This is a genomic window from Streptomyces sp. L500 (assembly GCF_054551825.1).
Map to the genome: position 1 here is coordinate 54,054 of NZ_JBTOLC010000020.1, position 55,993 is coordinate 110,046.

Annotated in this window: 47 protein-coding genes, 1 tRNA gene and 2 pseudogenes (1 of these 50 running past the window's edge); 11 read left to right on the plus strand and 39 right to left on the minus strand. The window is 70.3% G+C overall.

Features of this window, described 5'->3' with window-relative positions; genetic code table 11:
* The 3 genes from ACX9I7_RS19635 to clpS all read right to left on the minus strand — a co-directional run.
* Positions 1 to 1,409: the 5' portion of an amino acid permease gene (locus ACX9I7_RS19635; protein ID WP_387575021.1), read on the minus strand. It extends 40 nt beyond the left edge of the window; the window shows 1,409 of its 1,449 coding nt (coding positions 1–1,409); the start codon lies at positions 1,407 to 1,409; its stop codon lies off the left edge, out of view.
* 322 nt (positions 1,410 to 1,731) lie between these two features.
* The gene (locus tag ACX9I7_RS19640; protein ID WP_459388037.1) at positions 1,732 to 2,325 is read right to left on the minus strand and encodes a DUF2017 domain-containing protein; all 594 of its coding nucleotides are present in this window, start codon (positions 2,323 to 2,325) and stop codon (positions 1,732 to 1,734) included.
* Positions 2,325 to 2,636: an ATP-dependent Clp protease adapter ClpS gene (gene clpS, locus ACX9I7_RS19645; protein WP_386725256.1), complete on the minus strand. Its 312-nt coding sequence runs from the start codon at positions 2,634 to 2,636 to the stop codon at positions 2,325 to 2,327. Before clpS ends, ACX9I7_RS19640 begins: the two co-directional genes overlap by 1 nt.
* A gap of 131 nt (positions 2,637 to 2,767) precedes the next feature.
* Between clpS and ACX9I7_RS19650 the strand changes: the two genes are divergently transcribed.
* Both ACX9I7_RS19650 and ACX9I7_RS19655 read left to right on the plus strand, forming a co-directional pair.
* Positions 2,768 to 4,096 carry a nicotinate phosphoribosyltransferase gene (locus ACX9I7_RS19650; protein ID WP_459388038.1) on the plus strand — a complete coding sequence of 443 codons (1,329 nt, stop codon included), beginning with the start codon at positions 2,768 to 2,770 and terminating at the stop codon, positions 4,094 to 4,096.
* 108 nt (positions 4,097 to 4,204) lie between these two features.
* A complete protein-coding gene (locus ACX9I7_RS19655) occupies positions 4,205 to 4,798 on the plus strand; it encodes an isochorismatase family protein (RefSeq protein WP_459388039.1) in 594 nt (197 codons plus the stop codon).
* Between the two features lie 13 nt (positions 4,799 to 4,811).
* Here ACX9I7_RS19655 and ACX9I7_RS19660 read toward each other — a convergent pair whose 3' ends face one another.
* Positions 4,812 to 5,147 (minus strand): hypothetical protein, encoded by a 336-nt coding sequence (locus ACX9I7_RS19660; protein ID WP_387575028.1) that lies wholly within the window; start codon positions 5,145 to 5,147, stop codon positions 4,812 to 4,814.
* Positions 5,148 to 5,263: 116 nt separating this feature from the next.
* Positions 5,264 to 7,684 carry an immune inhibitor A domain-containing protein gene (locus ACX9I7_RS19665; RefSeq protein ID WP_459388040.1) on the minus strand — a complete coding sequence of 807 codons (2,421 nt, stop codon included), beginning with the start codon at positions 7,682 to 7,684 and terminating at the stop codon, positions 5,264 to 5,266.
* 364 nt (positions 7,685 to 8,048) lie between these two features.
* On the opposite strand from ACX9I7_RS19665, the gene ACX9I7_RS19670 reads away from it, so the two are divergent.
* The gene (locus ACX9I7_RS19670) at positions 8,049 to 8,321 is read left to right on the plus strand and encodes a hypothetical protein (protein ID WP_387575034.1); all 273 of its coding nucleotides are present in this window, start codon (positions 8,049 to 8,051) and stop codon (positions 8,319 to 8,321) included.
* On the opposite strand, the gene ACX9I7_RS19675 is transcribed toward ACX9I7_RS19670, so the two are convergent.
* Together ACX9I7_RS19675 and ACX9I7_RS19680 are read right to left on the minus strand one after the other, a co-directional pair.
* A complete protein-coding gene (locus ACX9I7_RS19675; RefSeq protein ID WP_358627855.1) occupies positions 8,307 to 8,933 on the minus strand; it encodes an RDD family protein in 627 nt (208 codons plus the stop codon). The genes ACX9I7_RS19670 and ACX9I7_RS19675 overlap by 15 nt on opposite strands.
* A gap of 57 nt (positions 8,934 to 8,990) precedes the next feature.
* On the minus strand, positions 8,991 to 10,373 hold the full coding sequence (locus ACX9I7_RS19680) for an RDD family protein (protein ID WP_459388041.1): 1,383 nt from the start codon (positions 10,371 to 10,373) through the stop codon (positions 8,991 to 8,993).
* 264 nt (positions 10,374 to 10,637) lie between these two features.
* On the opposite strand from ACX9I7_RS19680, the gene ACX9I7_RS19685 reads away from it, so the two are divergent.
* On the plus strand, positions 10,638 to 11,054 hold the full coding sequence (locus ACX9I7_RS19685; RefSeq protein ID WP_387575040.1) for an SsgA family sporulation/cell division regulator: 417 nt from the start codon (positions 10,638 to 10,640) through the stop codon (positions 11,052 to 11,054).
* Positions 11,055 to 11,225: 171 nt separating this feature from the next.
* Here the strand turns inward: ACX9I7_RS19685 and ACX9I7_RS19690 are convergent.
* Together ACX9I7_RS19690 and hppD are read right to left on the minus strand one after the other, a co-directional pair.
* Positions 11,226 to 12,587, minus strand: a pseudogene (locus tag ACX9I7_RS19690) (FAD-binding oxidoreductase); the annotation flags it as partial.
* 130 nt (positions 12,588 to 12,717) lie between these two features.
* Complete coding sequence (gene hppD / locus ACX9I7_RS19695; RefSeq protein WP_358627846.1) at positions 12,718 to 13,860, minus strand: 4-hydroxyphenylpyruvate dioxygenase; 1,143 nt, start codon at positions 13,858 to 13,860, stop codon at positions 12,718 to 12,720.
* Between the two features lie 124 nt (positions 13,861 to 13,984).
* Between hppD and ACX9I7_RS19700 the strand changes: the two genes are divergently transcribed.
* Positions 13,985 to 14,449 (plus strand): Lrp/AsnC family transcriptional regulator, encoded by a 465-nt coding sequence (locus tag ACX9I7_RS19700; protein WP_126914339.1) that lies wholly within the window; start codon positions 13,985 to 13,987, stop codon positions 14,447 to 14,449.
* 107 nt (positions 14,450 to 14,556) lie between these two features.
* Here the strand turns inward: ACX9I7_RS19700 and ACX9I7_RS19705 are convergent, their stop codons facing one another.
* Both ACX9I7_RS19705 and ACX9I7_RS19710 read right to left on the minus strand, forming a co-directional pair.
* A complete protein-coding gene (locus ACX9I7_RS19705) occupies positions 14,557 to 15,348 on the minus strand; it encodes a S16 family serine protease (RefSeq protein ID WP_459388042.1) in 792 nt (263 codons plus the stop codon).
* A 235-nt stretch (positions 15,349 to 15,583) separates the two neighbouring features.
* On the minus strand, positions 15,584 to 16,225 hold the full coding sequence (locus ACX9I7_RS19710) for an IclR family transcriptional regulator (protein WP_387575049.1): 642 nt from the start codon (positions 16,223 to 16,225) through the stop codon (positions 15,584 to 15,586).
* Between the two features lie 295 nt (positions 16,226 to 16,520).
* Between ACX9I7_RS19710 and ACX9I7_RS19715 the strand changes: the two genes are divergently transcribed.
* On the plus strand, positions 16,521 to 17,495 hold the full coding sequence (locus ACX9I7_RS19715) for an LAETG motif-containing sortase-dependent surface protein (protein WP_387575051.1): 975 nt from the start codon (positions 16,521 to 16,523) through the stop codon (positions 17,493 to 17,495).
* A gap of 66 nt (positions 17,496 to 17,561) precedes the next feature.
* On the opposite strand, the gene ACX9I7_RS19720 is transcribed toward ACX9I7_RS19715, so the two are convergent.
* The gene (locus ACX9I7_RS19720) at positions 17,562 to 19,349 is read right to left on the minus strand and encodes a DEAD/DEAH box helicase (RefSeq protein WP_459388043.1); all 1,788 of its coding nucleotides are present in this window, start codon (positions 19,347 to 19,349) and stop codon (positions 17,562 to 17,564) included.
* Between the two features lie 211 nt (positions 19,350 to 19,560).
* Positions 19,561 to 20,981 (minus strand): annotated as a pseudogene (locus tag ACX9I7_RS19725) (MFS transporter).
* A 238-nt stretch (positions 20,982 to 21,219) separates the two neighbouring features.
* Between ACX9I7_RS19725 and ACX9I7_RS19730 the strand changes: the two are divergent.
* Positions 21,220 to 21,801 (plus strand): hypothetical protein, encoded by a 582-nt coding sequence (locus tag ACX9I7_RS19730; RefSeq protein ID WP_459388044.1) that lies wholly within the window; start codon positions 21,220 to 21,222, stop codon positions 21,799 to 21,801.
* Between the two features lie 37 nt (positions 21,802 to 21,838).
* Here ACX9I7_RS19730 and ACX9I7_RS19735 read toward each other — a convergent pair whose 3' ends face one another.
* The 3 genes from ACX9I7_RS19735 to ACX9I7_RS19745 form a co-directional block, all read right to left on the minus strand.
* Positions 21,839 to 22,894 (minus strand): YeiH family protein, encoded by a 1,056-nt coding sequence (locus tag ACX9I7_RS19735; RefSeq protein ID WP_189452717.1) that lies wholly within the window; start codon positions 22,892 to 22,894, stop codon positions 21,839 to 21,841.
* A complete protein-coding gene (locus tag ACX9I7_RS19740) occupies positions 22,894 to 23,457 on the minus strand; it encodes a cysteine dioxygenase family protein (RefSeq protein WP_189452719.1) in 564 nt (187 codons plus the stop codon). Before ACX9I7_RS19740 ends, ACX9I7_RS19735 begins: the two co-directional genes overlap by 1 nt.
* Before the next feature lie 109 nt (positions 23,458 to 23,566).
* A complete protein-coding gene (locus ACX9I7_RS19745; RefSeq protein WP_459388045.1) occupies positions 23,567 to 24,472 on the minus strand; it encodes a LysR family transcriptional regulator in 906 nt (301 codons plus the stop codon).
* Between the two features lie 88 nt (positions 24,473 to 24,560).
* On the opposite strand from ACX9I7_RS19745, the gene ACX9I7_RS19750 reads away from it, so the two are divergent.
* Together ACX9I7_RS19750 and ACX9I7_RS19755 are read left to right on the plus strand one after the other, a co-directional pair.
* On the plus strand, positions 24,561 to 25,424 hold the full coding sequence (locus ACX9I7_RS19750) for an alpha/beta fold hydrolase (RefSeq protein WP_459388046.1): 864 nt from the start codon (positions 24,561 to 24,563) through the stop codon (positions 25,422 to 25,424).
* A gap of 131 nt (positions 25,425 to 25,555) precedes the next feature.
* A tRNA-Cys gene (locus ACX9I7_RS19755) sits at positions 25,556 to 25,627 on the plus strand.
* A 39-nt stretch (positions 25,628 to 25,666) separates the two neighbouring features.
* Here ACX9I7_RS19755 and ACX9I7_RS19760 read toward each other — a convergent pair.
* The 3 genes from ACX9I7_RS19760 to ACX9I7_RS19770 all read right to left on the minus strand — a co-directional run bounded on the left by ACX9I7_RS19760 (position 25,667) and on the right by ACX9I7_RS19770 (position 28,140).
* Positions 25,667 to 26,968 carry a DUF1266 domain-containing protein gene (locus ACX9I7_RS19760; RefSeq protein ID WP_459388047.1) on the minus strand — a complete coding sequence of 434 codons (1,302 nt, stop codon included), beginning with the start codon at positions 26,966 to 26,968 and terminating at the stop codon, positions 25,667 to 25,669.
* Positions 26,969 to 27,029: 61 nt separating this feature from the next.
* Positions 27,030 to 27,362: a hypothetical protein gene (locus ACX9I7_RS19765; RefSeq protein WP_459388048.1), complete on the minus strand. Its 333-nt coding sequence runs from the start codon at positions 27,360 to 27,362 to the stop codon at positions 27,030 to 27,032.
* 100 nt (positions 27,363 to 27,462) lie between these two features.
* Entirely contained in the window at positions 27,463 to 28,140 is a 678-nt protein-coding gene (locus ACX9I7_RS19770; protein WP_459388049.1) for a hypothetical protein, read from the minus strand.
* A gap of 448 nt (positions 28,141 to 28,588) precedes the next feature.
* On the opposite strand from ACX9I7_RS19770, the gene ACX9I7_RS19775 reads away from it, so the two are divergent.
* A complete protein-coding gene (locus tag ACX9I7_RS19775; protein WP_459388050.1) occupies positions 28,589 to 28,951 on the plus strand; it encodes a cupin domain-containing protein in 363 nt (120 codons plus the stop codon).
* Here ACX9I7_RS19775 and ACX9I7_RS19780 read toward each other — a convergent pair.
* The 19 genes from ACX9I7_RS19780 to ACX9I7_RS19870 form a co-directional block, all read right to left on the minus strand.
* Complete coding sequence (locus tag ACX9I7_RS19780; RefSeq protein WP_459388051.1) at positions 28,948 to 29,478, minus strand: hypothetical protein; 531 nt, start codon at positions 29,476 to 29,478, stop codon at positions 28,948 to 28,950. The two genes, ACX9I7_RS19775 and ACX9I7_RS19780, sit on opposite strands and share 4 nt — an antisense overlap.
* A gap of 415 nt (positions 29,479 to 29,893) precedes the next feature.
* Positions 29,894 to 30,211, minus strand: coding sequence for a hypothetical protein (locus ACX9I7_RS19785; protein ID WP_459388052.1), 318 nt, complete (start codon positions 30,209 to 30,211; stop codon positions 29,894 to 29,896).
* Positions 30,212 to 30,457: 246 nt separating this feature from the next.
* Complete coding sequence (locus tag ACX9I7_RS19790; protein ID WP_459388053.1) at positions 30,458 to 35,038, minus strand: putative T7SS-secreted protein; 4,581 nt, start codon at positions 35,036 to 35,038, stop codon at positions 30,458 to 30,460.
* Positions 35,039 to 35,057: 19 nt separating this feature from the next.
* Positions 35,058 to 35,645: a hypothetical protein gene (locus ACX9I7_RS19795; protein WP_459388054.1), complete on the minus strand. Its 588-nt coding sequence runs from the start codon at positions 35,643 to 35,645 to the stop codon at positions 35,058 to 35,060.
* Complete coding sequence (locus ACX9I7_RS19800) at positions 35,642 to 36,127, minus strand: hypothetical protein (RefSeq protein ID WP_459388055.1); 486 nt, start codon at positions 36,125 to 36,127, stop codon at positions 35,642 to 35,644. Before ACX9I7_RS19800 ends, ACX9I7_RS19795 begins: the two co-directional genes overlap by 4 nt.
* A 156-nt stretch (positions 36,128 to 36,283) precedes the next feature.
* A complete protein-coding gene (locus tag ACX9I7_RS19805; protein WP_459388056.1) occupies positions 36,284 to 36,721 on the minus strand; it encodes a hypothetical protein in 438 nt (145 codons plus the stop codon).
* Positions 36,721 to 38,016 carry an amidase domain-containing protein gene (locus ACX9I7_RS19810; protein WP_459388057.1) on the minus strand — a complete coding sequence of 432 codons (1,296 nt, stop codon included), beginning with the start codon at positions 38,014 to 38,016 and terminating at the stop codon, positions 36,721 to 36,723. The genes ACX9I7_RS19805 and ACX9I7_RS19810 overlap by 1 nt, the downstream gene beginning before the upstream one ends.
* A 4-nt stretch (positions 38,017 to 38,020) precedes the next feature.
* Complete coding sequence (locus tag ACX9I7_RS19815) at positions 38,021 to 38,344, minus strand: type VII secretion target (protein WP_459388058.1); 324 nt, start codon at positions 38,342 to 38,344, stop codon at positions 38,021 to 38,023.
* 139 nt (positions 38,345 to 38,483) lie between these two features.
* The gene (gene mycP, locus ACX9I7_RS19820) at positions 38,484 to 39,698 is read right to left on the minus strand and encodes a type VII secretion-associated serine protease mycosin (RefSeq protein ID WP_459388059.1); all 1,215 of its coding nucleotides are present in this window, start codon (positions 39,696 to 39,698) and stop codon (positions 38,484 to 38,486) included.
* A gap of 1,654 nt (positions 39,699 to 41,352) precedes the next feature.
* Positions 41,353 to 41,793, minus strand: coding sequence for a hypothetical protein (locus ACX9I7_RS19825; RefSeq protein WP_126914364.1), 441 nt, complete (start codon positions 41,791 to 41,793; stop codon positions 41,353 to 41,355).
* Positions 41,794 to 41,891: 98 nt separating this feature from the next.
* Positions 41,892 to 44,255 carry a xanthine dehydrogenase family protein molybdopterin-binding subunit gene (locus ACX9I7_RS19830; protein ID WP_387575238.1) on the minus strand — a complete coding sequence of 788 codons (2,364 nt, stop codon included), beginning with the start codon at positions 44,253 to 44,255 and terminating at the stop codon, positions 41,892 to 41,894.
* A gap of 5 nt (positions 44,256 to 44,260) precedes the next feature.
* Complete coding sequence (locus ACX9I7_RS19835) at positions 44,261 to 46,093, minus strand: (2Fe-2S)-binding protein (RefSeq protein WP_459388060.1); 1,833 nt, start codon at positions 46,091 to 46,093, stop codon at positions 44,261 to 44,263.
* Positions 46,090 to 47,034 (minus strand): FAD binding domain-containing protein, encoded by a 945-nt coding sequence (locus ACX9I7_RS19840; protein ID WP_387575106.1) that lies wholly within the window; start codon positions 47,032 to 47,034, stop codon positions 46,090 to 46,092. Before ACX9I7_RS19840 ends, ACX9I7_RS19835 begins: the two co-directional genes overlap by 4 nt.
* Before the next feature lie 306 nt (positions 47,035 to 47,340).
* A complete protein-coding gene (locus tag ACX9I7_RS19845) occupies positions 47,341 to 49,020 on the minus strand; it encodes a beta-N-acetylhexosaminidase (RefSeq protein ID WP_387575109.1) in 1,680 nt (559 codons plus the stop codon).
* Positions 49,021 to 49,028: 8 nt separating this feature from the next.
* Positions 49,029 to 49,880 (minus strand): carbohydrate ABC transporter permease, encoded by an 852-nt coding sequence (locus ACX9I7_RS19850; RefSeq protein WP_459388061.1) that lies wholly within the window; start codon positions 49,878 to 49,880, stop codon positions 49,029 to 49,031.
* On the minus strand, positions 49,877 to 50,797 hold the full coding sequence (locus tag ACX9I7_RS19855; RefSeq protein WP_387575114.1) for a carbohydrate ABC transporter permease: 921 nt from the start codon (positions 50,795 to 50,797) through the stop codon (positions 49,877 to 49,879). The genes ACX9I7_RS19850 and ACX9I7_RS19855 overlap by 4 nt, the downstream gene beginning before the upstream one ends.
* Positions 50,794 to 52,131, minus strand: a complete 1,338-nt coding sequence (locus ACX9I7_RS19860) for an extracellular solute-binding protein (protein WP_459388062.1) — start codon at positions 52,129 to 52,131, stop codon at positions 50,794 to 50,796. Before ACX9I7_RS19860 ends, ACX9I7_RS19855 begins: the two co-directional genes overlap by 4 nt.
* 178 nt (positions 52,132 to 52,309) lie before the next feature.
* On the minus strand, positions 52,310 to 52,600 hold the full coding sequence (locus ACX9I7_RS19865) for a DUF3039 domain-containing protein (RefSeq protein ID WP_109281359.1): 291 nt from the start codon (positions 52,598 to 52,600) through the stop codon (positions 52,310 to 52,312).
* 30 nt (positions 52,601 to 52,630) lie between these two features.
* Positions 52,631 to 53,263: a YqgE/AlgH family protein gene (locus tag ACX9I7_RS19870; RefSeq protein ID WP_387575120.1), complete on the minus strand. Its 633-nt coding sequence runs from the start codon at positions 53,261 to 53,263 to the stop codon at positions 52,631 to 52,633.
* Positions 53,264 to 53,598: 335 nt separating this feature from the next.
* Here ACX9I7_RS19870 and murA point away from each other — a divergent pair, with 335 nt between their 5' ends.
* Positions 53,599 to 54,942, plus strand: coding sequence for a UDP-N-acetylglucosamine 1-carboxyvinyltransferase (gene murA, locus ACX9I7_RS19875; protein WP_459388063.1), 1,344 nt, complete (start codon positions 53,599 to 53,601; stop codon positions 54,940 to 54,942).
* Positions 54,943 to 55,308: 366 nt separating this feature from the next.
* Here the strand turns inward: murA and ACX9I7_RS19880 are convergent, their stop codons facing one another.
* The gene (locus ACX9I7_RS19880; RefSeq protein WP_071961969.1) at positions 55,309 to 55,590 is read right to left on the minus strand and encodes an HU family DNA-binding protein; all 282 of its coding nucleotides are present in this window, start codon (positions 55,588 to 55,590) and stop codon (positions 55,309 to 55,311) included.
* Positions 55,591 to 55,993: the final 403 nt, after the last annotated feature.

A 55,993-nucleotide genomic window follows, 5' to 3' on the forward strand; every position in this document is an offset into this window, starting at 1 on the left:
GGGTTGCGCTTCTTGAGCACGAGGTAGGACACCCACATGATCGCGGCCCAGCCGGGCGCGCAGTACAGCGAGATCCGCGCGTCCTTGTCGATGCCCATGAGCACGATCACCATGAAGATGAAGGCCAGGGCGAACAGGCTGGTCCAGGGCGCGCCCGGGGCCTTGAGCTCGGACTGGGGCAGCTCGCCGCGGTCCGCCTTGCGGCGGTAGCGGAGCTGGGCGACCAGGATCATGATCCAGGCCCACATACCGGAGATGGTCGCGAAGGAGACGACGTAGTCGAACGCCTTGCCCGGCCACTGATAGTTGATCCAGACGCCGACGAGCATCAGCGCGGCGGAGAAGGTCGTGCCGCGGAAGGGCAGGCCCTTCTTGGACAGCTGGCCGAAGAACTTCGGGCCCTGGCCGTTGAGGGACAGGTCGCGGAGCATGCGGCCGGTGGAGTACATACCGGAGTTGCAGGACGACAGCGCCGCGGTGAGCACCACGAAGTTGACGATGCCGGCGCCGGCGGGCAGGCCGATCTTGGCGAAGGCGGCCACGAACGGGCTGACGCCCGGCATGAACTCGGTCCAGGGGACGATCGACAGGATGATGATGAGCGCGCCCAGGTAGAAGACGGCGATGCGCCACGGCACGGTGTTGATGGCCTTGGGCAGGGTCTTCTTGGGGTCGGCGGCCTCGCCAGCCGTGACGCCGACGAGTTCGACGGCGAGGAAGGCGAACATCACGATCTGCAGGGTCATCAGCGTGCCGCCGATGCCCTTGGGGAAGAACCCGCCGTGGTTCCACAGGAGGTTGAAGGAAGCGGTGTCGCCGGCCTTGGAGAAGCCGAGGGTGATGACGCCGATACCGATCAGGATCATGCCGATGATGGCGGTGACCTTGACCATGGAGAACCAGAACTCGAGCTCACCGAAGAGCTTTACGGAGATCAGGTTGACGAAGTAGAGAACGACCGTGAAGACCAGTGCGGACGCCCATTGCGGAATGCCCTTGTTCCAGTACTGGACATAGGCTGCCGCGGCGGTGACCTCGGTGATGCCGGTGACGACCCAGAAGAGCCAGTACGTCCAGCCGGTCACATAACCCCAGAAGGGGCCGAGGAACTCTCGGGCGTAGTCCGAGAAGGAGCCCGAGACCGGGCGGTACATGAGCAGCTCGCCGAGCGCTCGCATGATGAAGAAGATGACCAGGCCTGCGATGGCGTAGGCCAGGATGAGGCTGGGTCCGGCCTTGGATATGGCCTTGCCCGCGCCGAGGAACAGCCCGGTACCGATGGCGCCACCAATGGCGATCATCTGAATCTGTCGGTTGCCGAGTCCCCGCTCGTAACCTTCGGAAGCTTCCTGTCCGCTTCCTTCTCCGTCCCGCACTGCGGTGCGGTCCGCGACCTGCTCAGAGGTCATGGTGGTGCGCCTTTCTCCATACCGACCCGGTTGCTCCGGATCGGGTACCGATCCCCCCGGATGGAGTCCTGCTAGGTGCCGACGGTCGGCCGGCTCAGCGCCCCCGCCGTGACAGGGGTGGCGTCACGGAGGCAGGTCGGCAAGAAGTATCACGTCTAAAGGCGAGATCAATGTGTCTCTTGTGGCGCATGACACAAATAAATCAGGACAAAAGCAAAGACGGCGGCTTAATTGCCGCCGTCACAGTGACGTGATCGTTATTCGGAATTGAGCGTTCGGTTAACGAACGCCCGAAGAGTACTCCGAATACCGGAAAGTAACTTCACGAAGTGAGCGCCTCCACCAGCGTCTCCTGCAGCCCGCCGAGCCAGAGGTAGGCCATCACCATGGGCTTGCGCGCATCGCTGTCCGGCAGCCGGTAGAGGGCGTCGCCGTCGTCGTCGGCGGTGATCTCCAGCCGGGCCGCGATGGTCAGCCGGAGGTCGTTGAGCGTGCCCAGCCACTGCCGGCAGCCCTCGGCCTCCAGGCGCAGCACGGCGCCCCCCTCGCCGCCGGGGGTGAGGGAGTCCAGCGAGCGGACGACGCCGAGGGCGTCCTGGCGCTTGCGTTCGCGAAGGTCGTTCTCGGTGTAGCGGCGGAATTCGGCCGCGTGGGCGCGCTCCTGCCGGTCCTGCTCGGCGCCGGGGGTGCCATAGGCGTCCGGGAAGAGGCGGGCCAGGGCGGGGTCGGACGGCGGCTCGCTGGGGCCCTCGGCGAAGAGCCGGGCCAGCGGGTCGGCGGCCTCGGGGCCCTCCGCCTCGCCGGGGCCGATCAGCTCCAGGAGCTGGACGGCCAGGCTGCGCAGGATGGAGATCTCGACCTCGTCCAGGGCGACGGCGGCCCCGCCGCCCGCGAGCGGCTCGAAGTGGCCCGCCATCAACGGTCCTGGGAGAGGGTCGCCCAGAGCCCGTAGCCGTGCATCGCCTGCACGTCGCGCTCCATCTCCTCACGGCTGCCGCTGGAGACCGCGGCGCGGCCCTTGTGATGGACGTCGAGCATCAGCCGGTGCGCCTTGTCCTTGGGGTAGCCGAAGTAGGCCTGGAACACATATGTCACATAACTCATGAGGTTCACGGGGTCGTTATGGACCAGGGTCACCCAGGGGACGTCGGGTTCGGCCACAGCGAAGGGCGACTCGCCCGTTTCGGGCCGTTCGATCTCGACCGGTGCAACACTCACGCTTCCCATGCTGCCACTCGTCGTGTCCCCACGCATAAACGCCCCCCTGCGGGACGCGCGAACGGCCCTCGTACGAACGGTTTCCTGAACGCCCTCCAGAAATCGTCACTCTGACGAGTACCGGGGTAGCATCTGATCCCATGAACGCTGCGGACCTGAGGCTCCCGGTCGACGTCCCTTCGACGGCCCTCTTCACCGACCGGTACGAGCTCACGATGCTGCAGGGCGCGCTGCGGTCCGGCACGGCGCACCGGCGCTCGGTCTTCGAGGTCTTCACCCGCAGGCTCCCCGAGGGGCGTCGCTACGGCGTCGTGGCGGGCACCGGGCGGGTCCTGGACGCGGTGGAGAACTTCCGTTTCGACAGCGGTGTGCTGGACTTCCTCGCCGACCGGAAGATCGTCGACGAGGCCACCCTCGGCTGGCTGGCCGGTTACCGCTTCCGCGGCGACATCTGGGGCTACCCCGAGGGCGAGGTCTACTTCCCGGGCTCCCCGGTGATGCGGGTGGAGGGCACCTTCGCCGAGGCGGTGCTGCTGGAGACCGTGATCCTGTCCATCCTCAACCACGACTCCGCGGTCGCCGCCGCGGCCTCGCGGATGTCGGTGGCGGCGGGCGAGCGGCCGCTGATCGAGATGGGCGCGCGGCGCACCCACGAGCTGGCGGCCGTGGCGGCCGCGCGCGCCGCCTTCGTGGGCGGCTTCAGCTCGACCTCGGACCTCGCGGCCGGCTTCCGCTACAACATCCCGACGGTGGGCACCAGCGCCCACGCGTTCACCCTGCTGCACGACAGCGAGCGCGACGCGTTCCGGGCGCAGGTGGACTCCCTGGGCGAGGGCACGACGCTGCTGGTGGACACCTATGACGTGGCAGAGGCCGTCGCCATGGCCGTGGAGATCGCGGGGCCGGGGCTGGGGGCCGTCCGGATCGACTCCGGCGATCTGCTGCTGCTCGCCCACCGGGTGCGCCGGCAGCTGGACGAGCTGGGCGCCGAGAACACGAAGATCATCGTGACCAGCGACCTGGACGAGTACGCCATCGCCTCGCTGGCCGCCGCGCCCGTGGACGCCTACGGGGTGGGCACCCAGCTGGTGACCGGCAGCGGTCACCCGACGTGCTCGATGGTCTACAAGCTGGTCGCCCGGGCGGACGAGGACGGCGCGGACGCGCCGCTGCGGCCGGTGGCGAAGAAGTCGATGGGCGGCAAGGCGTCCGTCGGCGGCCGCAAGTGGGCCGCGCGCCGCCTCGACGCGTACGGGGTGGCGGAGGCCGAGGTCGTGGGCACCGGCGAGGTGCCGGCGGAGCTCGTGGAGCGGCAGCTGCTCGTCCCGCTCGTCCGAGGCGGCAAGACCGTCGCCAGGGAGCCCCTGAGCGCGGCGCGCGACCGGCACGCGGCGGCGCGCGCGGCGCTGCCGATGTCGGCGACGCAGCTGTCGCGCGGCGAGCCGGTGCTGCCCACGGAACACCCCTGACCGGGCGCCCGAGTGCCCCTCCCATTACGCAACCGGACTCACTACCCTCGGTCACATAAGGCTGATCCGTACAACCGGCCGAGGGCTCCTCGACAGAAGGATCCGCACATGACCCGTGCACTGATCATCGTCGACGTGCAGAACGACTTCTGCGAGGGCGGCAGCCTCGCGGTGGCCGGCGGCGCCGATGTGGCCGCGGCCATAACGGACCTGGTGGGCGAAGCCCCCGCCGGGTACGCGCACGTGGTCGCCTCGCGCGACATGCACATCGACCCGGGCCCCCACTTCTCGGATCGCCCGGACTTCGTCGACTCCTGGCCCCGGCACTGCGTCGCGGGCACCGAGGGCAGCGGTTTCCACCCCAACCTGGCGCCGGCGATCGCCTCGGGGGCGGTCCAGGCCGTCTTCGACAAGGGCGCCTACGAGGCGGGCTACAGCGCGTTCCAGGGGGTCGACGAGAACGGCGCGGGGCTCGCGGACTGGCTGCGCGGGCGCGGGATCACCGAGGTGGACGTCGTGGGCATCGCCACCGACCACTGCGTACGGGCGACCGCGCTGGACGCCCGGCGGGAGGGGTTCGCCACGCGGGTGCTGCTGGACCTGACGGCGGGGGTCTCCCGGGAGACGACGGACCGCGCCCTGGAGGAGCTCCAGGACGCGGGCGTGGAGCTGAGCGGCAAGCCGGTGGTCCAGGGCGGCTGAGGCACCGCCGGTCTCAGGCGCCGGGGGAGCTCGATCGTGCCTTCATCAGCCGGGGGATCGGGTGCCAGGACTCCGTGTCGTCGTGGTCGACCGGCTGCCAGACCACTCCGTCGGGGTGGTGGAGCACGGCCGTGATCTCGTCGGGGGTGGGCGGCTCGGTGTTGCCGCGCAGATAGACGGCCCGCAGGCCGAGGTTGCGGAGCCGGGTGAGCGCCCGCTGGCGGTTCACCGCGTGGACCAGCACCCGGACGCGGGTGTCCGGTGGGGCCCCGCCGCCGGGCGGGGCGGTCAGGGACAGGGCGACGACCACGCTGCCGTCGGGGAGCCGGGCGTATCCACCGCCTGCCATCAGCCTCTCGTCTCCGTTGAGACCCAGACCGTCAATAAGACCATCATGAGAGGCATTCTCAAGCCGGACGGCCGCCGTCCGCCAGGGGACGACGGCCGCCGGTGGCTACCGCTGGGTCACTTGCCGGCCGGGCCGACCTGGACCGTCATCGAGGAGCCGGTGAGGGCCTCGGTGAGGATGCGGATCCGGGTGTTGGTGTCCCGGATCTTCACACCGCCGGTCGGGTTCGCCTGGTCGTAGTAGGTGTTCTTGTGGTCGTCGAACACCGGGACGCCCAGCTTGCCCTTGACGCGGGTGGCGACGCCGTTGTTGTGCACGGTGTAGCCGTCCGTCGGGTACCAGCTGAAGGTCGAGTCGTAGGCCTGGAAGCGGTTCTTCATCAGCGAACCGTCCTTCCACTTCTCGGCCGCGGGGTGGGCGTCGATCGGCAGGATGCGGCCCGCGCCCGGGTGGACGCCGACGTTGTTGTCCACCTGCGAGGTGTCCCACTGCCAGATCAGCAGGCCGTTCTGGTACGGGTAGTGCTCCACCCAGCCCGGCTTGGTGTTCCGCCAGCCGAAGTTGTACGGGCCGACCTTCAGGGTGCGGTCGTACGAGACGTACTGGCGGTTCTCGGCGATGTAGTACTGCGGGTAGTCCTTGCTGAAGGACGCGCCGATGCGCGAGAAGCCCTTCGCCGTCCAGCCATTGTCGCCGTTCTCCGCGCCGTCGGTGAAGACGTTCGCGCCGTCGGCGGTCAGGGAGATGGCGTCGGCGGTGAAGCCCTTGCCGGAGGTGCCGCCGTCGGTGGCGTAGCGGAAGCGCAGGTCGATCTTCTTGCCCGCGTAGGCGTCGAGCGGGAAGGACAGCTTCTTGTACGCGCCGGAGGTACCGGTCAGGGCCGGCTTGTCGCCGCCGTCACGGGTGATCGCCTTGCCGTCGGCCGTGCCGTCGACGGGCGTCCAGTTGGCGCCGCCGTCCGTGGACACCTCGGTGTAGAGGTAGTCGTAGTTCTCCTCGATGTCCCACCAGCCGGACAGGTCCAGCGTGGCCTTGGACTTGCCGGTGAGGTCCACCGGGCGGGAGAGGGTGTTCTTCAGGTCGTCGCCCTGGCCGCTCCACCACTGCGAAGAGCCCTCGGCGGGCTTCACCACGTCGGTGGTGACCTTCTTGTCGGGGAGGCTGACGACGAGCGCCTGCTTGTCCTTGGTGTTGTACTCGGCGACGCCCAGCTTGTGGGTCGACTTCGTCGCGGCCTTGGCCTTGTCGTAGTTGAGCCAGCCGAGCTGGAGCTTGTCCCAGGCGCTCATGTCGCCGGGCATGTCGCCGATGGTGTCCTTGCCCTCGCCGAGCCAGGAGCCCGAGGACATCAGGGACCAGTAGGCGACGGAGGACTCACCGGTGCCGGTGGTGTCGTACTCGTCGGGGAGGCCCAGGTCGTGGCCGTACTCGTGGGCGAAGACACCGAGGCCGCCGTTCTCGGGCTGCATGGTGTAGTCGCCGACCCAGATGCCGGTGTCGCCGATCTGGGTGCCGCCCGCCTTGTTGTTCGCGGGGCCGGTCTTGCCCGCGTCGGAGCCGTAGGCGTACCAGCGGTGGGCCCAGATGGCGTCCTTGCCCTGGGCGCCGCCGCCCGCGGACTCGTCCTCGCCGGCGTGGACGATCTGGAAGTGGTCGATGTAACCGTCGGGCTCGTTGAAGTTGCCGTTGTGGTTGTAGTCGTTGCGGTCCCACTGGTCGTACTGGGCGAGGGTCGCCTTGATGTCGGCGTCGCTGCGACCGGCGGCCTTCTGGTCCGAGACCCACTGGTTGACGGCGTCGCGGATCAGGTCCCAGGCGCTGGGGCAGTTGGTGGAGCCGCAGTAGTTGGAACCGTAACGGGCCTCGTTCCAGGGGACGCGGACCCAGTCGGTGACCTGCCCGTTGACCGAGTAACGGCCGGACGACTGCTTCTCGTAGTACTTCGCCAGGGACTCCTTGTCCTTGTCGTGCGAGAAGTAGAGGTCCTGGAAGTACTGGCGGTTGTAGTCCTTCTGCCAGGCCGTGCTGTTGTCCTTCGCACGGTCCGGCTTGGCTATGGTGTTGTGCGCCGGGCCGGGCGTGCCGCCGTACTTGACCACGGGGGGCTTGGGGCCGTCGGGCCCGTCCGGGTCGTACATGGTGGTGTTGTCGACCTTGTCGCCGAAGTCGACCAGGATCGTAAATATCTTGTCGGTCTTCTCGCGGCCGAGCTCGACGTACTTGCCCTTGCCCAGCTGGACGACCTTGGAGGCGCCGCGCTGCTCCGGCTTGGCGTCACCCGCGACGACCTGCTCCACCGCCGCCTTGCGCTGGGCCTCCTGCTTCTTGCTGAACGGGCCCTTGAGGTCGTGCTCCACACCGGGCTTGACCTGCGCCGGGTCCTGACGCTGGATCTTGGCCGGGGCCTGGTCCGCGCCGGACGGGTCGGTCACGCCCGCCGCCTGCGCGACCCCCGCCGCCAGGGTGCCCGTACCGAGCGCCGCGACCACGACGGCCGCCGCGGCGGATCGGACGACCCTCCGATGGCTGATCTTCACTTGTGAATGTCCTCCCCAGTAAGAACTGTGGAGGTATTTGACCTGAGTGACGCAAGAAAAGACAGATCTTGACCATGGCGAACAAAGCAAGTACGTTATCCGGCCTTTAAGTTGCGGATAACGGGCGTCAATGGGCGAGACCGGGCGCGCTCGACTCACTTGACGACATACCAAACGCCCCCGTGCGCCCCTTTCGCTCCGGGCACCGTGGGTTAGGTCACGCTTACCAGCAGTTCCGCCAGGGCAGACAGCACCGTAGAGTCGAAGAGCGGTACGTACCAACGGCACGTACCGGCAGACGTACCGCCAGACTCCGGCCCCTTATATCCCCCCGCATATCGATGCCTTGAGGACGGATACCGCCATGCCGCGTCCGACTCCTGCACAGATCGCTTACGGATCGGCCACCGTAGTCTTCTCCGCCGCCGCGCTCCTGCTGCTGACCCCCACCGGGTCGGTCCTGATGCTCGGCGCCCTGGCCCTGGCCTCGCTCCTCCTCGGCTGCGCCGTAGCCGTCACCGTCCCGGCCCGCTCCCGCCGGGAACGTCAAGCTGCGGGCGCCGCCGCCAGGTTGCCCGAGCGGCGCACGCCCGCGCACGCCGGTTCGGCCGTGGGAGAGCACTCACTCAACAGTTGAGACCACGACCGTCCTGGCCGCCTTGTCGTGGACGCACTGGTGGTACGGCTTGTCCCAGGTGCACCACAACACGTTCACCAGCCAGAAGACGAAACCGCAGCACGGCACGATCTCGGGCAGGGAGTAGACCGCGGCGCGCGTCCACCCCGGCCGCCCTTCCGGGATCGCGCCGTTGTCGAGCATCGCGACCCGGATCCTCATCAGCATCTTGCCGACCGTCTGACCGCGCGTGGTCAGCATCAGGCCCTCGTACACGAAGTAGACGACCGCCACGATGATGGACAGGCTCGTGGACCGCGCCTGGTCGTTCCAGGGGTCGTAGTTCCGCGTCGAGAGGGAGAAGATCACGCTGATCGGGATGCTCACGATCAGCCCGTCGATGATGCGGGCGACGAGCCGCTTGAACCGGTTCGCGAGCGGGGGCATACCGGCGAGCGGATCGGGACCGTAGGGGCCGCCGCCGCCCTGGGGGGCGCCGTAGGGACCGCCGTACGGGCCGCCGCCGGGGTACGGGCCACCGGGATAAGGGCCGCCGGGGGGCGGGCCGGGGTACGGCCCCGGACCCCCGGGGGGTGGTTCCGGCGGTGGGGGCGGCGGCTGATCGGTGCTCATGGCCCGAGTAGAACCCAGGGCGCTACGGGACGCATCCGCCGCTGTGCCGTTCGGGGGCTAATCCCCCGCCGACGCCACGAACGTGCGCGCCGCCTTGTCGTGCCAGCACTGCCGCCAGGGCCGGTCGAAGACGCACCACAGCACGTTCAGCAGCCCGACGGCCAGCACCCCGAGCCCCCCGTACACCAGCCAGCGCCGCACCGCCGCCCCCACCGGCGCCGTGTCGTGCGACTCGATGTCCAGCACCCGCACCCCGAACAGCTTCTTGCCCAGCGTGCGCCCCCACTTGGCGGTGGGCAGCGCCTCGTACAGCAGGCCCGCGACCAGCAGCACGCCCAGCACGATCGCCAGGTACGTGCCCGTCGTGCCGTCGAGGAGCCAGACCGTCACCGTCCGGCCGGTCTGCCGGGCCTGCTCCACCTTCTCGTCGATGTGCTCGACCGACTTCGCCCACAGCGGCACCGCGACCGCGCTCACCACACCGCCCAGCACGACGGAGTCCACCAGCCGGGCGGCGAGCCTGCGGCCGAGCGCGGCGGGACGGCCCTGTGCCTGGGCCGCGCGCAGGAACGGGTCGTCCTTGGGCGGCTTCCACGCCGTGGGCGGCGCGACCGGCTCGGCCGCCGCGCCGGCGGGCGCGGCCTGCGGCCCCTGCTGGGCGAGCTGGTGCACCTGCTGGGCCCAGCCCATCGGCTGCTGCCGCTCCACGGGGACGGGCGCGGACTCCGGGCGCCGGGCGGGCAGCGCGGCCCCCTGCGAACCACCGGCCGGGGCGACCGGGGTGGCCGGAGCGACCGGGGCCACCGGGGCCGCTTCCCCGGCCCGCTGGGCGGGCCACGCCTGACGGGCCGCCGGCGCGTCCGCCGGGATCGGCGCGGGCGGCCCGCCGGGCGCCGAGCCGTGCGGCTTGGGCCGCAGGTCCAGGGTGCCCTGGCCGGGCACGGGACGCTCGGCCCGCTCCGGGGCCACCGGCTCCGCCGCGGCCGGCTCGGGCAGCCGCGGGTCACGCGCCCTGGGCAGCGCCGCGGCACCGCCCCAGGAGACCTGCTGCTCCTGGGCACCGGCCGCCGCCTGCCAGGCCCCGCCCCCGCCCGGCCCGGGACCGGGGCCGGGCCCCGGCTCGGGCTCCGGCTCCTCGTCCAGGAACACCGGCCCCGTCTCGTCCGCCGCGCGCCGCGCGACCGGCTCGGCGGAGGCGGGCGACGCGACGGGCCCGGCGGACGCGGGCGACACGGCGGGCGGCACCGGCGCGGGCGGCCGTGCGGCGGCCACCGACGGCGGCGGCGCGGGCATCGGCTCCCCCTTGGCGGGCGCCGGCCGGCTCGTACCGGGCACCCAGGCCGCACCGCTCCAGTAACGGATGTAACCCGGAATCGACGGGTCCGGATAAAAACCCTGAGGGGGGCTGCCGTCGGCGGATCCCGAGATAGGTGCGCTCATGGTCTCCGGTGTCCCGTATCTGCTCGGCCGTACATAAGAGGTGGTCACCAGGTCTACCAGAACGCCCCTTCCTCTGTGGCCGTCCCCGGCCCGGGCCACTCACACGTGCGACTCACCCGTGCGAGCACGGCCCGGCCGCGGCCCGGCACGAAAATCTTGAAACTGTTCGCCGAAACCGCGTAATGAAACCCGTCCGGCGCACTCTCTTCACCCGTAACCGATCCCGAGCGGACGAGCAGAAGACGAGTGGAAAGGGGTGCGCCCATGCACACCGAGGTGGTACGAGACCTGGAGACCGACCTGGTGCTGTCGCCGGAACACAGCGTTCCGATCCCGGCCAGGCTGACCTACCGGACGGCGGACCCCTACGCCGTCCACCTCAGCTTCCACATCACCTCACCACGGCAGGTGACCTGGACTTTCTCCAGGGACCTGCTGATCGAGGGGGTGTTCCGGGAAGCCGGTGAGGGGGATGTTCAGATCTTCCCCGGCAAGGTCGACGGACGCTCCGTGGTCTGTCTGGCGCTGTCCTCCCCGGAGGGCCGGGCGCTGGTGACGGTGCCGGTGAAGGAGGTGTCCGGCTGGCTGGAGCGGACGCTGCGGCTCGTGGCGCCGGGCCTGGAGAGCCAGTGGCTCGCCCTCGACGAGGCCCTGGAGGAACTGCTGGCCTCCGGTGCGTGAGGCGGAAGGCGCCATTCGGGGAGGGCCGGGCGCGGGCGGGCTACCCGATGGAGTGACCGCCGCGCCGGCCCCCGGGCCCCGTGGTCACTCCCCCGCGCCCCCGGCCGCCCGGTCGACGACCTCAGCGGCGTCGACGGCCTCACCGGGGTCGAGAGCCTTGCCGGCGTCGAGGACCTTGCCGGGGTTGAGCAGCCCGAGCGGGTCGAAGACGGCCTTGATGCCGCGCTGGAGCTCCATCGCCACCGGCCCGGCCTCCCGGACCAGCCAGTCCTTCTTCAGCAGGCCCACTCCGTGCTCGCCGGTGATGGTGCCGCCCAGCTCCAGCCCCAGGGCCATGATGGCGTCGAAGGATTCCCGGGCGCGGCGCGCCTCGTCGGGGTCGGCGGGGTCGAAGCAGACGACGGGATGGGTGTTGCCGTCGCCCGCGTGGGCGACGACGCCGATCGTCAGGCCGTGTTCGCGGGCGATGGCGGCGGTCCCGTCCAGCATCTCGGCGAGCCGGGAGCGCGGTACGCACACGTCGTCGATCATCGTGGCGGGGCGCAGCCGCTCCAGCGCGGGGAGGGACATCCGGCGGGCCTGCAGCAGCAGTTCGGACTCGGCGGCGTCCTCGGCGGGGACGGCCTCGGTGGCGCCGGCGGCGCGGCACAGTTCGGCGACGGCGGCCAGGTCGGCGGCGGGGTCGGGAGTGTCGAAGGCGGCGAGCAGCAGGGCTTCGGTGGTCTCCGGCAGCCCCATGTGCGTCAGGGAGTTGACGGCCCGGACGGTCGTGGCGTCCATCAGCTCCAGCAGGGACGGCGCGTGCCCGCGCGCCATGATGCTGCGGACCGCCTCGCAGGCCGCGGCGACGGAGGGGAACTCGGCGGCCAGCGCCAGCTGCGCGAGCGGCGCGGGTTTGAGCGCCAGGACGGCCCGTACGACGATGCCGAGGCTGCCCTCGGAGCCGACGAAGAGGCGGGTGAGGTCGTACCCGGCGACGCCCTTGGCGGTGCGCCTGCCGGTGGTCAGCAGCCGGCCGTCGGCCAGGACGACGTCCAGGCCGAGGACGTATTCGGCGGTGACGCCGTACTTGACGCAGCACAGCCCGCCGGAGGCGGTGCCGATGTTGCCGCCGATGGTGCACTGTTCCCAACTGGACGGGTCGGGCGGGTAGTACAGGCCGTGCTCGGCGACGGCGCGGGAGAGGACGGCGTTGACGACGCCGGGTTCGACGACGGCGATCCGCTCGACCGGGTCGATCTCCAGGACGCGGTCCATCTTGACGAGGGAGAGGACGACGCAGCCGTCGGTGGCGTTGGCCGCGCCGGAAAGCCCCGTACGGGCGCCCTGCGGCACGACCGGGACGCGCAGGGCGGTGGCGACGCGCATCACGTGCTGGACCTGCTCGACGGTGCGTGGCAGGACGACGACGGCGGGGGCGCCGCGCTCGCAGAAGCTCGCCATGTCGGCGGCGTAGGAGGCGGTGACGTCGGGGTCGGTGAGGACGGCTTCGGCGGGGAGTCCTGTGCACAACTGATCGATGAGATCACCCATGGGCCCACCCTGTCACCGAGCGCCCCCGCCGGAAAGATCGCGCGCCCCGAAGGGGCGCGGGGAACTGCGCGACCGGCCACGGCCGGCCCGCAGCCGAAATGACCGCGGCCCGGCGGGCCACGCCGCGAGGCTAAAGATTGCCGCGCTTCTCCTGCTCGCGCTCGATCGCCTCGAAGAGCGCCTTGAAGTTGCCCTTGCCGAAGCCCATGGAGCCGTGGCGCTCGATCATCTCGAAGAAGACCGTGGGGCGGTCCTGGACCGGCTTGGTGAAGATCTGGAGCAGGTAGCCGTCCTCGTCGCGGTCGGCGAGGATCTTCAGCTCGCGGAGGGTGTCGATGGGCACCCGGGTCTCGCCGACCCACTCGCCGAGCGTGTCGTAGTAGGAGTCGGGGGTGTCCAGGAACTGAACGCCCGCCTCCCGCATGGCCCGTACGGTCGCGACGATGTCGTTGGTGGCCAGCGCGATGTGCTGGACGCCGGGGCCGTTGTAGAACTCCAGGTACTCGTCGATCTGGGACTTCTTCTTGGCGATGGCCGGCTCGTTGAGCGGGAACTTCACCTTGCGGGTGCCGTCCGCCACGACCTTCGACATGAGCGCGGAGTACTCGGTGGCGATGTCGTCGCCCACGAACTCCTTCATGTTGGTGAAGCCCATGACGTTGTTGTAGAAGCTCACCCACTGGTCCATCTTGCCGAGCTCGACGTTGCCCACGCAGTGGTCGATGGCCTGGAAGCGGCGGGGCGTGGGCTCGACGATGGGCTCGGCGGCGACGTAGCCGGGCAGGTACGGGCCGGTGTAGGCGGAGCGGTCGACGAGCGTGTGGCGCGTCTTGCCGTAGGTGGCGATGGCGGCGAGGACGACGGTGCCGTGCTCGTCCTTCAGCTCGTACGGCTCCGCGAGACCGGTGGCTCCGTGCTCGATGGCGTAGGCGTACGCCGCCCGGGCGTCGGGCACCTCGATGGCGAGGTCCACGACGCCGTCGCCGTGCTCGGCCACGTGGTCGGCGAGGAAACGGCCGTGCTCGGTGCTCGCCTTGATCACGGTGGTGAAGACGAACCGGGCGCTACCGGATTCCAGCACGTAGCTCGCGGTCTCACGGCTGCCGTTCTCCGGGCCGGAGTAGGCGACGCGCTTCATGCCGAAGGCGGTGGAGTAGTAGTGGGCGGCCTGCTTGGCGTTGCCGACGGCGAAGACGACCGCGTCCATCCCCTTGACCGGGAAGGGGTCTGCCTGCCGTGCGGTGTGCGGGGTGTGATCGGTGGTCTGAGTCATGGGCGAAGAGTCTCTCCGAACCACAAGGTGCGCAATAGTTTGCGATTTCACTGGGCATTATGCATAGAGGCGGTCGAGAAGCCCCGGACGATCTGTGCAGGATGACCACGAAAGGAGCATCAGGGTGATCGATCGTTTGGACGGGCGGCTGATCGAGCTGCTCGCCCGGGAGCCCCGGATCGGGGTGCTGGAGGCCTCACGGCGGCTCGGCGTGGCGCGCGGCACGGTGCAGGCCCGGCTGGACCGGCTCCAGTCGCAGGGGGTGATCAGGGGGTTCGGCCCGGACGTGGACCCGGCGGCGCTGGGCTATCCGGTGACCGCGTTCGCGACGCTGGAGATCAAACAGGGGCAGGGCGCGGACGTCCGTACGCACCTGGCGTCGGTGCCCGAGGTGCTGGAGCTCCACACCACGACCGGGCACGGGGACATGCTGTGCCGGCTGGTGGCCCGCTCGAACGCGGACCTGCAGCGGGTGATCGACCGGGTGGTGGGCTTCGAGGGGATCGTCCGGGCGTCCACGGCGATCGTCATGGAGAACCCGGTGCCGCTGAGGATCATCCCGCTGGTGCAGCAGGCGTCGGAGGACTGACGCGGTGCGTTAGCGCCCCGAAGGGGCGCGGGGCAGTGTCGATATGCGGCTGCCGCCGCGTGGGCGCGACCAGCCCCCACCGGCCCGCGGTGACGGGACCGGAGCGCTCAGGCCGGGCAGGACGGCACCCGTCCACCGGAGGCCAGGGCCTTCAGCGAGGCGACCGCGTCGCTCAACGTGTCGACCGGGATCAGCCGCATGCCCTTGGGCAGCTCCGCCCCCGCCTCGGAGCACTCGCCCTTCGGCACGATGAAGACGGTGGCGCCGTCGCGCCCGGCCGCCTGGGTCTTGAGGGAGACGCCGCCGACCGCTCCGACGCTGCCGTCCGGGGCGATGGTGCCGGTGCCCGCGATGACCCGGCCGCCCGTCAGGTCGCCGCCCCGGCCGTCACCGGCGATCTTGTCGATGATGCCCAGGGTGAACAGCAGGCCCGCGCTGGGCCCGCCGACGTCGGCGAGGCTCAGCTCCACCTTCACGTCCTTGGGCGAGCGGTGGAGATAGCGCAGGGCGGCCTCGGCCGCGGCGTCCTGGGACTTCTTCATCTCCGCGACGTTGTGCTTCTCGATCTCCGTGTCGGACTGCCCCGGGGGGTAGACCGCGTCGCGCGGCATCACGGCCCGGTCCCTGCGGAACCAGCTGTCGACCACGTCGGTCAGACCGATCTCGGTATCCGGACCGGTGGCCTCGATGGTGGTCATGCGCAACTGCCCACTCGTCTCGCGGGTCGGGACGCCGGAGATGGTGATGACCGGCTTGTCCTTGTGCAGGCCGAGCACGTTCGCCGTCGTGGAGCCCGGCTGGGCGATGACGAACGGCAGGGGGACGAGCGCGGCCACGGCGAGCAGGGCGACGACGGGCGCGGCGCAGACGGCGAGGACGCGGGTGGGGGCGGCTGGCATGCTGCGAATCTAATTCACGTGGGGGGTGCACGCGGCATCCGGGACCGCCTGGGGGTACGAGTCGGGGGCGGGTCGGGTCGGACGGGCCCTTACGGGGCTGAGCTCTTCGCGGTGCCTGGTATCGCGGGATTGGTCGCCCCGCAGGTGTCTCCAGCGGCGAAGAGCTCTTCACGCCCCTACCAGGGCCCGTCCGCCCCGCCCCGCCCCCTTGCGCCGGTGGGTCACCGGCTACCGGCTACCGGAGGGCGTCGGCCACCTCCTTCGCGGCCTCCATGACGCGGGGGCCGACCCTCGGGGGCACGGAGTCGGCGAGCATGACCACTCCGACGCTCCCTTCGAGGCCGGACACCCCGAGCAGGGGTGCGGCGGCCCCGCTCGCCCCGGCCTCGAGCTCGCCGTGGGTGAGGGCGTAGCCGGGGTTGTCGACCTCGCCGCGGCGGGCGGCGAGGATGGCCCGTCCGGCCGCGCCGCGGTCCAGGGGGTGGCGGAATCCGGCGCGGTAGGCGACGTGGTAGTCGGTCCAGGTCGGCTCGACGACGGCGACCGCGAGCGCCTCGGCCCCGTCGACGAGGGTGAGATGGGCGGTGGCTCCCAGGTCCTCGGCCAGCGAGCGCAGGGCGGGCAGGGCCGCTTCCCGCACGAGCGGGTGCACCTGCCGGCCGAGCCTCAGCACGCCGAGGCCCACCCTGGCCCGGCCGCCTATGTCCCGGCGGACGAGCGCGTGTTGCTCCAGGGTGGCCAGGAGCCGGTAGACGACGGTCCGGTTGACCCCGAGCCGGGTGGACAGCTCGGTGACGGTCAGTCCGTGGTCGGTGTCCGCTAGCAGTTTGAGGACCTTCAGTCCCCGATCGAGCGTCTGCGAAGTCTCCGCGGTCACGACGCCCCTCCTCCGATGAGTGGCGGCTCCCGTCGCAGGTGGGGGTCGCGCCGCCGGTCCCGTTCCGGCAGCGCGCGAGGAGAGGCCGCCGGCGGCTTGTCGTTATGGTCCGGCTGCGCTCCGCGGCGGCGCTGCCACGGGGCGTGTGCGTGACCGGCACGGTAGCGCCGCCGGTCCGCTCAGCGGAAGAGTCTGCCCACAATCCGGGCACCACGGAGGGGAATTGTGCAATCCACTTCGTGGACGGAGCGATCCAGGGGGGCCATGGGCATTGGAGGGCTTTAGTGTGATCGCCATGCAGATTTCCCGAATAGCCACGATCGTGGCGGCCGGTGTCATCACCCCGGCCCTCTTCCTGGCCACACCGGCGGTCGCCGAGGAGCAGCCGGCCACGACGGGACAGACGACCGGTCAGACCACCGGACAGACGACGGTCGAGCAGCCGGGCACGGCCCCGGCCGACAAGGCCGACACGCCCAAGGACAAGGACACTTCTTTCCGGATCCCGGTGGGGCTGGAGGGTCCCTCGACCATCAAGGCGGGCCCTGGCAATTGGGCGCAGTTCAAGATGTCGTTCGACAACAGCGACGGCGACAAGGACGTGACCTTCAAGCCGCACGTGGCCTACCTCCCCTCCAAGCCCGATATGGCCAAGGAGAAGGACTACGCCATCAAGGTTCAGTTCCGAACGGGCTCGGACGCCCGCTTGCACGACGCCAAACTGACCCCGGGCTACAGCCCGGACGGAAAGTCGTTCACCCTCTCCGGCTCGCTCGACCCGTACGTGGTGAAGAAGCACGAGAAGGCGACGTTCGAGCTGCTGGTGAGCTTCGATGAGCGGACTCCGGACCACACGGCCCGCCTCCGGGTGACAGCCGAAGACAATGTGGCCGCCACGACCGAGCACGAGTTCTCCGTCAAGGCCGTCAAGCCGAAGCCCGACCCGAGCAAGAGCCCCACCGCCTCGGCCTCCCCGACCGCGACCGAGTCCGGTAAGACGACCCCCGGCAACAAGACCAAGCCCTCCGCCAGCGCGAGCGCGAGCGCAAGCGCCAGCCCGAGCGCGTCGGCCTCGACGACCGCCGCCGGCTCGGGCTCGGGCGCGAGCTCCGGTTCCGGCGGTACCACCGCCAACGGCAGCCGCACCGAGCTCGCCGCGACCGGTTCCGACCCGGCCACCCCGTGGATCGCCGCGGGCGGCGCCGCGGCGATCATCGCCGGCGCCGGCCTGGTCGTCGCGACGCGCCGCCGCGCGAACGCGCAGGGCTGACACGCGAAGGGGTGCCGCCCGACCAGGGCGGCACCCCTTCCTCGTGCGAACCGCACAGCGCGAGCGTCACCGCATACGCGTGGCCCACTCCCGCACCTTGTTGATGCGCTCGGTCAGCTGCCCCGCCGTCGCCTCCGCGCTCGGCGGGCCGCCGCACACGCGGCGCAGCTCGGTGTGGATGACACCGTGCGGCTTGCCGCTCTGGTGGACGTACGCGCCCACCAGCGTGTTGAGCTGCTTGCGGAGTTCCAGGAGCTCCTTGTGCGTGACAACCGGCCGCCGCTCGGCGGGGATTTCGAGGAGGTCCGCCTGCTCGTCCGGCTTGCGGCGGCTGTGCGCGATCTGCCGGGCCTGGCGCTTCTGGAGCAGTAGCTGCACCTGCTCGGGTTCCAGCAGTCCGGGGATGCCGAGGTAGTCCTGCTCCTCCTCGCTGCCGGGGTGGGCCTGCATGCCGAACTCGGCGCCGTCGTAGAGCACGCGGTCGAAGACGGCGTCGGACTCCAGGGCCTCGAAGGGGAGCTGGTCCTGGTCGCCGGTGTCCTCGTCCTGCTCCTTGTTCGCCTCGTCCATCTCCTTCTCGGACTCGGCGTAGGGGTCCTCCTCGCCCTCCTTCTTGGGCTTGTCGAGGACGTGGTCGCGCTCGACCTCCATCTCGTTGGCGAAGGTCAGCAGCGTGGGGATCGTCGGGACGAAGACGGACGCCGTCTCGCCGCGCCGGCGGGAGCGGACGAAGCGGCCGACGGCCTGGGCGAAGAACAGCGGCGTGGAGATCGTCGTGGCGTAGACGCCGACCGCCAGGCGGGGCACGTCCACGCCCTCGGACACCATGCGGACGGCGACCATCCAGCGGTCCTCGGACGCCGCGAAGTCGTCGATGCGCTGGGAGGCGCCGCTGTCGTCGGACAGCACGAGCGTCGCGCCCTCGCCGGTGATCTCGCGGATCAGCTTGGCGTAAGCGCGTGCGGACTCCTGGTCGGAGGCGATCACGAGCGCGCCCGCGTCGGGGATGGACTTGCGGACCTCGGTCAGCCGCCGGTCGGCGGCGCGCAGCACGTTCGGCATCCAGTCGCCGCGCGGGTCGAGGGCGGTGCGCCATGCCTGGGAGATCGCGTCCTTGGTCATGGGCTCGCCGAGCCGGGCCTCCAGCTCGTCGCCCGCCTTGGTGCGCCAGCGCATGTTGCCGCTGTAGGAGAGGAAGATCACCGGGCGGACGACGCCGTCGCCGAGCGCGTTTCCGTAGCCGTAGGTGTAGTCGGCGGAGGAGCGGCGGATGCCGTCGTTTCCCTCTTCGTAGGTGACGAAGGGGATGGGGTTGGTGTCGGAGCGGAACGGCGTGCCGGTGAGGCAGAGGCGGCGGGTGGCCGGCTCGAAGGCCTCCAGGCAGGCGTCGCCCCAGGAGCGGGAGTCGCCCGCGTGGTGGATCTCGTCGAGGATGACGAGCGTCTTGCGCTGCTCGGAGCGGTTGCGGTGGAGCATGGGGCGCACGCCCACACCGGCGTAGGTGACGGCGACGCCGTGGTACTCGCGGCCCAGCGGCCCGGCGCTGTACTCGGGGTCGAGCTTGATGCCTATGCGGGCGGCCGCTTCGGCCCACTGCTTCTTCAGGTGCTCGGTCGGTGCGACGACGGTCACCTGCTGGACGACGTGGTGGTGCAGCAGCCACGAGGCCAGGGTCAGGGCGAAGGTGGTCTTGCCGGCGCCCGGGGTGGCCACCGCGAGGAAGTCGCGGGGCTGCGTCTGGATGTACTTCTCCATGGCGCCCTGCTGCCAGGCGCGCAGCTTGTTGGCGGTACCCCAGGGCGCCCGTCCGGGGAAGGCGGGTGAGAGATGGTGATTCGCGGTGGTGGTAGTCACGGTCTCCGTCGGTGGGGTCGGCGGTCGGCAACCGCGTCAGCCTACCCGCGTCGGCCGACACTGCCGGGTGCTACAGGCCGGGTCCACACGGGGGTGGGACCGACGTCACAGCTGAAATCCAGCCCGTCCGGCGTTTGAGGACAAGGGGGTCCGGGGGCTTGCCCCCGGGAAACGGTGAAAGGGCGGGACCGGGGCCTCCTCCTCCCGCGACCTACCCCCGCGGCCGCAGCCTCGTGGCCACGTACGCCCCCACCAGCGCCGCTGCCGCCGAGAGCACGAACACCGCCACGAACGCCCCGCCGGGCGCGGCCGAGGCCCCCGGGTCGTGCCCGGCGACGGAAGCCACCCCTCCCCCGCCCAGAGCGAAAAGCACCCCCGCCAGCCCCACCAGCACCACACTCCCCAGCGCATCCGACACCTGGAGCGAGGACGCGTTCGTGCCCTCCTCGCCCTGCCGCGACAGCCGGAGCGTGAGGACGCCCACGCTGGAGATCGTCAGCCCCATCCCGTACCCGACGAGGAGCCAGCAGACGGCCACCAGCCACACCGGCACCGCGTCGATCAGCACCAGCGGCACCACCGCCACGGCGAGCGCCTGCACCGCCATGCCCAGGCTCATCAGCCGCTCGCGGTGGGGTTCCAGCCGGGCCCGGCTCAAGGTGAACGAGCCGAGGGCCCAGGTCAGCCCGCCTCCGGTGAGCGACAGCCCGGCGAGCGTGGCCGACAGCCCGCACTCGGTCACGAGCATCAGCGGGACGAAGGTCTCGGCGGCCAGGAAGGAGCCCTGCGCGAGGCCGCGCAGCAGTACGACGGAGGGCAGCCCGCGCCCGGCCAGGAAGGTGCGGGCGGGCAGCAGCCGCCGGACGCACGGCACGAGGAGGGCGAGCCCGGCCGCCGCGGGGAGGAGGGAGAGCGGGCGGAGGTCCTGGCCCGCGTACTGGAGGAGTCCCGCCCCGGCGGCGACGCCGAGGGCGAGGAGGATCCGGCGCCGGTCCATCGCGTCCGTGTTCCTCCCCGGCGGCAGCGCGCGCAGCGCGGGGAGCATCACGGCGAGCGGCAGCAGTATCAGCACGGGGATGGCCAGGAACACCCAGCGCCAGCCGAGCCGCTCGGTCACCGTCCCGGCCACCAGCGGTCCCACGATCACGGGGACGACCCAGGCGGCGGAGAACGAGGCGATCACGGCGGGCCGCAGCCGTTCCGGGTAGGCCCGCCCCACGACCACGTACAGGGCGACGATCACGAGTCCGGAGCCGATGCCCTGCATGCCGCGCGCGGCCACGAACATCCACATCTCCTGCGCGGCGCCCGCGCCCACCAGCCCGGTGCCGAAGGCGGCGATGCCCGTGAAGAGGGTATGAGGGGGCCGGCGCAGTCGCACCACTCCCCCGACAGCGCCATCGCGAACAGGCTCGCGGTGAAGAAGGCGGAGAAGGCGAAGGCGTACAGCCCGATGCCGTCGAGCGCGCGGGCCGCGACGGGCATCGCCGTGTTGACGGCGCTGGCCTCGAAGGCGATGAGGGAGACGACGGAGACGATGCCGAGGGTGAGGGCGCGGTGGCGGCGTCCGAGAACACCTTCCGCTGTGTCCGTTGCGGCCTGATGGGCGGATATGGGATCGGCGGCGGTCATGGCCTTCACAGTAAGTGGCGAAAGCCGGTTTGACCCCTGTCGTGCGGCGGAGATCCACTCGGTCTCGGGGCCTAGTCGCATGGACGGGCGGGGCTCGGCCACGGGTCGGACACGGGTCCGTCGTGGTTCGGTCCCAGATTGATCATGGCCCTGCAAACAGGCGACTTTCCGCCATGCTCATGCCCATATGCTTCCGGCCGGTTCAGATAGACAGTTCAGCTCGCTGGGGGAATCCCTTATGTCCATTCGTCATGTCGTCACGGCCGCGCTGGTCGTCTCCGGCGCACTCGCGCTGACCGCCTGCGGCCCCACCGACGAGGGCGGGAAGAACGACGACAAGGGTTCCGCCAGCGCGGCCCCGTCGCAGCAGCCCGCCGACGGCAAGGGGAAGGGCAAGAGCGACTACAAGGACCCGTGCGCGCCGCTGCCCAAGGGGCACAAGCTCATCAAGGTGCTCAGCGTCGAAGGCGCGATGAACAACATCGTCGCGCAGGACGCCAAGGTGTCCTGCAACACGAAGATGGACGAAGGCGCCTTCTACCGCAACGAGGGCCCGACGTACACCTACGCCTTCGACAACGAGAACGCGAAGGTGACCGTCCTCAGCCTGGACGGCCCCCAGGTCCGCCCGACGAAGCCCACCGACAAGACCCTCTCGGGCATCGGCCACGTCAAGGAGTGCGCGGACCCGAACCACCAGCAGTACGACAACCAGAGCAAGGCCGACCACAAGGAATGGTGCGCCGGCCAGAACTACTACAACGTGACGCTCGGTCCGGACAAGAAGATCATCGAGATGGTCGAGCTCTCCGGCTCGTGACGCCCCGGGGGTGCGGGGGGACGCTCCCCCGCACCCCTCACGTCGTGAGCAGCACGCCCCCGTACGACACGCCCGCGACGACCACCCACGAGCACAGCCCCAGCGCCGCGACCCGGCCGCCCGTCCGGACGAGCGAGGGCAGGTGCACCGCGCTGCCCAGGCCGAAGAGGGCGGCGGCGAGCAGCAGTTCCTGCGCGTGCGCGGCCGCGTCCAGCGCGCCGCCCGGCAGCAGGCCGGTGGTCCGGAGGGCCACCATGGCGAGGAAGCCGAGGACGAAGAGGGGGACGAGCGCGGGCCGCTTGCCCTCGGCGGGTGCGCCGGCGGCGGCGCGCCGCTGCCGTACGGCCATGGCCACCGCCGCGACCAGGGGCGCCAGCAGGGCCACCCGCATCAGCTTGACCAGCACGGCCTCGCCGAGGGCGGCGGGCCCGGCGGTCTGCGCGGTCGCCACCACCTGCCCGACGTCGTGGACGCTCGCGCCCACCCACCGTCCGAACGCCGCGTCGCCGAGCCCCAGCGGGTGGTGGAGCAGCGGGAGTACGGCGATGGCGAGGGTGCCGCACAGCGTCACGAGCGCCACGGACGTCGCGACGTCCTCCTCGTCGCTGCCCGACACCTCGCTGACCGCGCCGATCGCGGAGGCCCCGCAGATGGAGTAGCCGGTGGCGATCAGCAGTGGCTGGTCGCCGCGCAGCCCGAGCCGGCGGCCGAGCCACAGCGTCCCGAAGAAGGTCGCGGCGACCACGGCGAACACCATCGCGACGGTGGCCCAGCCCAGCCCGAGCACGTCGTCGAGGCTCAGCTTGAGTCCCAGCAGCACGATGCCGACGCGCATCAGCCGCTTTCCGGCCAGCGTCAGCCCCGGCTTGCCGACGCCCCGCACCCGGGTCCGTACGCCGGGCAGGTGGGCGGCGGCGATGCCGAGGACGACGGCGGCGGTGAGCATGGGGACGGCGGGTACGAGCCGGTGGGTGCCCCAGGCGAGGGCCACGCCGGCGGCGGCCATGGCGAGGCCGGGCAGTTTGCCCGGTCCGGCCTTCGCCCGGGGGACGGGCGCCGGCCGGGTGGCGGTCCGGGAGTCGACGACCGCCATCAGAACTCGTCGGCGGGCAGGTCGTACACGCGCCGCACGCTGGAGCCGAGGCGGGAGACGTCGGCGCCGTAGACGTGGAGGGAGATGGCGATGCTCGAGCAGGCGTTGCGCACCCGGTGGATGTCGCCGGGCGGCGCGAAGCCGCAGACGTCGCCCTGCCGGTTGACGACGTCCTCGGTGGCGACGAGGCGGGCGGTCGGGACGTCGGGGACGAGGCGGTAGCGGCGCTCGCTCTCGGTGCCCTGGTGGACGCCGGTGACGCACCAGGAGACGTGGTCGTGGATGGCGGTCCGCTGTCCGGGCATCCAGACGAGCGCGACGACGGAGAAGCTGCCGTCGGCCTCGGCGTGGAGGATGTGCTGGCGGTAGCGGTCGGGGTCGCCCTCGCACTGCTCGGGGGTGAGGAGGTCCGGGGCGCCGAGGTGGGCCGCGAGCCGCTCGCCGACGAGGTAGGCCGTCGCGTCGGGCGCCAGGCCGCGGCCGACGGTCTCGCGGATCTCGTCGACGAGCCGGCCGAGGCGAGCGGTCGTCGCTGTCGTCGGGGGTGCGGTGGGGGTGGTCATGGGTGCAGCGTCGGGGCGCCGGATCCATCACGTCCAACGACAGTTCTTAACCCGACCGCCAACACGCGCTTATGGATCCGCCGGCGTCCGTGACCTCCGCGGCCGGGACTCAGCACCCGACCCGGCGCGCCGCGACGGCCTTGAGCTCGTCGAGGACGAGCGCCGTGGCGGGGATCCGCAGGTGCTCGCAGAGGACGTAGGCGGAGACCTGCCGCCGGCAGGCCGGGTCGAGGGCCCGTCCGGTGATCTTGTCGTGCCGGAGGAAGGACAACACCAGCCCCGGCATCATCGCCACTCCCAGCCCCTCGGCGACGAGCGACTGCACGACGAGGTTGTCGTCCGTTGTGAACGCGATGTCCGGAGCGAAGCCCTGCTCGGCGCACTCGTGGAGGAAATTGGTGCGGCAGCGCAGACAGCCGGCGATCCAGCGCTCCTCCGCGAGATCGGCGAGCTTGACGGCGCGGCGGCGGGCCAGCGGATGGCCTATCGGCAGCAGCACCGTCAGCTGGTCCTCGAACAGCGGTATCTCGACGAGCTCGTCGGGGACCTGTTCGTGCAGGCCGGGGTAGGTGAAGGCGAGGGTGATGTCGCACTCGCCGCGCACCAGCCGGCGCAGCGAGTCCGGCGGCTCGCCCTCCTGGAGCTCGACCCGCACCCCCGGGTGGTCGGCCGCCAGCCGGGCCAGCGCCTCGGGTATGAGGGTGGCTCCCGCGCTGGGGAAGGCGCACACCCGCACCCGCCCGGCGCGCAGCCGGGTCAGGGAGCTCATTTGCCTTTGCGCGGCGGTCAGGCTGTCGAGGATGACCTCCGCGTGCCGCGCGAGGGCCTCGCCCGCCTCGGTCAGCCGCATCCCGCGCCCGACCCGGGTGAACAGCGGCGTGCCGACGGCTCGTTCCAGCGCTTTCATCTGCTGGGTGATCGCGGGCTGGGTGTACCCCAGGGCCCGGGCGGCGGCCGAGTAGGAGCCCGCGGTGACGACCGCGTGGAACGTCTTGATGTGCCGGGAGTCGAACACGCCGGAATCATAAGCGGAATTTGGGATAGGGGGAGGAGGAGGGGTGGCTTGCTTCTGGATCACTCAACATTTCCGGCATGGTGGACTTATGACTCGTTACACCTCATACGACTCGGTGGAACTGGCCTACCGGGTCCTCGGCGAGGGCGCCGGCCCGCCCGTCGTCTGTCTGGCGGGCGGGCCCGGCCGTGACGCCGCGTACCTCGGCGACCTCGGCGGCCTGGACGCCCATCACACGCTCGTCGTCCCCGACAGCCGCGGGACGGGCGCCTCCCCGCCCTCCCCCGACGTGGCCGGCTACGCCTTCCCCGCCCTCGCCGAGGACGTCGAGGCCCTCCGCGTCCACCTCGGCCTGGAACGCTTCGCCCTGCTCGCCCACGACGCCGCCTGCGCCACGGCCCAGGCCTACGCGGCCACCCACGGGGAGCACCTGACCCATCTGGTGCTGATCGCCCCGGGCTCCCGGCTCCAGGGCGAACTCCCCACGGACGCCGAGGAGATCTTCGAGTCCCGCGCCACCGAGGACTGGTGGGTCGACGCCTACGTCGCCGTCCACTCCCTGGCCGCCGCCGACAACCTCGCCGAGGTCCGCTCCCTCCTCCGCCGCGCCGCCCCCATGGCCTACGGCCGCTGGGACGCCGCACAACGCGCCCACGCCGCCACCGAGCCCGACCAGCTCAACCCCGTCCCCCGCGCGGCCTTCTGGCAGGGCGTCGACGAACCCCTGCGCCTGACCCTGCTCCGCGGCCTGCGCCAGGTCCACTGCCCCGCCCTGGTGGTGACGGGCGACCTGGACGCCGTCACCGGCATGCGCGCGGGCGAACTCGTCGCCGCCTCCTTCCCCCGCGGCGTGACGCGCCCGCTGCACGGGGTGGGCCACTTCCCGTGGGTCGACGAGCCGGAGATGTTCCGGCCGCTGGTGGACGAGTTCCTGCGGGGGGTGAGCGCGTGAGGGCGCCGTCCTCGGTACGGGAGCGTGGCTGGCGTATGTCCGCCATATGACAGTGGCGACCGCACCATTGAAGCGGGGGCGGGGTGAACGTATGGTCGTATCCGTCGGGGAGGCCCATGGCTCCCCGTTCCGGCCGTGTGCCCGAGTGGCTTAGGGGCTCGCCTGCAAAGCGAGTTACGTGGGTTCGATTCCCGCCACGGCCTCTGTCTCCGCTTCTGTTTGCTCTGCTTCTGTTCGCCGTCTCAGCGGTTCGCCGCCCAGGGAATGTTCAGCCAGGGACTGGCCGGATCGGTGGTGAGCACGCGGTGCGCGGCGAGCGCGTCCTCGTACCACTTGCCGAACTTCTCCTCGTCGAAGTGGAGACAGCGCGCGAGGACGTAGCCGGCGGAGAACTCCTCCCACGAGCCGTACGCGGCCTTGGCCGCGATCCCGGCGCGCAGCACCGCCTCCTCCGCCTCGTGCAGGGTGCAGTACCGCGCGGCCAGCCCCCAGCGGGCCATCCCGGCGGCGCGCCCGTGGTCCCACGCCGTCGCCGTCCGCACGTACGCGCCCTCGGCCAGCAGGCCGTCCGCGCGGAAGCGGGCCTCGTAGCGCGCGATCCGCCCGATCAGCTGGTGGATCTCCGCGACGTACTCCTCGACCTCCTCCTCGGAGAGGGCCTCCCCCTGGGTCACCCCCTCCAGCGTGATCCGCACCTCGCCCGCCTGCTCGGCCCTGCGCCGCAGGACGCGCTCGGCGGTCCGGCGCCAGTGCTCGACGTCGACGAGCCCGGGGAAGTCCATCGCCATGGCCCGGCGGACACCGAGCGCGAACTCCCACGAGCCGCTGACCATGTCCGCGTCCAGCAGCCCTTCCTGGGCCTTCCGCCAGCCGTCCCGGTCGGTGACGCCCCACCACTCCTTGAGCCGGTCCTTCTCGTGGAAATAGCCGCCGCCGTGGTAGGCCATGGCGTTCCACAGCTCGCCGTTGTCGACGAAGAGCAGGGCGGTGAGGGCCAGCCCGTGCGCGAGCGGCCCGTGCAGGGGCCCACCCGTGTGGAGGGCGCGCAGCCGCCCGTGCCGGTTCGGGCAGCCGCAGCCCGAGGTGCTGACGCGCTCGGCGTGCCACTGCCAGACCTCCCGCCCCGCCGCGTTCGCCGGGATGGCGGCCTCGCAGGGGCTGCCGGGGTTCACCACCAGATACGGCGGGTCGCCGGGCTCCCACACCCGGGCGTACCAGCCCAGGGAGTACCCGCAGAAGACGGGGTCCTCGGCGGGCGGGGGCAGCATCCCCTCGGTGAAGACGGCGAGGCAGGGCGTCCCGGTCCGAGGGTTCCAGTACGGGGTGAAAGGCACGGTGCGGGTCTCGGCGTCGGCGTTCGCCCGGGGCACGGCGAGGAACAGCCTCGTCTCGGCCAGCACATGGAAGTACGCGTCCCAGTCGCCGCGCACCCGTGCCTCGTACAACCTCTGCTCGACGTCGCTCGGCCCCTGCCACGGCGCCGGCGCCACCTGCGGCCGCGCCCAGCCCATGGGCCGCTGACCTGCTGTGTTCCACAACCCCATGCGCTGACCTTATCGAGCCCTGTTCGAGCACCGTTCAGGCACTGTTCGAGCGCCTCCGGGTTCACCCGGCGATGGCCGCCACGACCACCCACGCGGCGACGAGCGCCCCCATAGCGACGGCGTACAGCCCCCTGGTCCGCCCCCCTTCCGCCGCCAGCCCGTACGTACCGAGCACGCCGGCGAGGGGCGCGGTGACCATCGGGACGTAGGCGACGGCGTTCTGCCCGGCGACGGTGCAGATGGCGCGGGTGTCCCCGTCGAAGCAGCCGTCGGAGGCCATGACGTTGAGGGGGAGGAGAAGAAACGTGAGCGCCGCGAAGACCCACAGGGCGACCCCGCCGAGGTACTTCAGCACGAGGGTGGTGGGGTCGACGTTCGTAGTGTTCATTGCCATGCGGCAGACGCTAGGCGGGGCGTGGTGGCGGGCGTATCCGTAGCGGTACTCAGGTGGGGGTGCGCGCGGGTGCGGACGTACTCACACGGACGGCACCGAGCTATGCCCGTACCCGGGTCTCGTTCCGTATCCGCGTGGTTTTCATCGCCGCTTCGTCGATGTCGGCGCTGCCGCCGGGTACGGAGACGGTGGCCACGGTGCTGCGGTCACTCCACCCGCAGACGACCACCGAATTCGCCTGCCCGGCGCGTGTGGCGCCGAGGACCTCGCATGTGACGGGCGTCTGCGCACCGGGCGGAGTGATCTCCTTGGCGGGTGTGGTGACCGTGACGCCTTCGTTGTCGCCCATGCCCCGGAGCATGCTGTCCAGAGCGCGGTGCGGATCGTCGATCTCGCCGTAGCCCCCGGCGAAAAGAATGGTCTCCTGCTCATCTCCGGCAGTGGTGACGTACTGCCCGCTCGCCCACTTCATGTCGTGCTCGTTCCGGCCGTTCCGCTGCCCCGCGAGCTTGTCGTTCAGGGTCTGACTGAGGTCCTGGGCCAGGGTGTACTTGCCGTCCAGGAGGGCATGCGGCACGGCGAGCCGATAGCGCTCGGACTTCGGCACGGGACTCGAGGAGTGGTGCCGACCCGGCTGCCCGCCGGACGACACATACAGCAGAACGCCGGAGAGGGCAGGCAGACCCAACACCACACCGATGACGATCCCGACGATCGCCCCGGTGCTCAGGCGCCGGGGCGCGGGCGGGATGGGCGGCATGGGGGCCATGGGGGCCATGGGGGCTCCCCATCCGCCCGGCTGCGAGTACAGGGGGCCGTACGGCTGTTGCGCCGGGTACGGCGGCGGTGCGGCCGGGGGATGGGGCGGGAGGGGCGGGGGCGTCGTCATGGATCAGGAGTCCTCTCGAAAAGCCTCGGAGTAGACGACGTAGACCGTAAGCCTCTCTCTGGCGGCAGACCTGAGCCCGGGGGCCGGCTCGGGAGGATCAGGACACGCGCGCGTGCCGACCACTGCCCGGCACTCGGAACAGCGCGCCGCCGCCAGCTCAGGTGCTCGGCCCCGCACCGAGCCGCCGGCCGACGGCACGGGCCACTTGTTGTAGCCGTGCGAGAACCACCTCCATCACCCACATCACCCGCCCGCCCCGTACCACTCGCCACTCCCCTTCCACAGGGCTACGGTCGAAACGGCAGATCAGCGGGGCGGCAGCCGAGGAGAGCACACCATGGCCGGACTCGTACGCAAGAGCTTCGAGTCACCGGAGGAAGTCCGCCCTTTCGAGGATGACAAAGGGCGAATGGAGCTGGTGAACCTGGGCACCGGCCCAGTGGGCCGGGCGACGTTCGAACCGGGCTGGCACTGGTCCGAACACGTCAAACCGATCGCCGGCACCGACAGTTGCCAGGCCTCCCACGCGGCCTACGTCGTCTCGGGCCGCATGAAGGTCGTCATGGACGACGGCGAGGAGGCGGAGTTCGGCCCGGGCGACTGCATGATCTGCCCACCGGGTCATGACGCCTGGGTCCTCGGCGACGCCCCGTGCGTCATGGTCGACTGGCAGGGTGTCGCGACATACGCAAAGCGCTAAGGAGCGACGCCAAGACTCCGCCGCATGACGCTGCGCATCTCGTTGAGCTGATCCCAGGCCCCATTGATCTGAGCACGGGCCTGCTCCAGGGATTCGCCCTCCCGTCGCGGCGGATGCCCACCGTCGAGACGCTTGAGCACCCCGTACAGCCTGCTGAGCCCGAGGTTGACTTCGTGGGCGGCGGTGAGCACGTCATCCGGTACCCGTAGCTGCGCCTCGGAGTGCCGCGCGCGATGCTCGCGCCGCGCGTCGTCCAGGCGCGACCGCAGGTCGTCGGTGACACGGCCAGCCCGAAGCGCGTACCAGAAGTTGTTCAGCTCGGAATGGTAGTCAAGGGAGGCGGTGTTCAGCATGACGTAGCAGGCCCGAAGCGCCTCGCCCACCGCACGCTCCGCCTCGTACCGCCGTTCCTCCACGCGCTCCCGCGCCGCGTGCTCCAGCTCCTTCGCCTTGGCCTTCTCCGCGAGCCGCTGCGTCATGAGCCCCGACACGAGCGTGCCGAGAATGCCCAGAAACGCGATCACCAACGGAACTACCGAACCGCTCCCCGCTTCCCCCAACCCGCCGTCTCCCCATCTGAGTTCATGGTGACCGAACTCGGTTTACTCAAGGGACCGTTCTACCCAGTCACGTCAACCCACCCACGTGACAGACCTTTACAGGCACAGCCTTCGCCCCATAGAAGCAGTGCGGAACGCATCGCTTCGGAGGAGCGAGTGCGTACGCGTCGACCACCATCGCGACCGCCCCTTCGACGCTGACAGCCGCCCCGACCCCCTCCCCCGCGAGGGCCCCGAGAACGCAGTAGCACCCGCCGTGCCGTCATCACATGGGCCGCAGCCGCTAGCCACTCGTAAAAGTCTGCTTTGCTGCTGGCCTCGAAACATCAACCGGGTGCTCCGAGTATCACCAAGGCGACATGCCGATCATTTCGGAAAGCACTCATTCAAAGCCTTGATGCAAAACCTGACTCATAGTGAGATCAGCCTCACCCAGAAACTCCACAAGAACATCACGTTTACCCTTATCCCCAATTGCGGTCAAAATATAGCCAGGGCATGGAGCATTCTCGATCTCACGCACCAAAGCCACCAACGTCCCACTTTCAAGCACGAATGCGAAAGTAAACCAAGGGCCCAAGTCATCCCAGGATGTTTCACCAGCGCCCCACAGGAGCTCCGCACGCTCCGTGTCGATATCAATTTGAGCCACGTAACCCTGAGGGGAACCGCAGAACGCGTCAGCGTCGATGCGCCTCATCCCTACCTCACCTCCGTTACATAAACGGGAATCGAAGCAAATTCTTCACCGTTGCTAATAAAACCCTTCACCCCATCTTGCTGGCCCAACTCCCACCCTACATACCCCGGCGGATTGTTTCTGGCAGGCTTGGGTTCAACTGTCGTATAGAACTCGAAGCTACCTGGCTTGGCATCAGAGGGGATGGGGCCCCGGTGTGCCTGGACCATTGGATCCCCTCCCCAGCGCGACGTACGCCCCCACAGTTCACCAGACTCGAACCTGATTTGTGACTTCTGCCGTCTGTGTCGGCGACCCGAGTCTATGGAAAGGACCATGCAACTCTGCAACGTTTCCAATTCCTGGACTGCCCGCTTCCAGGACCAGCGGTGACGCCGGGGAAACGGCATCCGAGCTCGCACCAATCCCTCCAGCATCACGCCCGAACATCGCCTTAAGGCGATTGAATATCGAGCCCTTACAGGGGGCCAGTCCCAGCGGGTCCGCCCATGTGTGGGGATTATCGACGTACGCCGCCGGATTCGGCGCCGGAGCCAGTCCCAGGGGATCCGACGACGTATAGCGCGCCGTCTCCGGGTCGTAGTGGCGGTGGAAGTTGTAGTGGAGACCCGTCTCCGGGTCGTAGTACTGGCCCGGGAAGCGCAAGGGCGTGTAGGTGGTGCTGCCCGATACCCAGGCTGTCGTGCCCCAGAGAGTGGTGCGGGTACGCCAGGCGATGACGCCGGATTCGTCGACGAGTTCGCTCGGTGTGCCGACCAGGTCGGTGACGATCGCGAAGAAGCGGCTGTCGATCTCGGCCTGCGAGGCGTCCGCCACCGATATGCGTTCCGTCTGGGCGACCGGGCGGATGCCGTCGTGGTCCCAGGTCAGGGTGACCGGGTTCGGGAGGCCGGGGGACGTCGTCGTCTGTTCGGTGAGTGTCGGGCCGTCCCAGGCGAAGTCGACCTGCTCCGTCACGCCGCCCGACTCGTCCAGGCGCTGCTTCGCTATTCGGCGGCCCAGCGGGTCGTACAGGTAGCGCCAGCGCGTACCGTCCGGGGTGACCACCGACCGCAGGCGGTCCTCCGCGTCCCACTCGTATCGCCAGGTGTCCGGCTTCCGTGACAACCGGACCTTCTGGCGCAGGACGACGCGACCCTGATCGTCGTGCTCGTAGCGGATATTACCCGCGCGCGTGATGCGCGTGCCCGTGTACGCGCGAGCGCCCTGAGCGTCCGTGCCCGGGTGGTCCGTGGGCCAGGTGGCTTCCGTCTGGTTGCCGGCGTCGTCATAGGCGTACTGTTCCTGCCAGCCTGGGGCCGTGACGGCGGTGACCCGGCCGACGGCGTCGAGTTCGAAGGAGCGGTCGTTGACGGCCGTCAGATGGCCGTCATGGCGGTACGTGTAGTCCCGGCGCTGGAGCTGCGCGGACTCCGCTCCCGCCGTGAGCGTCTGCGACGTCAGCCGACCCGACACGTCCCAAGCGTGCGACAGTGTGATGCCCTCGCCGAAGTGCCGCGCGAACTCGCGGCCCGCTGCATCGTGCTCGATGTCGAAGACATGGCCCGACGCCGTCAGCGACGTCCGCCGCCCCGCCGCGTCGTACGTCCATGTGCTGACCGCCCCGCCGGGAGTGACCCGTCGCGTCCGCCGCCCCAACTGGTCGTACGCGAAGGTCAGCGTCCGGCCGTTCGCCGTCTCGGACTTGACGCGGCCCAGCCGGTCGCGGCTGTAGGTCAGCGTCGCGTCGGGGCCGACCGCCTCCAGCAACCGGCCCACCGCGTCATGCGTGTACGTCGTGACAGCGCCATCCACCTCCTTGGCCACCGTCCGACCGAGAACATCGTGGTCGTAGGTGATGGTCTGCCCCAGCGCGTTGGTGCGTGACGTGAGCTGACCGGCCGCGTCGTGCGTGTACGTCAGCGTCCGGCCGTCGAAGTCCGTCTCGGATACCAAGCGGCCGACGGGGTCGTATTCGTAGGACCATGTCAGGCCCTGGGGATTGGTGACCTCCGTCAGTCGCAGCTCCGTGTCGTAGGTGAATTCATGCCGGATGCCGTCGGGACCCGTCTGTGCGCAGAGCAGATCGAAGTGGGTGTATTCGTATGTCGTCACTCCACCAAGGGCATCGGTGTACGTGACACAGTTGCCCTCGCCGTCGTACGTCCACGACTGTTCCGTGCCATCGGGAGCGATACGGCGGGCAAGGTGACCCTCCATCGACCACTTCAGCCGGGTCGTGGCCCCGAGCGCATCAATCACGGTGGTGACCCGGCCGAACGCGTCGCGTCGATAGTTGGTCACCCCACCCAGCGGATCCGTCAGCTCGACCACGAGTCCCGCGCTGTTGCATCGAAGTCGAGTGGTATTACCCAAGGCGTCGACGACCGAAGCGGGATGACCGAGTTCGTCGTAGGTGAATCGGGTCACGGAACCCGATGGATCAGTGGTGGATGTACAGTTCCCGTTCCGGTCGTACGTCTGGTGCCAAACGCTTCCGTCCGGGTTCGTCACCGTCTCCGGAAGCCCCAGCGCCGGGTCGTACGAAGCCCGCGTCACCCGCTCGTCGGGGCGGACCACGGCGGTGCTACGCCCGGACTCGTCATACCGGAAGCGAGTTGTCCGCCCCAAGGCGTCGGTACGTGAGAGGAGCCGATTGTGTCTGCCCCAGGTGGAGCGGGACACCGCACCGTCCGGGGTGATCACCGCTACGACGCGCAAGGAGCTGTCGATCACATAGCGGGTGCTGTGACCCAATGAATCGGTAACGGTGGTGACGGGCAAGCCGCTTTCGCCGTCAATCCCGTCATAGGAGAAGTACGAGCGCAGGTGCCCTTGGGCCCCGGACTGCTCGACGCAGCGGTGACGGTCGTCGTAGACGTAGTCGAAACGGCTGCCGTTGCGGTCGGTCCAAGATGTGATCCGGCCGAGCTCGTCATAGCCGAAGCGAAGCGGCTGCCCTGAAGAGTTGATGATCTCGGACAGTTGGCCATCGGTGTATCCGTAGCGGACCAGCTCCGCGTCCGTGCCGGCGGGCCCCGCGCCGATCAGGTGCAGGGCGGTGATCCGTCTCCCATCGGTCGCGACGCGGATGTGGTATCCCGCGTCATGAATGATGTCGGTCGGGGTGCCGTCCTCCGCGTGGACGAAGGTGATGCGATGGCCGTTCCGATCGGTCAGCTCGTCAAGGAGAGCGAGTCCACCGTCGTACCGACGAAAGCGACGGACACGACCGCTGCCGGGGTCGGTGATCGAGTAGGTTCCGGCTTCGTCAACGGTCAGTGGCCAGCGTTGGCTGCCCGTCGGCAAGGTCTCCAGGCCGGGCGCCGGGTGCGGGTAGGACAGCAGGACGCCGTCCTCGCGCACGAAGATGACTCCTTCGGAATCGATCTCCAGACGCTGGTCCGCACTGCTCGCCCAAGCCGGACCGAACCAGATGCCGGCCCGGTACGACGACTCGAAATGGCGGGAGAACACGAGGGGAAGTGCGCCAGGAAGTGTGACGTCCGTCTGCGGCAGGAGCATGCGCCCCGTCGCAACGTCGACCGGGTCCTTTTCGCAGACTTTCTCTTCGGGAGCACGGTTGTAGTTCGGACCATCAGTACCGTGCCCGCGCGTCGAACTACGCTCGACCGACTTGACCGTCTCGCCCGCCCGTGCGCCCCCGCCTTCAACCGCGCTCGCTCCCGCGCGTTCCGCCGCGCCCGCCGCGCCCCGCTCGGCTGCCGCGATCGCCGTGCGTTCGGCCGCGGCGGCGCCCGCGCTGCCGCCGCCCGTGGCGAAGGCCAAGCCGATATTGCCTCCGAGACGGCCGGTTGCCTCGGAGAAATCCTTGCCCCAGCCGTCTCCGACGAGAGTGGCGGGCAGGCGCTCGGGATGGGAGGCGAGGGAGAGCATGCCGGCCGCCGTGCTGGAGACGGTGCTCAGGTAGTCGGCGGGGTGGGTGACGTTGTAGATGTCGAGGGGGTTGAGACCGCGGGCGAACTTCGCCGCGTCCGTACCGGCCCGGAGGACACCGCCCTCGAAGTGCATGAGCTCCATCGCCCCGCCGTCCTTGAGGTCGAGGGCGTTGGCCTTCATACGGTTGGTGAAGCTGGGCTTCTGCGGTGCGTTCGAGACGGCTGCGGCAATCTTCGTCTGGGCTTCGGCGGCGGCCGTGTTGCGCTGTTTGCGGGCCTCGGCGAGGAGGCGCCGGGCCTCCTTCATGTCCGCTTCGCCGGGGTTTCCCGGGTCGACGGGCTTGGGGCCGGGGTCCTGGAGGTTCTGGATCTTCGCGTTGTAGACGAGGACCTTGGCGTTGTACTCGTGGACGGCCTTCTTGTTGGCCTCCTGCCCCTTCTTCCAGAGGCGGACGGCCTCCTTGGCCTGGTTCTGCGCCCAGGTGACGGTGTGGGCGTACGACTCGAGGGCACCGGCCGCCGCCTCGAAGGCGTCGGCCGCTTCGGCCCACTTCTTCGGCTGCTCGACGAACTTCGTGGTGAAAGCGTCGGCGCCCTGGCCCTTCCAGCCGGTGGCACGAACCTGCTGGAGGGCAGTGTGAGTGGCGTTGAAGGAGGAGTGGAGGCTGCGCAGGTGCTTCGCCGTGGCCTCTATCCGCTTGGGCTCGCCGTGGACGAGTTCTTTCGGGTTCTCGGTCTGGTCCAGCTGGTGCTCGCCGATCTCGGCGCCGAGGTCGGACGCGATCTCCTCACCGAGGTGGTCGACCTTGCGGGCCGCGCTGTGCAGGCCGGCCTTGTCCAGGCCCTCCGCGGCGAGCTCGGTGCCCTTGTGGATGGCCCTGCCTGCCATCTTCTCGGCCTGGTCGAGCTTCTTCTCGCCCCACTCGCCAAGGCTGTCGAACGCGTTCATCAGTAGACCTCAGCAGCCCTCAGTAGTCCTCGATCTTGCTGACCGTCCGGACCGCCACGCCGAGCGGGCCCGATCCGCCGGTCTTGGCGCTGTCCAGGAGGTCCTTGCCGGTCTTCGACCAGGCGTCCTTGGCGCCCTCGCCGGCCTTGGCGAAGGAGCCGAGGCTGTAGTCGGCGTCGCGGGTCTGGGTGAACGCGTTGTCGGACAGCACCTCACTGACCGACTTTTCCTTCACCTGGTCCTCGGTCAGATGAGGATTTCCCATGGCTGCGTTGGCGACGATCTTGAAGGTGTCCGCCACGTAGCGATCGCGCTCGTGGTAGTAGCCGGCCGCGAGGCCGACGCGTTCCGCGAACTGGTCGGCGTCCTGGACGAGCGCGCGTACGCCCCAGTCCCAGCGCTCGCAGAAGTTCTTGAGCGATGCCGTCAGGCCGCCGTGCCCGAGCTCCATCCCGGAGAGCGCGAGGTCGTCGAAGCCCCGCCCCACGGAGGCCGCGCCCGCGCCGCCGATGCCCTTGAGTTCGCCGATCGCCGCGTTGATGCCCTTGGCGACATTGCCGAGCGCTGCCTGGCTCGCCTGTATGCCGTCCCCGCCCCCACCGCTCACGGTGCTGCTGCCTCCATCTCCATGGCGAATCGATTCTTCGGCGCGTCCAGCGCCACATCATCCGGCACGATGCCGCGTACGGGCGGGAACATGACGGGACGTTCGTCGGCGATGTCGAGGGCGACACCGGCGGGCGCGCCGACCGCCGGGACGACCACGTCGAGGAGACGCGCACCGAAGATCGAGCGGTACTCCCACTCCTCGTCCTCGGCGATTCCGCGCGCCACGGCGAACCGCGCGAGGGCGGCCACGTCCGTGAAGCCACAAATCCAGCGGATGCCGTGCATCTCCACGGACCAGAGCCCACCCGCCTCGTCGAGCGGTACGAGCACGGCGGTACGGCGGAACTCACCGACGAGGGCTGCGGGGTGGCCCGCCTCGTCGTATAGCGCGGCGATTTCTCCGGCCAGTCGGCTGACATCAGCGGAAGCGGAGGGCATCTGTGACTCGGCCCCCGGGGCGGGGAGCGGGGCATTGGTCATCAGGTGGCCTCGGGGAGGAGGGGACGGTCTCGGAACGTAAAGGCTCAGCCTAGCCAGTCAACGGCGCCCGCCTAGCGACGATTTCCCTGTGCCGCAGACCGCGCGATCAGGTACCCGGCCTCGCGGCCCACGCTCACCATGAAGACTGCTGGAGCACTAGCCACAGTCGCCCAGGATCGGACCGGAGTCGACGGGCGAGTACGTGGCGTACAACAGAAACAACTCCAGTGGAATCGTCAGCACGCCCGGCCACACGCCGATGTAGGCCACGAGTCCACGTTTCGTCCCCCGCAGCGGTAGGCCGTACAGCCGACGGATTCGTTTGGCGAGCAATACGCAAACCACCACTGCCGATATGCCGAGGACCGGCCCTGCCCACGCGGCGACATATTCCATCTTCGGGAAGGACATGTGCCGGCATGCTGCCTGTTGCCGTTCGACCCAGTCGCGATCGATCTCTTGAACCTGCCAGGACGTGACCACACCGATGACGGTCGCGAGCGGCACCCACAGTGCAGCGATCAGCGTCCCGGACGCGATCGGGCGCTTCTCTGTGGTGAGGTTGGAGGTGGCGGAGGAGGGCGAAGTAGTCATTAGTACCAATTCGGATGGGGGCGGACGAAGCGAATACGTTGCTCGCCGTCGTTCCTGTTGGCGATATGCACCCGACTGTCCAGGCTGACGTTCTGCCACGAGCTAGTGTGTTGGCTCAATTTGATGTCACCGTCGGGCGATACCGAGGTGACGAGGGCAGCGTGGTACGTCTCACCCTGAGGCTCACCGGCTCCAGGAGCTACTTGCTCGTAGAAGATGACGTCGCCAGGGCGCGTTTCCGACCACGGAACCTCCTCGCCGCCATTGCGCAGCAGAAACTTCTGCAGATCTTTGGCCAGGGACCAGGAACGCGAGTGGTAGGCCCGCTGGTCGAGCCAGGGCACTCCGACACCACTCTCTCGGCCCCAGGTGTTGTCACCCAAGGGGCCCGACCAGGAGTCGAACTTCTTCTGCATACCACCCGCTTCAAGGGCAGATGAGACAAAATTGGCGCAATTATTCTTGAAGGCAAGATCATCCTTCTTGTCCCAATGGTCCAACGCGTACCGCACCATCTCGACCCGGTCGATCTTCCCGTCGGGCCCCCGAAGCTCCTGCCCGACCTCCGGTGGCAAGCCCTTGAGGTCGGCGAGAGTCACGGGATCAGCCCGCATCAGGGCCTTCTGCTGCTCCGGGGTCAGCCCGTCCCACCAGGCGCGGACGAGGTGGGGGTCCTTGCCAGCCGGAATGCTGCCCCTGAGCATGGAGAACTCGACGTGGGAGGCATCGACTTCGAGCTCGTTGTGCGCCTTGCTGGTATTGGCCACGTCGACGGCCTTCGCCAGCTTGGCCAGCTCGGCGGACGCTTTCTCGTCGGCCTGCGCGGCCTGGCGCAACGATTCTTCTATCAGGCCGTCGATCTCGGCTATGTGCGCCGACTCCTTGGCATAGGCGTCCCGCACGTCCTGCGGAACATTGGGGCCCGTGGGGGCGGCGCCGGTATAGGCGCCGACGGCGCGGCCGTCCTGGATACGGAGGCCGTACTCGTTCGCGAGCTCGGTCGCGTGGAACAGCGTGCGCTGGGCCCATTCCATGGAGTAGGCCAGGCCGTCCAGCACCATGGCCACGCCCTTGGTGATGTCGCCGCCAGCCTCGAGGCGGTTGGCGATGTCTTCCAGGCGCTTGCCCGCCTTCTTGCCTGTGGCGTCTGCCCAGTGCTCGTCGAGCGGCTTTTTGCCCTGCGCGCGGATGTCTTCGGCGGCGGATTCGGACCGCCGGGAGAGTGCAACCCAGTCGTCGGCCGCTTTCTTCCACTGGTCGACGCGGCAACTGTAGAGGTCGTGATACGAGACCACGGGGTCAGTTCCCCCCGAATTCCGAGAGCCCGTGCTGGAGACGGGAGAAGGCATCCTTCGTCTGAAGGTCGGTGGTGTCGTAGGCGTTTGCCGAGCTGTGGAGGCTATCTGCCATCGTGTTCATCTGCTTGGCCAGGTCGACCATGTGGTTCTCCCAGGCGGTCGCGCATTGCTTCAGGGCCACGGCGGAGGCCCAGCCATGGTGGCCATCGGCGGCGGTGTCGCTTGAGTCGAGAGACCGGCGGAGGTTGTCCAGCGCGGTGTCGGCCGCCGCATGAGCCCCGCCGGCTCCCTGCCGCACGTATTCCGTCTTGATATTTATGTCCATCGACTTCCCCCTGGGAGACACGAGCAGCCTAGTCGGCATCCAGAAATAGCAGCAGCTCAGACGGGTTAGGTGGCCGGTCGCGGTGGCCATGCCATCCGTCCGGCCGAGCGGATGGTTGGGCGCCTGGAACCGGGACCGTCTACTTGGGCTGCGTCCTGCGGCGGCGTTTGAGCAGGGCGGATGCGCCTGAGACGAGGACTACCGCTGCGGCGACGCCTATGGCCAGTATGTTGCGCTGGGAGAACCAGCTGCTGCTGTCCTTCTGGGGCTCGGCTGCTTGCCGGTGCGCCATGTCCCCACCGCTGCTCGCAGTGCCAGGAGCCCGGGTCTTCGCTGCCGCGAGCTCGGGGAGGGGGCTCACGTCCGGGGGGCCGGGGTCGCCGGGGTTCTGGAGGGCGATGCGGGGGCGGACTACGCCGTAGCCGATGGAGTCGCTGCGCTTCTCGCCGCTCTTGGGGCCGCCAGCGGTGTTGATGAGGACGCGGAGGACCTGGTTGGCGGTCCAGTCGGGGTGGGCGGACCAGAGGAGGGCGGCTGAGGCGGAGGTCAGGGCGGTGGCGTCGCTTGTGCCGTGGCTTCGACAGAGGCCGGTGCCGCCCTTGCAGGTGGCGACGATGTTGTCGCCGGGGGCGGCCAGGTCGACCTGGGGGCCGTGCTGTGACTCTGCGGTCGCTTTGATGTCCTGGTCGACGGCGGCTACGCCCACCACGCCTGGGAAGGCGGCAGGGTATTCGGGCTGGTTACGCTCGTTACCAGTGTTACCGACTGCCGCGAAGATCAACTTTCCCTTGGCGACCGCATACCTCACGGCCTCCGCTTCATCTTCGTGTTCGAACGCCCCGCCCATGGATACATTGATGATCCTGGCTTCAGAGTCAGCCGCATATCGGATTGCCGCAGCGATAGAAGGAGCGGGCAGCACCTTCGGCGCAGGCACTTTGGCGTTGGCCACACGCAGGGGAAGGATCTTGGCCTTGGGGGCCAGGCCAAAGGCTCCTGCCCCTCCGTTGCCTCCCCCAGTCCCAGCGATGAGAACAGCCATGCTCGTCCCATGGCCGTCGTAGTCGGAGTGCGCGTCCCCTTCCAAGCCCGAAAAATCCTTACCGGGAAGCACTTGGCCTTGGAGGTCCGGCAGCTCTGCATCCACTCCGCTGTCGACCACGGCCACAGTCATGCCGGAGCCTGTACTCGTCCGCCACATTTCTTCAGCCCGCATCGCGTCCAAGTACCACTGCTGTGAACGGATCGTGTCAGCTTGGGTCGCAGGAGCAGGGGCAGCGAGAGCGAGGAGTACGGCAGCCGAGCTCACGGTGATTCCGCGCCTCATGAGCCCGTTGTGTTCGACACGACGCATGTCCGCCCTCTCATCATTTCCGCGCACTATTCGATGACCGGCGGAACAACACGTCGATGCATCTGCGACCAGGTCTCCTCATCTTCGACAAGATAATCAGGACGCTGCCCGCCCTGGCGACGCCGCGAGGGGGCATCTCCTGCCGCGCTTGGCGCCAGGAAGGCACTGCCCTGCACACCGCCTCGCGGCGATGCGCCACCGTCCACCGCCGGACGGCTCCGGACCAACCCCGCGCCACCAGGAGTGAACTCTCCGCCAGTACCGGGGCGCTGGACTGGACGACCACCGACAACACCGCCTGGCTCAGTAGCCAAGCGCCGTCCGGTCACCATGCCCGTCCTACTACTTGCCCCAGGCGAGCCGCCCACGACAGGACCCGCCCCACCTGGCATTCGGCCTTGAGGTTGTCCCTGACCTTCTGCACCGACGGCCGTGCCACGCGACGCCTGGCCAGTCGGTAGCCCCTGGCCGGGCGAGACAGGCCAGCCTCCGACAATCCCGGGATCGGCAATACGCGGTACCGCCAAGCCAGGCCGTACCGCCCCCATCCCTGGCCCAGTTGCCATGGGCTGTCGCGTCAACGGAGGAATGCCGCCGCTGACTGGTCTCCCAGGCTGCGTCGTGGAGGGCACAACAACACCCGGCAGAGAGGGCGATCCCCCATCGCCCCGGCCACCTGCATGACTATCTGCATGACCTGCTGGTGGGATGGAGGGAGCGGTCGGCATTGGAGCAACACCATCGATCTCAGTGCCGACGTTCCCATCCGGCAGAACTGCGCCGCGACGTCCGATGCTCGGAGCCCCACCCACGCTTCCAGGACCACCCGCACTGGGCAGAGCCACTCCAGATCGATCCACGCTTCGGGTCCCGCCGCCGATCGAGCTCGTTTCCGGGCTGCCCACTCCGCCCTGGTACCCCTGCCGACTGACGCCCGCCCCTCCGAGGTACTCACGGTCGTGACTCACGTCACCATCGCCTGGAATCGCATTCGGCATCGGCCGAAACGTAGGCCTCTCCCCCGTAGAAATCTGGTGCGCCGACCACGAGTACGACTCCGCCAGCTTGCGCATCAGCCGGGCGGCCTCCGCGCGGTCCGCGTCCAGTTGCTGCTGCGCCGCGTACGCCTGGGCCTGCGAGGGACCGGAAGTAGCAGCCCCCGGCAGGCCCCCGCTCTGGCCCGACAACCCCGGTGCCGCGATGGCGCCCACCTGGCCCGGGTTGTTGGCGCGGAAGGAGTCCAGGACCGTCTTCGACTCCGTCGAGACTTCCGGCATCGCGGACTTCACTCCGGACAGGGTTGCCGCCGCGTCGATCATCCATGAGCCCGTGTTGTGGCTGAACTCGCCGAGCCGGAGGGCCGCGTTGGCCATGTCGGTGCCCCACTCGCGGAAGGAGTCGCCGCCTTGGCCGGCCCATTCCACCTTGGCCATGTGGCCCTTCAGGTCCTCGCCGATCTTCTTGATGGTGGCGGCCGCGACCTGGAGTTTGGCGCCCAGGTCCTGGGTGCCCAGGGGGTCCGCCTGTTCGATCATCGCGCGGAGTTGTTCGTGCGACATCCACTCGAAGTTCGTCGTCGTGACCAGGCCGCTGCTGGGGTGCCGGATCAGCGGGGACGGGGTGGTCGGAGGCGTCGGGTTCATCGGCGTCGTCATCAGATCTGCCCCTCGTTGCTGCCGCCCTGCGGGCGGGGGGACGGCGTCGGCCCCGGTGCCGCCGGCTTCGGGTTGGGGTCACGGCTCGGCTCGTACAGTTCCCTCGTCCGGGCCTGGATCGCCCACATGCGGTCGCGGAGGTCCGCGTCGACGTTCGCGTAGCCGACCTTGGCCGCGTGGACCGCCGTGCCCAGGGCCTCGATCTGGTCGCTCAGAAGCTGGGACAGCGCCTTGAGTTGCGCGTGGACCTCGTTGTACGCGCTGTAGAGGGACTCGACCTCCGCGAAGCCCACGCCCAGTTGCGCGGGCACCAGGTGGTTGTCCGCCATGCGGTGCGGGGATGCCTCCGTGCCCTGGAGGTAGGTCAATAGGGCGTCGACCCTGCCCTTGAAGGATTCGAGGGAATCCAGTTCCGCCCGCAATCCCGATGCCCCACTCACGGTCCCCGCCCCGCCCCTCATGCCAGTCCGCCAGTTGTCTTGTACGCAAGAGCCACAAGACTACTGACTGCCACCGACATTCACCTGAGTACGTCTACTCAGGCGTTCACCGCCGCCGTCTGCGGCCTGATCGGCAGGCGGTTGACCGGGCGGCCCGTGGCCGCCCGTACCGCCCCCGCCACCGCCGCCGGGGAGGTGACGACCGGCACCGCGCTGATCGCCTTCGCGCCGAAGGGGGCGACCACGTCGCGTTCCTCCACCAGCTTGACGATGTGGACGTCCGGGGCGTCCAGTGCCGTCGGGAGGGCGTAGGACATCAGGTCGGGGCGGCGGACCTGGCCGGTGTTGGTGCGGAGATTCTCCGTCAGCGCGGCGCCCACACCCTGGATCACGCCCGCCTCGACGCGGGCCCTCGCCTGGGCCGGGTTCAGGACGCGGCCCACGTCCTGGGCGACGGCCAGTTCGACGACGCGCACCGAGCCCAGGTCGACGTCCACGTCCACCACGGCACGGACCGCGCAGAAGGCCATACCGACGAAGGCGTCGCCCTGGCCGGAGTCGTCCAGGGGCTCCGTGGGGTGGGGGCGGCACTGGGCGGTGGCCCAGAGTTCCTTGCCGTCGAGCGCCTCGGCCACCGTCGTGCTGAGGACGCCGTCGTACGACGTGATCTTGCCGTCGGCGATGGTCAGCAGCTCCGTCGACATGCCGAACTGGTGGGCCAGCGGCTGGAGGAGCTGCGTACGGACCATTCTCGCCGCGCGCTCCACCGCGCCGCCCGAGACCCATGTGTGGCGGCTGTGCGCGGCCGGCCCGCACGGCGGCTGGTCGGTGTCGACCGGGGCGACGTGGACCTCCTCGATGCCCAGGACCTCCTGGACGATCTGCCGCGCCAGCGTGGCGAAGCCCTGGCCCGTCTCCACGGCGGCGCAGATGACCGTGGCCACCGAGCCGGAGACCTTCACCGTGGCCGTGGAGACCTCGTCGGCGCCCTCCGCGCCCAGCATGTGGACCATGCCGACGCCGTAGCCGACGCCCCGGCGCACCGCGCCCGGGTCGCCCGCGCCGTCGGGGCCGCCGGGGAGGAGCCAGTCGTCCTCGTTGTCGTCGGGGTCGTCCTTGGGAAGAGCAGGGAGCGGGTAGTCGCGGACGGCGCGCAGGAGTTCGGCGACCGGGGCCGGGCAGGTGACGGTCTGGCCGGTGGGCAGGACGTCGCCCGTGGCCATCACATTGCGCATGCGCAGTTCCGCCGGGTCCAGGCCGAGCCGCTCCGCGAGCTTGTCCATCTGGCCCTCGTACGCGGCGCACACCTGCATGGCGCCCTCGCCGCGGACGTGCCCGGAGGGCGGGTTGTTGGTGCGGACGACCCAGCCCTCCACGAAGGCGTGCGGGACGACGTACGGGCCGCAGGCGAAGGCCACGGCCGCCGCCAGCGCGTCCGAGGAGGAGTCGGCGTAGGCGCCGCCGTCCATCAGGATCTGGGCCTCGACCTTGACGAGCTTGCCCTCGGCGTCCGCGTGGTGGCGGTAACGCAGCAGGGTGGGGTGGCGGTGCGGGTGGCTGAGGAAGGACTCCTCGCGCGTCGCCACCAGCTTGACCGGGTGGCCCGTGCGCAGGGCGAGCAGGCCCAGGGCGAGCTGGATGCCCGGGTCCTCGCGGTCGCCCATGGCGCCGGGGACGCCCGTAACGACGACCTTGACGCGGTCGTTCTCCAGGCCCAGGCAGGCGGCGACGAGGTCGCGGTCGGCGTGCGGGTCGGTGGAGGCGGTGTAGATCTCGACGCCGCCGTCGGGGCGCGGCACGGCCAGCGCGGCCTCGGCGCCGATGGGCGCGGGGTCCTGCCGGCCGATCCGGTACAGGCCCTCGACGACGACCTCGCCGACCGCCTCCGGGTCGCCGAAGCGCAGCGGGATGTGGCGGACCAGATTGCCGTCGGGGTGCAGCGGTTCGGCGGCGAACGCCTGCTCGGGGTCGGTGACCGGGTCGAGCGGCTCGTACTCCACCACGATGGCCGCGGCGGCGAGGCGGGCCGTGTCCGGGTGGTCGGCGGCGACGGCGGCGATCGGCTCGCCGTGGTGCCGCACGAGGTCGGAGGCGAAGACGGGCCGGTCGGCGATGCCCCGGCCGTACCTGTTCTCGCCCGGCACGTCGGCGTGGGTGACGACGGCTCGGACGCCCGGCATCGTCGCGGCCGCCGAGGTGTCGATCGAGACGATGCGGGCGTGGGGGTGCGGCGAGCGCAGCACGGCGGCCCACAGCAGGCCCTCCGCCCACAGGTCCGCCGCGTAGGGGAAGGTGCCCTGGGCCTTGGCGGCCGCGTCGGTGGAGGGCAGGGAGACGCCGATGCCGAGGAGGGGCTCCTCGGGGGTGGCGGGCGGTACGAGGGTGGCGGTGGTGACGGATGCCGGGATGTCGCCCGCGCCCGTGCCGCCCGCCATTCCGCCCGTACCGGTCATCCCGCCCATTCCCGTCATGCCGTTGCCTTTCCAAAGCCACTGCCGGTGCCGCCGTCCCCGTACGGGCCGTCACCGTAGGGGCCGCCACCGCCGTAGGAGCCCGTGTCGTACGAGCCCGTGTCGTACGCACCCGAGTCGTACGTTCCGTACGCCCCCTCGCCGTACGGCGCCTGGGCGTACGAACCGTCGCCGTACGAGCCGTCGCCGAACGAGCCGTCGCCGTACGGGCCGGGCTGCTGGTGCGGGATGCCCATCGTGTCCGGGCCCGCGTCCGGGGCCTGAAGGCCCTGGGCCTGTTCCTCCTGCGCCGCCGTCTCCTCTTCCAGGGCGGCCGTCTCCGCGCGCTCGTCGACGACCTGGCGCACCGCTTCGAGCACCCCCCGGTACCCGGAGCAGCGGCAGAGGTTGCCGCAGATGGCCTGCCGGGTCTCCAGCTCGGTCGGGGCATGGTTGCCCTCGAGCAGGTCGTGCACGGTCATCGCGAGACCGGGTACACAGAAGCCGCACTGGACGGCACCGCACTCGGCGAGCGCCCGCTGGACGTCGGACGGCTGCCCGTGCGCCGCGAGGCCCTCGACCGTACGGACCTCCGAGCCCGCCGTCGTCGCCGCCGGCACGAGACAGGACGCGACCAGCCGGCCGTCCACCTGGACGGAGCACGCGCCGCACTCCCCCTGCGAGCAGCCGTCCTTGGCGCCCGCGAGGCCGAGTCGCTCGCGCAGGACGTAGAGCAGCGACTCGCCGATCCACGCGTCGGTCACGGGACGGTCGGTGCCGTTGACGCGCAGGACGTACGAGGCGCAGGGGTGCTCGTTGAGGAGGTAGGGCCGCGGGTCGGCGGGGGCCGGGGCATCGGCAGAAGGGATATCGGCAGGCGGGATGTCGGCAGGCAGGATGTCGGAGGCCAGGGGCTGGTCCTCCTGCTCCGGGGCCTCGGCCTGGCCCTGTTCCAGGACTTCAGCCTCGCCCTGGTCTTGGCCGTCGGCCGGCTCCGCTTCCGGTTCCTGTTCCGGCTGCGCCTCGACCTCGGCCTCGACCTTGGCCTCCGCATCAGCTTCGGCCGTCTCGGTCGCCTCACTGGTCACGACGGGCTCGGCCGCAGCCGTCCACTCGTCGGTCGGATTATCGCCCGCACCGGTGACCGGACGGTCCTCGGCGATGACGTCGGCGACACCCGTTCCGTACCCGGCGGACGCGTCCCGCGCGGCCGGTACGGTCCACTGCTGCTCGGCGGAACCGCGCAGCGCGTACTCCCCGGACTCCTCCACCGAGTCGTCACCGGCGGCCGGGACCGACCACTGCCCCGTGGCCCCGGGCCCCGGGTGGTTCACCGGCTCCGGGCCGGTGGCGTTCACGGCCTCGTCCGCCGCGAAGGGAACCTGCCACTGCGCCGTCGCGTGCGGATCGGCGGCACCACCGTCGTCCGCACCCGGAACATGCTGCTCGGGTACGTGCTGCCCCGGAACGTGCTGCTCCGGCATGTGCCCATCCGACACATGCTGCTCCGGCACGTGCTGCTCCGGCACGTGCTGCTCCGGCACATACCGGTGCTCGTACGCGTCCCAGTGCTGCTGCGTCGGCACCTGCGGCTCGTGCTGATGCGGGGCCGGGTGCTGCGGCGCCTGCTGCTGCCAGGAGTCCACGACCGGGGGCGCGTAGCCCGTGCCGGGCGCCGCCAGGGGGCTCCATCCCGCGCCGGTCCCGGGGCCGGTCTGGGCCAGGAGCTCGGGCGGGAGCTGGACGAAGGTCGTGCCCTCGGCCTCCAGGCCCGCCCCCTGCGGGATCGGCTGCCAGCCGCCCGCGCCGGGCGTGGGGGCATGGGTGTGTCGCTGCTGGTCGTCACTCACGCGAGTGCCCTCCCCAGTGCTCGGCGGGCCAGGGTCGCCACCGTACGACGGAGGTGCAGCACGGCCGGCGGCAGGGTACCGGGCTCGGCTCCGTCACGAGGGGCATGAGGGTCATGGGGGTCGTGGGGGGACAGCGGGTTGGGCGGCTCGGGCACCGGATCGGGGATGCACGCTGCCGCGACGTAGTCGCCGAAGGCGGCGAGGGCGTCCGGCGCGAGCGCGCGGTCGCCGTCCCAGTCGATGATCGAGGACACCCAGCGTTCGGCGTCGAACGGCCGCAGCGGCATCGGCGCCACCGCGCCCACCGCGCAGCGCACGCTGCGCCGCGCGGGGTCGAGAACGACGGCGACGGAGGCGATGGCGCGGCCGGGGCCCGTCCGGCCGGTCGCCTTGAGGAAGGTCTGGGGGGCGTGCAGCAGCGGTACGCGCACGTAGCCGATCAGCTCGCCGGGGCGCAGCATGTCGAGCCCGGCCAGCAGGCGGCCGACGGGGATCTCGCGGCGCGTCCCGCCGGGGCCGGCGATGACGAGCGAGGCTTCGAGGGCGGCGAGCACGGGCAGGGTGTCGCCGGTCGGCTGGGCGGAGGCGATGTTGCCGCCGAGGGTGCCGGCGTTGCGGATCTGGGGCGGTCCGGCGGCGCGGGCGGCGGCGGCGAGCGCCGGCATGAGCGCGGCGAAGTCCGGGCGGCCCATCCGGGCGTGGGTGAGGCCGGCGCCCAGCAGGGCGGCGCCGTCCTGGTACTGCCAGCCCTTGATCTCGCTGATGCGGCCGAGGCCGACGAGGCCCGCGGGGCGCAGCAGCCCGGAGTTGACGGCCGCCATGAGATCGGTGCCGCCGGCGACGGGCACGGCCGTGGGCATGGCGGCCAGCGCCGCCACGGCCTCGTCCAGCGAGCCCGGCAACGTCACCGTGTGCGCCGCCTGCGGTGCGTGCGTGGTCAACCCAGGTGCCCCTTCCCGGTGGGCCCGACTGTTCCGTCAGGTCCTCGCCGTACGGTACGTGCTGTCGGCCCGGACGTGGAAACTTTGGCACATCTTCCGGTTCCGCTGTCGCGAGGGTCCGCAAGCCGTGGTCGCGTACCCGTCCAGGGAGAAAGTCCGGGTTGGGAGACTCTCACCACTGTGGGCGCTTTGCCAGCGTATTGCGGTGCTTGCTGACTCTTGTGCGGCCCTTGTACGACTTACGGCAGTGTGCGGAGGACCACCGTGCCAGGGGCCGTCGCACGGTTCGTCAGCTTCCGGTGCGGCTCACACGATCGGGGGCGCGCCCTCGATCGGGCGTCCGAGCACTCCGGGCCGGCGCTGCCAGGGGTGGGGGCCGCCGGGCGGCCGGTAGTCGACGCCGAGGGCGTCGAGCCGGGCGTAGTGGGCGGCCATCCTGCGTTCGAAGGCGGGGTGGTCGCGGGCGGCGGGGGCGGGCAGCGGGGACCACACGGTCTCGGCGAAGGCGGCCAGGCGGGGGAACGCCTGGTAGTCGAGGCGCCGCTGGTCCTCCATCACCTCCGTCCAGAGGTTGGCCTGGGCACCGATGATCCGGGCGGCCTCGGTCTCCGTGAGCTCCGCCGGCACCGGGTCGAAGCGGTAGACGTCCTCCAGAGTGCGGACGTAGCCGATGGGGACGGGCTCGTCGGCGCCGGGCGCCTGGCGGTGGTCGAGGTAGACCTGTTGTTCGGGGCACATCACGACGTCATGGCCCGCCCGTGCGGCGGCGATGCCGCCCGCGTAGCCGCGCCAGGACGAGACGGTGGCGCCTTCCGAAAGACCCACGAGACCCGCCAGGCCCCCCTCCAGGATCTCGTCCCACCCGACCATCCGGCGGCCGCGTTCCGCGAGCCAGCGGTCGAAGTGCCGGATGAACCAGCTCTGGAGCTCGTCCTCGTCCGCCAGCCCCTCCGCCGCCATCCGGGCCCGCGCCGCCGGGGACGCCTTCCACTGGTCCTTGGGGCACTCGTCGCCGCCGATGTGGACGAAGGGCGAGGGGAAGACGTCGAGGACCTCGGTGAGGACGTTCTCGTAGAAGGCGAGGGTGTGGTCGGTGGGGGCGAGGACGTTCGGACTGACCCCCCACGTGTCCCAGACGGTGAGGGCCGCGGTGTCGACGACGTCGGTGTTGCCCAGTTCGGGATGGGCGGCGATGGCGGCCTGCGAGTGGCCGGGCAGGTCGATCTCGGGGACGACGGTGATGTGCCGCTCGGCGGCGTACGCGACGATCTCGCGCAGGTCGTCCTGTGTGTAGTAACCGCCGTGCGGGCGCTCGTCCCACAGCGGCGAGGCCCGGTGGCCGAGCTTGGTGCGGGCGCGCCAGGAGCCGGTCCGGGTCAGCTCCGGATAGCGGTGGATCTCCATGCGCCAGCCCTGGTCGTCCGTCAGGTGGAGGTGGAGGACGTTGAGCTTGTGGGCGGCGAGCAGGTCGAGGTAGCGGAGGACGCCGTCCTTGGGGAGGAAGTGCCGGGCGACGTCGAGGAGGACGCCGCGCCAGGCGAAGCGGGGGGCGTCCTCGATGGCGACCATCGGGAGCTCCCACCCGGCCCTGGGCCCGATCGGTGCCCGCCGGAAGGCCGCCGGGCCCAGCAGCTGACGGAGGGTCTGGGCGCCCCAGAAGACCCCGGCACTGCTGCCTCCGTCGACGCGCACGGCGTGGCCGTCCACCACGACGCGGTAGCCCTCGGGGCCGAGCCTGCGCCCGAGGGCCGGGTCGACGGCGAGCACGATGCGGTTGTCGTCATCGTCGCCCGGGGCCAGCGGCAGCCCGGTCGCCGCGCCGACGGTCGCGCGCAGCCAGCGCGCCACGCCCTCGGTGCCGGGGCGCGCCTCGACGAGCGTCTCCTCGTCGAGGACGTACAGGCCCGGGGGCGGCACCTCGCGGACGGACACCGGGGCCGGGATCAGGTCGAGGCCCAGCTCACGATCGAGGTTGAGATCGTCCATGGTTCAGTTCAGTCCTTCACCGCTCCGCCGAGGCCCGAGACGAGCCCGCGCTGTACCAGTACGAAGAAGACGAGCACCGGAATCGTCATCACGGTCGACGCCGCCATGATGCCGCCCCAGTCGTTGCCCTCGTCCTTGAAGAAGACCAGCAGTGCCATCGGGAGCGTCGAGTTCTCGGTGGCGCTGATGATGAAGGACTTGGCGAGGAGGAAGTCGTTCCATGTCGAGATGAAGGAGAAGACGCTCGTCGCCACCAGTCCCGGGAAGACCAGCGGAAAGAGGATCCGCCACAGGAAACGGGCCCGGCTCGCCCCGTCGAGGTACGCCGCCTCCTCCAGCGACTCCGGCACCGCCCGGACGAAGCCGCGCAGCATCCAGATCGCGAAGGGGAGGGAGAAGGCGATGTGCGGGAGGATCAGCGAGCCCAGCGTATTGAGCCCGACGCCGGGCACTCCGGTGACGTCGCCCAGGTCCCGCATCAGGAAGAAGAGCGGAATCGTCAGGGCCTCGACCGGCACCATCTGCGCGACGAGGAACATGACGAGCAGCGTCGTCCGGAAACGGAACCGGAATCGGGTGACGGCCACGGCCGCCAGAAAGGCGATCAGCGCGGAGGCGACGACCACGACGACGGCGACCAGCAGGCTGTTGCCCAGGTAGCGGCCGAAGTCCTGCTGGCCGAAGACCCGCCGGAAGGCGTCCAGGGTGGGGTGCGCGGTCCACGGCCGGGCGTCCTCCGACAGCACTTCGCCTTCCGGTTTGAAGGCCGAGAGCACCATCCAGTAGAGGGGAAAAGCCGCCGCCGCCGCGCACAGCAGCGCGACCGATTCCGCCAGGAGCCGACCTCGGGGTCGTCTCATATCTCCTCCCCTTGCCGTCTCAGCAGCCGCAGGTATCCGAGCGTCACCGCCAGCAGGATCAGCAGCATCACCACGCCGATCGCCGAGCCGAGGCCGTACTGCGAGGAGGCGAACGCCTTCTGATAGGCGTAGACGTTCAGCGTCAGGTTCTGTCCGGCGATACCGCCGCCGTTCGTCATCACATAGATCTGCGTGAAGACCTTGAAATCCCAGATGACCGACTGGATCGTGACGACGACCAGGACCGGGCGCAGCATGGGGGCCATGACGTCCCGCCAGATCCGCCACTGCGAGGCCCCGTCCAGCGCCGCCGCCTCCAGTACCTCCCCGGGAATCGCCCGGATGCCCGCGTAGACGGTCACCATGACGAAGGGGAACGAGCACCAGACGATTTCCAGCAGGACGAGCGCGAAGGCGCTGTACCGGTCGTAGGTCCACGCGTAGCCGTCGAATCCGCTCAGCCCGAGCCGGGAGAGCGCCTTGTCGACCGGGCCGAAGTCGGGGTCGAAAAGGAAGACCCACACCGTGGAGCCGGTGATGGCGGGCGTGGCCCAGGCCCCCAGTGCGGCGAGCGTCAGCGCCAGTCGCGGCAGGGCCCGGATCCGCGTCAGCAGCACCGCCAGCGCGCAGCCGACGGCGAGGGTGGCGACGACGCAGGCCGCCGCGAAGACGACGGTCGTCAGCAGGACCTGGCCGAACTGGGCGTCGGTGAAGAGCGCGCGGTAGTTGCCCAGTCCCTGGAAATTGGTCGGCTCTCCCCCGCTGACCTGGGCCTGGGTGTATTCGAGGAAGGAGATCAGGCCCAGCTCGTAGACGGGGTAGACGAGGAGTCCGCCGAGGACGACGAGCGCCGGGGCGAGGTAGAGCCAGGGCGTGGCGCCCTTCCCTCCCGTCCCTCCCATGGCTCGGGCCCTCATGACCGCAGTCCGTTCTTCCGGAAGGCGGCGTTCATCTTCCGTGCCGCCCCGGCCGTCGCCGTGTCCACGTCCTCGCGTCCGCTCACGACCTCCTGGAGCAGGGTCGGCAGCACCTGCCCGGCGTCGATGGCGGCCCAGGCCGGAGTCACCGGTACGCTCCGCGCGCCCGCCGCCAGCGTCCGTACGAACGGCTCCACGAAGGGCCGTTTCCGCGCCGCCTCGGCGCGGACGTCGGTGAAGGCCGGCAGGAAGCCCATGGCGTCGAAGAGCCGGGCCTGGGTGCGCTTGCCGGCCAGGGTCTTCAGCAGGTCCACGGCGAGGGTGCGATGGGTGCTGCTTCTGAGCACCCCGAGGTTGTTCCCGCCCGCGAAGGCGGGGGCGATCCGCCCCTCCCTGGTCCCGGGCAGCGGTACGACCGCGTACGCGCCCTTGACCTTGCCGTTCTCCATGGCCTGATGGCTGAAGTCACCGGCGATGGCCATGGCCGCCTTGCCGGACGCGAAGGCCTGGACCGTCTCGTTGCCGGTCATCCGGGCGCACCGGCTCGCGGGGCAGTTGTGGTCGCCGAACAGGCTCGTGTAGGCCGCGATGCCCCGCCTGGCGGCGGGGTCGCCGACGGTGGCCTCGTACGACCGGCCCTTCCGCTCGGCGACGTCCCCGCCGTGCGCCCAGACGAAGGGCAGCGCCGCATAGGTGTACGCGCCGCCCACCGCGAGCCCGTACAGCCCGGGGCGGGCCGCGTGGACGCGGCGGGCGGTCGCGGCCAGTTCGTCCAGGGTGGCCGGGGGCTTCAGGCCCAGCTCCCGGAAGACGTCGGTGCGGTAGTACAGGGCCCGGACGCCCACGAGGAGCGGCGCGCCGTAGAGCTTGCCGTCCACGGTCACGGACCGCTTCGCGGCCGGGTCGAGGGCGCGGGCGTCGTCCCAGGCCGCCAGGTCGGCGGTGAGATCGGCCAGCCCGCCGTCCCGGACGTACCCGGCCGTGTCCGTGTTGCCGTACTCGACGACGTCGGGGGCGCTCCGCGGGTCGTTGAACGCGGCCTTGATCCGCTGGGCCCGGGTCTCGACGGGGATGTAGGTGACCTCGGCCCGCGCCCCGCGGTGGGTCTTCTCGAACGCGGCGACGGCCTCGTCTACGACCGCCGCCTTGGGCGCGTTGTCGACCTCGCGGAAGAGCCAGACCCGCAGGGTGCCGGTCGCGCGGTCCCCGCCCGCGCCGCCGGACGGCGTACGCGGCGCGCAGGCGCCGACGCCCGCGGCGCACAGCAGCGCTCCCACCACGACCAGGACGAACGTTCGTAACGATGCCGACGTCGTCGTCGACGGCCACGCCATGAGGCCCCCCGAGCGTTGCAACATACGCAATGGACGTTTCGCAGCGCACAACTGAGAGGAGGCTAAGCGGGGTGACGGCGCTCCGACAAGAGCAGATCCGACAACAGCAAAACGGCTCCCAGGGCGCGATCACGCGCCCTGGGAGCCGTCGGCGAACCCGAGAGTGAGAAGCGGGGGGCTACTTCTTGTCGCCGCCCTTGCCGCCCTTGTCGTCCCCGCCGGCGCCCATGCCGTCGAAGATCTCCTTGCACATCGGACAGACCGGGTACTTCTTGGGGTCGCGCCCGGGCACCCAGACCTTGCCGCACAGGGCGACGACCGGGGAGCCGGAGAGCGCGCTCTCCATGATCTTGTCCTTCTGGACGTAATGGGCGTAGCGCTCGTGGTCGCCGTCGCCGTGCGACACCTGCGGCGTCGGCTCTACGAGGGTGCCGGTACCTGCCCCGCGCTCGGGCTCAAGAGTGCTCATGGTCTCCAAGAGTACTGGGGACGGCGCGGGTCAGTTGAGGCTCGGGTCGTCCGGATAGGTGGCGACCATCGCCAGCTCGCTGCGCTGACGCCGCAGGACGGCCCGCCACAGCCGCGCCGGGTCCGGGGACGACACGTCGCCGGGCTCCGACTCCACCACGTACCAGGCTCCCTCGGCCAGCTCCTTCTCCAGCTGCCCCGGGCCCCAGCCGGAGTACCCGGCGAAGATCCGCAGCGAGCCCAGGACCCTGGCCATCAGCTCGGGCGGGGCCTCCAGGTCGACCAGGCCGATCGCCCCGTGCACCCTGCGCCAGCCGACGGGATCCCCCATGGCGGACGACGGCGGCGGGCCCGCGCCGGAGCCCTCGCCCGCCGGGGACGGCCCTTCGTGCTCCCGGGCCTCGCCCGGCACCACCGCCACACCCAGCGCCGAGTCCAGCGAGACCGGGCCGCCCTGGAAGACCACCCCCGGCTCCCCGGCCAGCGCGGCCCAGGGCTCCAGGACGTCGCCGACGCCGACCGGGGTCGGGCGGTTCAGGACCACGCCGAGGGAGCCGTCCTCGTCGTGGTCGAGCAGCAACACCACCGCGCGGTCGAAATTGGGGTCGGACAGCGCGGGCGTCGCGACAAGCAGTCGCCCTGTGAGCGAGGACACCTCGGTCATGGGCACATGATCCCCCATTTCGCCCCTCCGGGGGGAGTGGACGAGTGCCCCCGCCCGGGGCGGGTAGGGGGCGTACGAGAGCAGCGCCCGCGCAAGTGACCGAAAGCGACCTCGCGGCCACGGAAAGCGCCGGAAAGGCCGTCGGGGGCGCGAGCACGGGCCCGCCGGGTGGTCCGGCGACGCCCCGGCGATAACCGGTAGCGACCGTTCCATAAACACAGAGTGTTGTGACAAACCCATGACGTGCTTTCCGGCCCTCCAGGGCGCCAGAAGGGCCCCCGGGTCGCATTACCCTTTCTTCTTGCCCCCTGCCCAACTCCAGGAACGCGAGATCCATGACCGGCCCTGACGATGTCCTGCTTGTCCACGGCGGCACCCCGCTCGAGGGAGAGATCCGCGTCCGCGGCGCGAAGAATCTCGTGCCGAAGGCCATGGTCGCCGCCCTGCTCGGGCACGGTCCCAGTCGGCTGCGCAACGTGCCCGACATCCGTGACGTCCGCGTCGTGCGCGGTCTGCTCCAGCTGCACGGTGTGACCGTCCGCCCCGGCGACGAGCCCGGCGAGCTGGTTCTCGACCCGACGTACGTGGAGAGCGCCAACGTCGCGGACATCGACGCCCACGCCGGTTCCTCGCGCATCCCGATCCTGCTCTGCGGCCCGCTGCTGCACCGCCTCGGCCACGCCTTCATCCCGGGCCTGGGCGGCTGCGACATCGGCGGCCGGCCGATCGACTTCCACTTCGAGGTGCTGCGCCAGTTCGGCGCGACGATCGAGAAGCGCGAGGGCGGTCAGTACCTGGAGGCGCCGCAGCGGCTGCGCGGCTGCAAGATCCGCCTGCCCTACCCCTCGGTCGGCGCGACCGAGCAGGTGCTGCTGACCGCCGTCCTGGCGGAGGGCGTCACGGAGCTGTCCAACGCGGCCGTGGAGCCGGAGATCGAGGACCTCATCTGCGTGCTGCAGAAGATGGGCGCGATCATCGCCATGGACACCGACCGGACGATCCGCATCACCGGTGTCGACAAGCTCGGCGGCTACAACCACCGCGCCCTGTCCGACCGCCTGGAGGCGGCCTCCTGGGCGTCGGCCGCGCTGGCCACGAGGGGCAACATCTACGTCCGCGGCGCCCAGCAGCGGTCGATGATGACCTTCCTCAACACCTACCGCAAGGTCGGCGGCGCCTTCGAGATCGACGACGAGGGCATCCGCTTCTGGCACCCGGGCGGCTCGCTCAACGCCATAGCGCTGGAGACGGACGTCCACCCCGGCTTCCAGACGGACTGGCAGCAGCCGCTGGTCGTGGCCCTGACGCAGGCCTCGGGCCTGTCCATCGTCCACGAGACGGTCTACGAGTCCCGCCTGGGCTTCACCTCCGCGCTCAACCAGATGGGCGCGCACATCCAGCTCTACCGCGAGTGCCTGGGCGGCTCCGCCTGCCGCTTCGGCCAGCGCAACTTCCTCCACTCGGCCGTCGTCTCCGGCCCGACGAAGCTCCAGGGCGCGGACATGGTCGTCCCCGACCTGCGCGGCGGCTTCTCGTACCTGATCGCGGCCCTGGCCGCGGAGGGCACGTCCCGGGTGCACGGCATCGACCTGATCAACCGCGGCTACGAGAACTTCATGCAGAAGCTGCGGGATCTGGGCGCGAACGTGGAGATGCCCGCACCTTCCGCGCAGGGCTGACCCGGCCCCGGCTGGGGGTCCGGGGGTTATCCCCCGGGGAACACAGCATGCAGAAGCTGCGGGATCTGGGCGCGAACGTCGAGATGCCGGGCGGTTCCGACGCCTGACGGTGAGGGGGCTCCGCCCCCTCGAACCCCCGGACGGGGCTGACGTACGTCAGCCCCGTCCGGCGTTTTACGGCACGACCCCCCTGCCGGGCCGTCAGGGCCCCGAACGGGGGCGGGTGGGGCCCGGGCACCCTGACGGGGTGTTAGGGGCTTTACGGGCCACGCAAGGGCCGTTTACGCGGCAACGCGGAGGGGCATGCTCCCCTGATACGCCAAAAGGGCGGTCACCCCCTGGGTGACCGCCCTTCGAGCTGAAGGCTTACTTGCCCTTCGCGGCTTCCTTGAGCTTGGAGCCCGCGGAGACCTTCACGCTGTAACCGGCAGCGATCTGGATCGGCTCGCCCGTCTGCGGGTTGCGCGCGGTCCGAGCGGCACGGTGGGTGCGCTCGAAGGTCAGGAAGCCGGGGATGGTGACCTTCTCGTCGCCCTTGGCGACGATCTCGCCGACGGTCTCGGCGAGCGCGGCCAGAACGGCGTCGGCGTCCTTGCGGGTCACCTCGGCGCGGTCGGCCAGAGCGGCCACCAGCTCACTGCGGTTCATGTTGTACTCCCGTGTTCTTCTTGCCAATGAGGCGTGAGATCGAAGCCGATGCTGCCAGGGCCCTCGGACAGTCCCCGGACCCGGGTCCGTATGCCAGACCCTCGCGCCCGGTTACGCATCCTGCCCCCACCAGTGGCGGGAAAGCCAATCCGGCACCCTGGAGAGTCACACGGAAAGCGCCACGGCCAGCTGCCACAGCCTCGGATGAGGCCGCATTTCTGCGGCCCGATGTCTGCCCGACACCTTATGGGGGGCCCAGCGGCGTCGCGCCACTCGACGCGCCGTGCGTCAGGCCGTCGTGGTGCCTGTCACAGCGGCCCCGGCGGCCTTGGCGGCCTCCCGGACGGCACCCGCGACGGCCCCGGCGACCTTGTCGTTGAAGACGCTGGGGATGATGTAGTTC

What these genes read in the sequence shown, in the direction of transcription:
- ACX9I7_RS19785 (WP_459388052.1), bottom strand. Translation starts at nt 30,211, where the DNA reads ATGAGGCGCATCGACGCTGACGCGTTCTGCGGTTCCCCTCAGGGTTAC.
- ACX9I7_RS19675 (WP_358627855.1), bottom strand. Translation starts at nt 8,933, where the DNA reads ATGAGCACCGATCAGCCGCCGCCCCCACCGCCGGAACCACCCCCCGGG.
- ACX9I7_RS19765 (WP_459388048.1), bottom strand. Translation starts at nt 27,362, where the DNA reads ATGGCAATGAACACTACGAACGTCGACCCCACCACCCTCGTGCTGAAG.
- ACX9I7_RS19865 (WP_109281359.1), bottom strand. Translation starts at nt 52,600, where the DNA reads ATGAGCACTCTTGAGCCCGAGCGCGGGGCAGGTACCGGCACCCTCGTA.
- ACX9I7_RS19830 (WP_387575238.1), bottom strand. Translation starts at nt 44,255, where the DNA reads ATGGGCGGGATGACCGGTACGGGCGGAATGGCGGGCGGCACGGGCGCG.
- ACX9I7_RS19715 (WP_387575051.1), top strand. Translation starts at nt 16,521, where the DNA reads ATGCAGATTTCCCGAATAGCCACGATCGTGGCGGCCGGTGTCATCACC.
- ACX9I7_RS19815 (WP_459388058.1), bottom strand. Translation starts at nt 38,344, where the DNA reads ATGGACATAAATATCAAGACGGAATACGTGCGGCAGGGAGCCGGCGGG.
- ACX9I7_RS19750 (WP_459388046.1), top strand. Translation starts at nt 24,561, where the DNA reads ATGACTCGTTACACCTCATACGACTCGGTGGAACTGGCCTACCGGGTC.
- ACX9I7_RS19730 (WP_459388044.1), top strand. Translation starts at nt 21,220, where the DNA reads ATGTCCATTCGTCATGTCGTCACGGCCGCGCTGGTCGTCTCCGGCGCA.
- ACX9I7_RS19805 (WP_459388056.1), bottom strand. Translation starts at nt 36,721, where the DNA reads ATGACTACTTCGCCCTCCTCCGCCACCTCCAACCTCACCACAGAGAAG.
- ACX9I7_RS19860 (WP_459388062.1), bottom strand. Translation starts at nt 52,131, where the DNA reads ATGGCGTGGCCGTCGACGACGACGTCGGCATCGTTACGAACGTTCGTC.
- ACX9I7_RS19770 (WP_459388049.1), bottom strand. Translation starts at nt 28,140, where the DNA reads ATGGCCCCCATGGCCCCCATGCCGCCCATCCCGCCCGCGCCCCGGCGC.
- ACX9I7_RS19800 (WP_459388055.1), bottom strand. Translation starts at nt 36,127, where the DNA reads ATGACCAATGCCCCGCTCCCCGCCCCGGGGGCCGAGTCACAGATGCCC.
- ACX9I7_RS19790 (WP_459388053.1), bottom strand. Translation starts at nt 35,038, where the DNA reads ATGAACGCGTTCGACAGCCTTGGCGAGTGGGGCGAGAAGAAGCTCGAC.
- ACX9I7_RS19845 (WP_387575109.1), bottom strand. Translation starts at nt 49,020, where the DNA reads ATGGACGATCTCAACCTCGATCGTGAGCTGGGCCTCGACCTGATCCCG.
- ACX9I7_RS19640 (WP_459388037.1), bottom strand. Translation starts at nt 2,325, where the DNA reads ATGGCGGGCCACTTCGAGCCGCTCGCGGGCGGCGGGGCCGCCGTCGCC.
- ACX9I7_RS19760 (WP_459388047.1), bottom strand. Translation starts at nt 26,968, where the DNA reads ATGGGGTTGTGGAACACAGCAGGTCAGCGGCCCATGGGCTGGGCGCGG.
- ACX9I7_RS19735 (WP_189452717.1), bottom strand. Translation starts at nt 22,894, where the DNA reads ATGGCGGTCGTCGACTCCCGGACCGCCACCCGGCCGGCGCCCGTCCCC.
- ACX9I7_RS19705 (WP_459388042.1), bottom strand. Translation starts at nt 15,348, where the DNA reads ATGCCAGCCGCCCCCACCCGCGTCCTCGCCGTCTGCGCCGCGCCCGTC.
- ACX9I7_RS19685 (WP_387575040.1), top strand. Translation starts at nt 10,638, where the DNA reads ATGCACACCGAGGTGGTACGAGACCTGGAGACCGACCTGGTGCTGTCG.
- ACX9I7_RS19880 (WP_071961969.1), bottom strand. Translation starts at nt 55,590, where the DNA reads ATGAACCGCAGTGAGCTGGTGGCCGCTCTGGCCGACCGCGCCGAGGTG.
- ACX9I7_RS19850 (WP_459388061.1), bottom strand. Translation starts at nt 49,880, where the DNA reads ATGAGACGACCCCGAGGTCGGCTCCTGGCGGAATCGGTCGCGCTGCTG.
- ACX9I7_RS19775 (WP_459388050.1), top strand. Translation starts at nt 28,589, where the DNA reads ATGGCCGGACTCGTACGCAAGAGCTTCGAGTCACCGGAGGAAGTCCGC.
- ACX9I7_RS19650 (WP_459388038.1), top strand. Translation starts at nt 2,768, where the DNA reads ATGAACGCTGCGGACCTGAGGCTCCCGGTCGACGTCCCTTCGACGGCC.
- ACX9I7_RS19740 (WP_189452719.1), bottom strand. Translation starts at nt 23,457, where the DNA reads ATGACCACCCCCACCGCACCCCCGACGACAGCGACGACCGCTCGCCTC.
- ACX9I7_RS19660 (WP_387575028.1), bottom strand. Translation starts at nt 5,147, where the DNA reads ATGGCAGGCGGTGGATACGCCCGGCTCCCCGACGGCAGCGTGGTCGTC.
- ACX9I7_RS19870 (WP_387575120.1), bottom strand. Translation starts at nt 53,263, where the DNA reads ATGACCGAGGTGTCCTCGCTCACAGGGCGACTGCTTGTCGCGACGCCC.
- ACX9I7_RS19655 (WP_459388039.1), top strand. Translation starts at nt 4,205, where the DNA reads ATGACCCGTGCACTGATCATCGTCGACGTGCAGAACGACTTCTGCGAG.
- ACX9I7_RS19855 (WP_387575114.1), bottom strand. Translation starts at nt 50,797, where the DNA reads ATGAGGGCCCGAGCCATGGGAGGGACGGGAGGGAAGGGCGCCACGCCC.
- mycP (WP_459388059.1), bottom strand. Translation starts at nt 39,698, where the DNA reads ATGCGTCGTGTCGAACACAACGGGCTCATGAGGCGCGGAATCACCGTG.
- clpS (WP_386725256.1), bottom strand. Translation starts at nt 2,636, where the DNA reads ATGGGAAGCGTGAGTGTTGCACCGGTCGAGATCGAACGGCCCGAAACG.
- ACX9I7_RS19670 (WP_387575034.1), top strand. Translation starts at nt 8,049, where the DNA reads ATGCCGCGTCCGACTCCTGCACAGATCGCTTACGGATCGGCCACCGTA.
- hppD (WP_358627846.1), bottom strand. Translation starts at nt 13,860, where the DNA reads ATGACTCAGACCACCGATCACACCCCGCACACCGCACGGCAGGCAGAC.
- ACX9I7_RS19680 (WP_459388041.1), bottom strand. Translation starts at nt 10,373, where the DNA reads ATGAGCGCACCTATCTCGGGATCCGCCGACGGCAGCCCCCCTCAGGGT.
- murA (WP_459388063.1), top strand. Translation starts at nt 53,599, where the DNA reads ATGACCGGCCCTGACGATGTCCTGCTTGTCCACGGCGGCACCCCGCTC.